Below are 57,671 nucleotides of genomic sequence, written 5' to 3'. Positions count from 1 at the left end.
CGAGAAAGACCACCATGCCTATCGAATACCTCAGCGGCGCAACCGAAAAGCCACGTTTGATCATCGGTATCACCGGTGCCAGCGCCCCACATCTCGCCATCCACCTCCTCACCGCTCTACGCCAGCTCAACACGGTGGCAACACATCTGGTGATTTCCAAGGCCGCGCATCGCACGATCGAATTGGAAACCGGGCTGCGCCCCGACGATTTCGCCGGTCTCGCGGACGTCTATCACCAGCGTGGCGATATCGCGGCGACCATCGCATCCGGATCGTTCCTCACCCTGGGCATGGTCGTGGTGCCCTGTTCGATGAAGACCCTGGCCGGTATCGCGCACGGCTATTCCGATGATCTACTCACCCGTGCGGCCGATGTCTGCCTCAAGGAACGTCGCCGCCTGGTGCTGGTCACCAGGGAAACACCGTTGAGCCTCGTACATCTGAAGAATATGACAGCGGTGACCGAGGCCGGTGCGATCGTCCTGCCGCCCGTGCCCGCGTTCTATCACGGACCGACGACCATCGAGGATCTGCTCGCGCACCTGAGCGGCAAAATACTCGATCAGTTCGGGATACAGCACGACCTGTTTCCACGCTGGCTGGGAGCAACGGCCGCACAAGATTTCGTCGGGGGTTCGGTCCGATGACGTACTCCGACCTGTCGCGTCGGCAGGACCCGCACGCCTTCCTCGAGCACTATCTCGCGACGCATCCGGAGGATGTGCTGACAGTCGACGATGTCATCACGGCGAATCAGGGCGTGACCGGGCTGATCTACGAGCTCGCCGCCCGGGGTCGTGACGAAATGCTGTTGTGCCGCAAGGTCGATGGCATCAGCACGCCGGTTGTCAGCAATATGTTCGCCTCCCGCCGCCGGATCGCGCGAATGCTGGATACCCAGCCGGAGCATCTACATGAGGCATTCGCCGCCCGAGCGGCACAGCCGCTTCCCCTGCGGCACGTGGAGTCCGGGCCGATTCTCGAATCGGTAGCGACCGACGGCGAGGTCGACCTGTCGACCGTGCCGATGCTGCGGCACTTCGCGTCGGACCGAGCGCCCTACATCACCAGCGGCGTCATGGTCGCCGAAGATCCGGTAACCGGTGTCGGCAATCTCAGTTACCACCGCTCGATGATCCACTCCCCCAACGAGTTAGCGACAAGTCTGCATTCCCGTGGCGATCTGTGGCGCATTCTGCGGCAGTACGCCGAGCTCGGGCGGCCGATGCCCGTCGCCATGGTGATCGGCGGCCATCCACTGTTCATGCTCGCCGCATCGGCCCGAGTGGGCTATGAGGTCGATGAACGCGCGATTGCGGGTGGGCTGTTCGGTGAACCACTAGAGGTGGTGACCACACCGAAATACGGGCTCGCCGTTCCGGCTTGGTCGGATTTCGTCCTGGAGGGCACGATCGACGCCGCGGCATACGCGGAGGAAGGGCCGTTCGGGGAGTTCTCCGGCTATTCCTCGAACCGGTCCACCAATAATCTGATGACGGTCACCGCGATAATGCGGCGGCAACGGCCGATCCTCTTCGACGTCGAAGGCGGCAATACGGCCGAGCACCTCAACCTCGCGCGCATTCCACGGGAATCGGAAATGGCGGAGAAGCTCAAGACGCGTTTCCCGGATGTGACCGCCGTCCACTATCCGACGTCGGGCACCCACTTCCACTGCTATGTGGCACTGCGGCAACGACGGCCGGGTCAGGCCCGTCAGGTCATGTTGGGGTTGCTCGGCTGGGATCCCTACGTCAAGACGGTCATCGCGGTCGACAGCGATATCGATATCAGCGACGACTCGGCGGTGCTGTGGGCGCTGGCCACCCATTTCCAACCGCATCGCGACATTCTGACCATCGGTGGGCTGCCCGGATCACCCCTGGATCCGTCCTCGACCGATGACGGGACGACCTCCCGCATGGGGCTCGACGCGACCCGCGGACCGGGCTTCGAGGGGAAACGAATCGAGGTCTCCGAGGATGCCCTGACCCGTGCCCGGACGATCCTCACCCCCACCACGTCAACAGGAGGAACACATGAATGACAAGATCCCGGTGACCGTACTGACCGGATTTCTCGGCTCGGGCAAGACCACGCTGGTCAATCACATATTGACCGCGAATCATGGGTTCCGCATTGCCGTTATCGAGAACGAGTTCGGCGAGATTCCCATCGACAATGATCTCGTCCTGAACGCGGACGAGAAGATTATCGAAATGAGCAATGGCTGTTGCCTGTGCTGTGCCGCGCGTACCGATCTGATCGAAATCCTGCATTCCCTGCTGGAGCGTAGCGACCGCTTCGACCGCATCCTCATCGAAACCAGCGGGCTCGCCGACCCCAACCCGGTCGCCCAGACCTTCTTCGTGGACGAGGAGGTTGAAAAGCACTTCGCCCTCGACGCCATTGTCACCCTGGTCGACGCGAAACATGTTCGCGCCCATCTCGATGAGGACGGTCACGACGGCGTCGGATCCCATGTGGTCGACCAGATCGCCTTCGCCGACCGCATCGTGATCAACAAGGTCGATCTGGTCGACGCGAATACCGTGCGGGAGGTGGAGAAGACGGTGCGTGGCATCAACGCGACGGCCGACATCATCACCTCCCGATACGCCGCCGTGAATATCGCCGACGTGCTGGGAATCGGCGCATTCGATATGGCGCGCACCATGTCCGGTGATCCGCACTGGCTCGACGAGAGCGACCATCAGCACGATCCGAATCTCACGTCGGTGGGGATCGAGATCCCGGGCCGCTTCGATCACCGCGCGCTCGAGACCTGGCTGACCACCCACCTCGACGAACGCGGCGCGGACGTCTACCGGATGAAGGGGTTGTTCGCGGTCGACGACGACCCCCGCCGCTTCGTCCTCCAGGGCATTCACAGTCTGTTCGATATTCGGCCCTCGACCCCGTGGCAGGACGAGGAGCGCACCGGCAAGGTCGTCTTCATCGGCCGCGACCTCGACCGGGCCGCACTCACCCGCGGCCTGCGATCCTGCCTCGTTCGATAACGCGAATCCTCGTCAACCCCTGGGAGTTTCCGATATGGAATTCTTGCGACCGGCCACCTGGGCCGACGCGCTCGCCGCAAAGGCCGAGCACCCCGATGCCCTGCCTATCGCCGGTGGTACCGACGTGATGGTCGAACTCAATTTCGATCTCAAACGGCCGAAGACCCTGCTGGATCTGACCCGGATCGGCGAGCTGACCGACTGGGCGACCACGGACGACTCGCTACGTATCGGTGCGGGGGTGCCCTACAGCAGGCTCATCGCCGAATTGGGCGGCCAGCTGCCCGGTTTGGCGATGGCCGCCCGCACGGTCGGATCCCCGCAGATCCGCAATCGCGGCACGGTGGGCGGCAATCTGGGCGCGGCCTCACCCGCCGGCGATACGCATCCGCCATTGCTCGCCAATGATGCTGTCGTGGAGGCTCATTCGGTACGGGGCTCGCGGCGCATTCCGATCGCCGACTTCTACGCCGGAGTCAAGCGCAATGTTCTGGAGCCCGATGAGCTGATCGCCGCGTTCTGGATGCGCCCGGCCACCGGACCACAGCAGTTCTCCAAGATCGGCACCCGCAATGCCATGGTCATCGCGGTGACCGCCTTCGCGCTGTCCCTGCACCCCGACCGCGGGCGGGTCGGCACCGGATTCGGTTCTGCCGCACCAACTCCCCGCTCAGCGAGCACGGCCGAGGAATTCCTCGAGAACGAATTGCGCACCAGCGATCGGTGGGAATCGCGAGCCGAACTCGACCCCGCGACAATCACCCGCTTCGGCGAACTGGTCGCGGCGGCCGCCTCGCCCATCGACGACGTGCGCGGCACCGCGCAGTACCGCCGCCACGCCCTATCCGTCATGGCTCGACGGACGCTGATCTGGGCCTGGCACGACTATCGGCGAACGGATCATGGGAATTTCAACAGCAACTGAGCACCCGGTCAGGTGTTCTACACGAACCCTCCATCGTCATCGCAACACCCACCGTCATTCCGGCGTGCTTTTGGCCGGAATCCACACCCGGAAGTGGGTGCCACACGGTGTGGATCCCGGCCAAGCGCGCCCGGATGACGGGGTGGTTCGCCATGCACTGTGCGGGTCCTTCAGCACCACGCGCAGGAGTCGATCAGTGTGCCGACCGCATGACGGGCAAGGACCGGCGAAACGTGAATTCGGCAGGCTCCCAGTAGCATTCATCGCAGTCTGCCGCGCCGACATCCGCGGCAGACGGTAGGTCCGGCCATGCGCGACATCCTCGAGCACATTATCCCCTGGTACAGCGGTGGCGACCGGTTCGCCGTGGCCACCGTCGTCGGCACCTTCCGTTCGGCTCCCCGCCCACCGGGCGCGTCGATGGCGGTGTCGTCCGATGGTGAGGCGATCGGCAGTGTTTCCGGCGGCTGCGTCGAAGGGGCGGTCTACGAACTCGCGCGGGAAGCGATCGCCACCGGGTTGTCCAGCGTGCACAGGTTCGGCGTCGCCGATGACGACGCGTTCGCGGTGGGGCTCACCTGCGGCGGCATCATCGATATTCTGGTGCAGCCGGTGGACGCGGTGTCGGCACCGGAGTTCGCCGCGGTGGCCCGTTCGATCGAGGACGGTCTGCCGGTCGCCACGGCGACCGTGGTGACCGCCGGATCGCGACTCGGCCGGCGGTTGGTCGTCTGGCCGGATCGCGTCAGCGGCAGCCTCGGCGACCCCCACCTGGACGCGGCCGTGATCGAAGACGTGGTCGCCATGCTGGACCAGGGCACGACGGGCATCCGGCACTACGGCTTCCGTGGCGAACGACGACGCGACGACATCGCCGTATTCGTGCAGTCGTTCGCTCCCCCACCGCGCATGTTCGTCTTCGGCGCAATCGATTTCGCCGCCGCGGTCGCCCGGATCGGCAGGTTTCTCGGCTATCGCGTCACAGTCTGCGACGCACGCCCGGTATTCACCACCCGCAAGCGGTTCCCCGACGCGGACGAGGTCGTGGTCTCCTGGCCGCACCGTTTCCTGGCCGAAGCCATCGGCAACGACCAAGTAGACGGCCGCACCGTAATATGCGTCCTCACTCACGATCCCAAGTTCGACCTACCCCTACTGGACCTCGCCCTGCGTTCCGACGCCGGATACGTCGGTGCGATGGGTTCGCGTCGCACCCACGACGACCGCCTGGCACAGCTGCGCGCGCGAGGCCTCAGCGACGCACAGCTCGCCCGCCTGTCCTCACCGATCGGATTGGATCTCGGTGCCCGCACACCCGAGGAAACCGCGGTCTCGGTCGCGGCGGAAATCATTGCCGCGCACTGGGGCGCCAGTGGACGGCCCCTCGCCGCGACCACCGGCCGCATCCACGGCGAAAGCGTCGACCATCTCACGCAGCCCTCCAGGTGAGCGCGAGATCGGTGCCCGACCATGTCGCGGCGTATCCGGTCCTGGCGAAGCTGTAGAGAACAGCTTCCAGCCGTAGCAAGCTCGCAGCAAGCGCCGCGAATCGACCGTTCTCCACTGCTATAGTTCGCGACGTAAATTTATGTCCAGCATCGCATTTCGCATTGCTGAATGGTTGCTGTGCTGTTGTTGCGTAGGGAGGGGAGGCCCCGCTGATGCTGGAGGAGGGTACGACCTTCGCCGGGTATCGCATCGAACGTCGGCTGGGCAGCGGTGGGATGGGGGCCGTATTTCTGGCGCGACATCCTCGATTGCCCCGAATGGATGCACTGAAGGTGCTGTCCGATGTTCATCGTGGTGACGAGGAGTTCCAGGCGCGGTTTCTGCGGGAGGCCGAGGTCGCGGCGCGGCTGCAGCATCCGAATCTGGTGGCGGTCCGGGACCGCGGGGAGCAGGACGGGCACCTCTGGATTTCCATGCAGTACGTCGATGGCGCGGATCTCGCGGAGTTGATCCGGGGCGGGCCGCTGGTAGTACCACCGCCCCGAATGCTGCATATCCTCACGGAGACGGCCCGAGGACTGGATGAGATCCATCGCGCGGGGCTGCTGCACCGGGATGTGAAACCGGCGAACATTCTCGTCGCGGCGCAGCCCGATGCGCCGGATCGGGTGCTGGTCACCGACTTCGGCATCGCGCGGCCGGCCGACGATTCGGCGACCATCGGCGACGACGGCAAGGTCACGGCCACCCTGGCCTATGCCGCGCCGGAGCAGTTGAGCGCCGCCGTGCTCGATCACCGGGTCGACGTATACGCCCTGGGCTGCACGCTGTTCGAAATGCTCACCGGTTCGGTGCCGTTCCCGCGCGGGAGTACGGCCGCGGTGATCTACGCACACCTACACGAGCCACCACCCCGGCCATCGGAGCGGAATCCGCTGATACCAGCGGGTTTCGATACAGTCATCGCCACGGCGCTGGCCAAGGATCCGAACCTGCGCTACCAGAACTGTCGCGCGCTGGCGGAAGCGGCGCGAGCCGCCGCGGGCGGGGCGGACCCTCGGGGCGGGTCAGGCGCGCCGCCCGTGCCGGTCCCAGCATCGGCGCACAGTGATCCGGCAGCGCTGTCCAGCGTCACCAGCGCTCCCTCCGCACCGCGACGGCGGCGACTGATCGGTGCCACGCTGCTGACCGTGCTGCTGTCGGTCGCGGCCGTCCTCACGATGGCTTTGCGCGACAACGACACCGACGCGCGGAGCAACGTTCCACAGACGATGCCCGCGCCGCGGGTGGCGACCGAGTGGGGCGAGTACGCGTATGTGGCCGAAGCGTTCCCGGAGTTGTTGCCGTTCTCCCCGGACTACTTCGGCTTCCGGGAGACCCGACAGTGCCGACCGAGATCCGAGGGGAAAGAGATCTCGTTCTCCAAATCGGTGGCGAGCGCGGATGTTCTGTGCGCCGGAGATTACGACCCGGTGGTCACCCTGGATGTGTTCTGCAATGCCGACCGTTCAGCCATTGAGCCCCACTCGGCGATCAATCCCGTCGAAGGCCAGGAAAAGTGGACCCGGTCGTCGGGAACCGGCTTCGCGCGCTGGGGAACGTTCACAACAGTCAAGAATCTGACCGCGGGGTACATCGAAATCTTCTTCGACGATCCGGACCGGAACTTCTGTTACCTGTACGCCACCAGCAGAACCAATGGCGCTGACCTGCGTAACCGCTGGTGGGTCGATGTTCCGGTGTGAGCAGAGCATTCCGATGACAACCCGACGAACAAGGGTGGCCGGGGTCGTGCTGGCGATCGTATCGGCGCTGCTGGCCGGGTGCGTCGTCGAGGGCAATCCGAGGCCCGCGACGCCGGAGCTGTCCGCACTGGATGTTGGTTACTACTCGATCGATCCGCTATCGGAACCCTCCGAGCGCAACGAACAGTACGGGCGAGTGGTGGAATCGGTGCGCATGGGTGAGGCGACAATCGATCCCGCCGAAGCTGATTCCAGCTTGGTCTTCGGACCGAAAGCAATAGGGGCGCAGCCGATTCCGACTCCGGTCAAGGCAACCGGGGTACTCTCGGCCCCGGCGCGGGAGGTGCTGGCCAAGCGGGGAATGCTCGCCGGATTCGCGACAACCGGCATGGATCGCGAAAGCAGCGAGCCGGTCGTGGGCAGTAGTCGACTGCTCAGCATTATCCTCTTGCGCTTTCCCGACGCCGAGTCCGCACGGCAGGCGGCCACGGAGATCGACGCCGTCGATACCGGGGTCAGCACCGAGAATGTGGCGGTCGCCATCCCGGGTTATCCGGAGGCACACGCCCATTGGCGACCCACCGTGCCGACCATGGCCGCGACCATGGCACAGGATTCCTTCGTCATCAGCCTGCTCGTCGGCCACACCAGCACCGATCTGACTGCGATGGCGGCCCTCGCGGGCCGGGCCCTCGGCGCACAACGCACCCGACTGAGCGACTTCCGGGCCACCGCCGTTGGTGATATCGCGGCACTACCGGTGGATCGCGACGGCATGCTGCGGCGCATGGTTAACGAACATCCCGGGCGCTGGCCCTACCCACAGGTGCTCCAGGTAGGCACCGGCGACAACGCCGGCTGGGACTCCTCGATCTGGGTCAGTGGCGTGGTCTACGGCCCCCATGCCGTGTTCCTGCGCGGTCCGCGTCCCGGCACTCAGCGCACCGAGGCCGAAGCATTCATCGGTCAGGCCCGGCTCCATCGCTTCCCGAGTGCCTCGATGGCGCGCCGGGAGTACGAGGAGAACTTCCGGATCGGCGGCGGCCTACGGGAGATTCCCGGGCCGAACGGAGTACCCGACGCCAAGTGCGTTCAGAACCTCGCATCGGCCGAGTCCGTGACCAACTACGCTTGCTGGGTTCTGTCCGGACGCTATGTGGCGATCTACTACGGCCGAGACGAGACGCACACCCGGCAGAAGGTAGCAGCGCAATTCATACTGCTGCAGCGTGATCCGGCATGACCGGCGCCCTCGAGCCCGGCACGATGTTCGCCGGGTACCGGATCGAATCCACGCTGGGCAGCGGCAGTTCCGGGACGGTGTATCTGGTCAGGCATCCACGTCTGCCACGCCAGGACGCGCTGAAAGTCCTCTCGGCGTCCGACGCGAATTCTCGGGCCCGTTTCGTGCGGGAGGCCGAAACGGTTGCCCGGCTGGATCACCCGAATATTGTCGCGGTACATGACCGCGGCATCGAGCGCGGATGGCCGTGGATCGCCATGCGGTTCGTCGACGGTATCGACGCCGCCGAGTTGATTCGCCGCGGATCGTCGGCCCTGTCCGTCGAACGGGTCGTGTACATCGTCGATCAGGTGGCGCGCGGGGTGGACGCGGCTCATACCGCCGGGGTGCTACATCGTGATGTGAACCCCGCCAATATTCTGATCGAAGCGCTTCCGGGCGAACCCGACCGGGTGTTCGTCACCGATTTCGGAATCGCCCGGACAGCGGACCGAACCGCCGCCGACACCGCGACCGGAGCGGTACTCGGCACCGTCGCCTACGCCGCGCCGGAGCAACTCACCGGGGATGCGATCGACGGCCGCGCCGATGTGTACGGGCTGGGTTGCACCCTCTACGAATTACTCACCGGCACAAAACCATTTCCCAGGTCGAGCGTGGCCGCGGTGATGCATGCCCACCTCGTCGATCCGCCGCCGCGGGTCACGGCCGTGCTGCCCGCGCTACCGCCGCAGATCGACGCGGTGATAGCCAGGGCACTGTCCAAGGACCCGCGACAGCGGTTTCCTACCTGTGGCGCACTGGCCGCCGCGACCGAGGCCGCGCTCCTCGGGTCCGCACCGGAACCGGCGTCGTCACAGGCGCATCGGCGGTCGAGACTGCCGGTTGTCCTCGCGGGTGTGGCGTTGGTCGCGGGGCTGGTTGCCGGTGCCGCGATGATTGTGCTCGGACAGGCCGACGATCCCGCACCCACGGCCGCCGCGTCCACCACCGACGTGGCGGCGACCACGACGGCCACGAGCAGCGCCGCACCGACCTCCTGGGGTAGCCACCGGTTCGCAATCGGGCTCTTTCCCGGACTGCTACCCCAGACTCAGGATGCGGAGGGATACAGGGGGATTCGGTGCTCCGCGGTGGACAGCGAACTAGAGCCGATCAGTGTGGACGAACCCGTGGGTGCAGATATCTGGCTGACCTGTCTCGGCGATGGCAATCCGGTCGAACGACTCACCGTGAACTGTTTGATGGTAGGCGTCGGCTACGACGTAGAGCCGTTCACCGATATGACGGTCGAGGGCGACGAGACGTGGCAGCGGCCATCCGGCTCGGGCCGGATGATCTGGGGGACGATCAACAACAAGGGGCTGCTCCTGATCGACTTCGACAGACCGAGCAGGTCGGCCTGCGGGATCGGGGTGGTCGGACTCGACTCGGGGCGGGCGCTGTACGAGCAGTGGTGGCCCGACGCACCGCTGTAGCGGCACGATCCCGCGCGCGTGCCCCCGACATCACCGGAGTCCACGCTCGGGCGTGGACCCGGTCGTCGTTGGCAGGGTCCACCCCGAGGTCCCCCTCCTCACGTCATCGGCCGCGGCGCATGGAAACCGTTGCGCCGGTGACAAACTGACGTGTGCTCATATACAAGCAATGGGCGTTCGCCGCCGCAAGATCAACTGCTGCCCCAGCCGAGGTGGGGTGGTGCCGGCCGCTACCTCTGGTTGGATGTGGTCGCCACGGCAGCATCTCGGGACCATGCGTCCGCACCGGCGGCGGGTCGGGTGTTCGGTGTCAAAAATCGGTGTGCCGGTGGCTGATACGGTGCGGTGGGGGCTTGGGGTTCTACCATCGTCTGCGTCGTGCGGTGATGTGTGGGAGACAGGGTGTTGAGCGTGGAAGAAGTTCTGATTCCGACGCTGGGGGACTTCGTGCGAATGCGGCGCACGCGCGCCGGGTGGCGCACGCAGCAGGAGTTGGCCGAATGCATCCCGTGCGCGCCCGGTTATCTCGCGGCGATCGAGCAGAACAGCAAGGTGCCCTCGGAGAAGATCCTGGCGAAGCTGGCGGAGTTGCTGCGCTTGACCGACAGCGAGCGACGGCACCTCTATCTGCTGGCCGAGACCACGCTGCCGGTAGCGGGGGCGGATTTGTCCGATGTGCGCTTGGAGACGGTCGTATCGGCCATCGACTATCCGGCCGCGTTCTGGCGGCATTGGCGGGTTGTCGCTTCGAACGAAGCGTTCCGGACGATGTGGCCGGGCTTGAGCGAGGCCACCAGCCTGCTGGTGTGGTTGCTCGCCGACCCGTGGGCCAAACGAGTCACCCCGAACTGGGAATGGGAGGTGGAGGTCGCGGTCGGGCAGTTCCGGCATTACGCGGCTGTCGCCGAGCATCGCCCCGTCGCGGAGGACATGCTCGCAACGCTGCGCCCGTACGCGACGTTTCGGTACTGGTGGGCCACCAACGTGGTGTATGAGTATCGGCCCGATCCCCGCCGACGGGTGTGGAACCCGTACGGCGGGGACGACGGCTCGGGTGCCGAGACGCTGCTGCGGCTGGTGGATATGCGGGTCGAGAACAGTGAGCTGCTGCTGACCCTTGCCATCCCCGGCTAGAGGGTGGCCAGAAATTCCCGGATCAGCGGGTCGGTGATGTCGGGATGGGTCCAGGTCACGGCATGGGTGGCCCCGTCGGCGTCGATGTCTTCTACACGGGTCGGGCCGCCCAACTGTCCGGCCAGGGTGCGCATGCGGGAGCCGGTGTAGACGACATCGCCCGCGCCGTGCATGAGCAGTGCGGGGGCGGTGATCTCGTGGATCTTGTCCTCGATGCCTTCGCGTTCGAGGAGGGCGATGACGGCTTGCTCCAGACGTCTGCGATCGGAGGTGCTCCACTTTTCCAGCCAGTAGTGGCGGTGGCGTTCGTTGTCGCCGCCGATCATCTGCGCCGCGATCATGCGCGTGATCTCGTCGAGCGGCTGGGTACCGAGAGCCCACTGCTTCAGCAGGATCGACTTGTATCCGGCATACTCCTCGGGGCCGTAGGCGTCGGCGCGGGTGCCGATGAGGATGAGTCCACGAACACGCGCGGGGGCCAGCCAAGCGGCCCAGAGAGCGACAATGCCGCCGTGGAACAGGCCGCCGAGGACGATCTTGTCGAGTCCGAGTTCATCGGCGACGGCCCAGCAGTCGCGGGCGAGGCGGGAGTAATCGAATGGCGTTCCGGGATCGGTGGTTTCGCCGTGGCCCCGGGTGTCGACCGCGATGACCCGGTAGTCCGGTGCCAGGGATTCCAGCTGCGGCCGCCATTGGGTGGCGTCGAGGAGGATGTCGTGGACCAGCATGACGGCGGGGCCGTCACCGCCGGTATCCAGGTAGTGGATTTCGGCTCCGTCACTGGTGGCCACGAACGGCATAGAGGGTTCCCTCCCAAGGGTTTTCGGGCGCGCCGAACACGCACGTTCAACGCTTGCCCGACAATAACAGGAACGTGTTCTAGTCGGGGTGTGAGGTTGCCATCCGATTCGCCCTCAGAGCACGGGGCGCAGGACTTTCAATCCTCGGCGGATCCGCAACCGTGGACGCATGCCCCTCGCTATTGCGGGTAGTTCGCCTGTAGCCATTGCGCCCCGAACGGTGAGCGGAAGTGCCCGACCGGGCCCTCCGCTTACGCCGATTTCGTGCGGGATGTGAAGAAGGTACGTGCGGAGACCGGCGGCCGCCGAGCCCCGCACTCAGCTGACCGCCGTTCCGAACATGTCGATATCTATTCGCAGCTCGTGGGTGCCGGTTCGCCGCGGAAGCGCGCCTCCACGTAGTCCCAAGCCTCCGGGAATCCGGCTACCGCTGTGGTGAGGTGTTCGGCAATATCGTAGGGACGGAACATCATCGGGACGCCCGCGCGGCAATAGCGGGTGGCGACCTCCTCCACCGGACCGAAGAAGGTCATGGTGTCGTAGCGGCCCTGCCAGAAATAGGTGGGCACCGTGGGGACACCGTCGTGGTAGCGCAGGCTGTTCTCCCGCAATACCGCATGCGCTTCGGGGCTGCTCATCATGTCCTTCGAGGCCGCCAGCTGTTCGGCATTGCGGGTGACGCCGTGGAAGAGCAGGAATCGGCGGCACGCGTCGCGAGTGAATTCCCGGAACCACAGGCCGTTTTCATTGAGCTGGTCCGACACCGGCAGGCGCTCGGGGTATTCGCGTTCCAAACCCATGGCGGCGGCGAAGGCCAGACCGAAGCCGGGATGGGGGTCGAAGCCCAGGGCGAGGGCCATCTCCCGCAGATCGGCCGGGATCCCACCCGCCACCACGGCGGCGAGCTTCAGATCCGGGGCGTAGGTGGGCTGGAGCGCACCGGCCCAGGCCGTGGCCATCCCGCCGCCGGAGTATCCGGCCAGCACCACCGGCACCTCGGACAGCCCCAGTTCGGCGACCTCGCGCACCGCCTTCACGCTGTCGAGGGTCACCATGCCACCGAGCTTGGCCGCACCGTAGGCGGAATTCGGTCCCAGGTAGTCCGGCAGTGAAATGGCCCAGCCGCGCCCGATGGGCAGCATCGCACCCACCGAGTCCTGGAGTTCACCATTGAACAGCGAACGCGATGGACCGCATTGGGCACCCAGCGAATTCACCAGCGCCTGATAGGACACTAGGGGCGGGTTCTTGACACCCTGCGGCATCAGAACCGTGGTGATGGCCATGATCGCGTTGCCGCCGGAGTTGGTGGACCGGAACGCGACCTGCCATCCCTCGGTGCCCACGTAGGGGACGGTGTCGATGCGGCGCACCCGCACCACCTCCCCCGGCTGCTTCTCCGACAGGTCGCCGGGTGCGTGGAAGAAGGGGTCAGGATCGGGGGTGGGATACAGCGGCTGGGCACTCGCGGGGCTGATGAGCAAACTCATCAGCAAGGCACTCGAGACCAGGACCAGCAGCCTGGAGGCGGTAGTGAACACCAGCCGGAAATTACTGCTAAACGGGCAATTTGACCAAATCGTAAGTGAAATATCGTGCAATCAGCCATTGACTCGCGGCCTGTTCTGTCGTTGTTCACAGTCCAGCCGTGAGGTACGGCGACCCGGCCGGGCTTTCCTGCCGATGTACCGCCTCGACGCGCCACTCAGCGAGGTGGCAGGAAGTAACCGCACGCGTCGTGACCCCGCTCCTCCCTCGTCATCCCGGCGTGCTTCTTGGCCGGGATCCACCGTGCGTTCTCAGTGTGGATTCCGGCCACAAGCACGCCGGAATGACGAAGGCGGGACGCGCAGCGACTCCGGCCGCCCCGCTCAGCCCACATCGAGAAGCCCGATGTCGGTAGCGGCCAGCGCACCCGACCGGTCGGAGGTGTCCTTGAGGTCGACCCCGGATCTGCCGAGGCGGCGGGCACCGGCCACCAGGCCCGCGACGACTCGCGCCGCCTGTTCGTAGCCGAGACCGTCGGGTGGATGGATATTGGAGACGCAATTGCGCTCGGCGTCGGCGCGGCCCGGTCGTGGCTGGTGGGTGAGGTAGATGCCGAGGCTGTCGGCCACTGTGAGACCGGGTCGTTCACCGATGAGCACCAGCACCGTGCTCACGCCCAGTGCCGCACCGATGTGGTCTCCCAGTGCGACACGGGCTTCGGTGGCGATCACCGGGGGCGCGAAGGTGTAGTGGTCACCCAGTTCGGTGACCAGCGCCGCCAGGGCGGGGACGGCGTGGGTGGCCACCGCGAGCGGCGAGAGACCGTCGGCGAGAACGACCCCGATATCGGCCCCGGATGTGGGAACGATCGAGAGGCCGTGGCCCGAATCGTCGTGGGCCGGTTCCCGTCCGAGATCGGGGCGGCGTAGATATTCGGAGCGGTCGGCGACGCGGCTGCGTACGTGCACCGCGGTGCCCAGTCCGAGTGCGCCGACCGCCGCGACGAGGTCCGGCACCGATAGCGGCGAATGCACCGCATCGCGGGCGGCGGCGTGCGCGGCGCGGAATTCGAGTACCCGTGCGACCGGCAGGGCATCCCCGGTCCGTCCGAGACCGATCCTGGATTGCGTGGACCGGCGCAGTTCGGTCCAGAAGTCACCGACCGAATCATCCTGCGGCACGGCACTATGCTGCGGCGTCGAATCATCCTGCGGCACTGTCGCTGTCATGCGCTCGCCAATGCCCGCAGCGGGGAGGTCAGCGGTTCCACCGGCAGTACTCGTCCGTCCGCACTCATCATGCCGAGGCGGTCGAGCCAGTCCGCGAACTCCGGAGCAGGCCGCAGCCCCAACATCTTTCGCGCATACAGGGCGTCGTGGTACGCCAAGCTCTGATATCCCAGCATTACGTCATCGGCACCCGGCACCGCGATCACGAACGCACATCCCGCCACACCCAAGAGCGTCAACAAGGTGTCCATATCGTCCTGGTCGGCTTCGGCGTGATTGGTGTAGCAGACATCGACACCCATCGGCAGCCCCAGCAGTTTCCCGCAGAAGTGGTCCTCGAGCCCGGCGCGAATGATCTGCTTACCGTCGTAGAGGTATTCGGGACCGATGAATCCCACCACGGTATTCACCAGCAGCGGATCCAACTCCCGCGCCACCGCGTACGCTCGGGTCTCCAGAGTCTGCTGGTCCACCGGCTTACCGCCGGTGCCCAGGTGCGCACCGGCCGACAACGCCGAGCCCTGCCCGGTCTCCAGGTACATGACGTTATCGCCGACAGTTCCACGCCGTAGGGACTTTCCGGCCGCATTGGCTTCCCGCAGTAGCGAAATATTCACGCCGAAACCGGCATTCGCCCCTTCGGTGCCCGCGATCGACTGGAAGACCAGGTCCACCGGCGCACCCGCCTCGATCAACCCCATGGTGGTGGTGACATGGGAGAGCACACACGACTGGGTGGGTATATCGAAGCGTTGACGCACCTCGTCGAGCAGATACAGCAAATCGGCTGTGGCCCTCGGGGAATCGGTGGCCGGGTTGATGCCTATCACGGCGTCTCCACAGCCGAGCAGCAGACCGTCCAGGACGGCGGCGGCGATACCACGCGGGTCGTCGGTAGGATGGTTCGGTTGCAGCCGGGTAGCGAGGGTACCCGGCGCACCGATGCTGGTGCGGAACCCGGCCCGCACCTCGATGGCTCTGGCGACCGCGATCAGATCCTGATTGCGCATCAACTTCGACACCGCCGCAACCATTTCCGGTGTCAGTCCGCGAGATACCGCACGCAAACGCGAAGCCGCTTCGTCGCGCGCCGATACCTCCAACAACCAGTCCCGCAACCCGCCCACCGTGAGATGCGAAACCGCTTGGAACGCGACTCGATCGTGGGTGTCGATGATCAGCCGGGTGACCTCGTCGGTCTCATACGGCACCACCGGATCCTCGAGGAATGTCGTCAGTGGCACCTCGGCGAGCCGCCACTGCGCGGCGGCGCGTTCGGCATCGGAATGCGCCGCGCACCCGGCCAATTCGTCACCGCTGCGGCGCGGGGTCGCTTTGGCCATCAGCTCGACGAGCCCGTCGAAGCAGTGGGTGGTCCCGCCTATCTGCTGGTGGTACACCGTCATCCGAGCTCCTCCTCGGCCTTGGCGAGGGCGGCGAACTCCTCATCGGGGGTGTTGGCGACCAGGTGATGGCGGCTGTAGAGACCGAAGTAGGCCAGGAAGCCCGCGAAGGCGAGCAGCGCCCAGGTCGCGGCGGTGCGGTCGACGAGGAAGGTGGCGATCACCGCTACGCAGGCGATGATCAGCGCGAAGGTGGTGGTGGCGATGCCGCCCGGAGTGCGGTAGGGCCGCACCATATTCGGCTCGCGAACCCGCAGCACGATATGGCTGATCATCATGAGTACGTAGCTCACGGCCGCGCCGAAGACGGCCATGTTCAACAGCATCGCGCCCTCACCGGTCAGCGACAGCCCGAAGCCGATGATGCCGGGCACGATCAGCGCGAGCATGGGCGCTTTACGAGAGTTCGTGACGGACAGGCTGGTCGGCAGGTATCCGGCGCGCGACAGCGCGAAGGTCTGCCGCGAGTAGGCGTAGACGATGGAGAAGAAGCTCGCGACCAGTCCGGCCAGGCCGATGTAGTTCACCACTTTGGCGGCACCCGAACCGTCGAGTGCTTCGACCAGCGGGTTGCCGGAGGTCGAAAGCGCCTGTGCCCCCATGGCTCCGGTGGCCAGGAACAGCACGGTAGCGCCGGTGACGATCAATACCAGCATGCTGATGATGATGCCCTTGGGTACGTTCTTCTCCGGTTCCCGCGCCTCCTCGGCCGCGAGGGGCACGCCCTCCACCGCGAGGAAGAACCAGATGGCGAACGGCACCGCGGCCCAGATCCCGATGTATCCGAACGGCAGGAACGATGAACTGCCCGCGGCCGCGGAATCCACCGGAATATCAGTGAGGTTCCCGGATTCGAACAGACCCCAGGCCGAGACCGCGAAGATCACCAGGCCGATCAGGGCGATGACGGTGATGACGAACATCGCCTTGAGCGCCTCCCCCGCCCCGGTGAGATGGATGCCGATGAACAGCGCGTACACGGCCAGATACACCCACCAGCCGTCGGTGATCCCGAACAGGTTCAGCGATTCGACATAGGCGCCGATGAAGGTCGCGATGGCCGCCGGTGCGATGGCGTACTCGATGAGAACCGCTGCGCCGGTGGCAAATCCACCCCACGGTCCGAGTGCCCGCCGAGCGAAGGTATACCCACCGCCGGCGGCCGGCAGGGCGGAGGACATCTCCGCCATACCGAGCACCATGGCCAGGTACATGCCCGCGATGACCACGGTGGCGATGAGCAGTCCGCCGAATCCGCCCTGTGCCAGACCGTTGTTCCACCCGGCGTAGTCACCGGAGATCACGTAGCTGACGCCGAGACCGGCGAGCAGTACCCAGCCCGCGGTGCCCGATTTCAAGGTGCGTTTGGCGAGGTATTCGCTGTCCTCGTTGTGAAACTGCTCTGTGGCCGGCTTATCGGCGGGGATCGCCATCGCGACCTCCTTCTTGCTGAATGGATCTAGCGAGTGTTCGGGGTGGTGCCGCGCCCGGGAACCGGGCACGCGTCGGCGGCCGCGGCGACGACCTGGGGTTCGACCGACGGTGCTGGTCGCTCGCCGCGTTCCCAGTCCGCGCCGGTGAGGGGTTCGGCGGTGGTCAGCGCCCGCAGTTCGGTCTCGTCGTAGACCCGTCCGCGACTGAGGAATCGGAATCCTTCCGGTGATTCCAGACTGAAGCCGGAACCGCGGCCGGGTACCACGTCGAGGACGAGCTGGGTATGTCGCCAGGCGGCGAACTGCGGGCCCGAGATCCACACCGGCGCAATATCGTCCGGTTCGGGTGCGGTCTCGGGTAACTCACCGGCTCGTAGGCGCAGATCGAGCAGGCCGAGCAGCACATCGCGATCGCCGATAACGAATTCGCCTGCGGGATAACACATCGGGGCTGACCCGTCGCAACAGCCACCGGACTGGTGCAGCATGAGCGGTCCGTGCGAGCCGCGGAGGCGACGGAGTAGGTCCATCGCCGCCGCGGTGGCACGCACACGCCGCGGGACGCTCGGCGTGGCGTCGGTCATCAGAAAAAGCCTTGCGCCTTCGACGCGTAGCTGACCAGCAGGTTCTTCGTCTGCTGGTAGTGGTCGAGCATCATGCGGTGGTTCTCGCGGCCGATACCGGACTGCTTGTAGCCGCCGAACGCCGCGTGCGCGGGGTACTGGTGGTAGGTATTGGTCCATACGCGACCGGCCTCGATATCGCGGCCCGCCCGGTAGGCCACCGCACCGTCACGCGACCATACGCCCGCGCCGAGTCCGTACAGGGTGTCATTGGCAATCTTGATGGCGTCGGCGTAGTCGGCGAACGAGGTCACCGAGACGACGGGACCGAAGATCTCCTCCTGGAAGATGCGCATGGCATTGTTCCCCGCGAAGACCGTGGGCTGCACGTAGAACCCGCCGGACAGATCGCCGCCGAGGTCCGCGCGCTCGCCGCCGGTGAGCAGGGTCGCGCCCTCACCCTTGCCGATCTCGATGTAGGACAGGATCTTTTCGAGCTGATCATTGCTGGCCTGCGCGCCGATCATGGTCTCGGTATCGAGCGGATTGCCCTGCCGGACCGCCTTGGTGCGAATCACCGCCGCGCTCAGGAACTCGTCGTAGATATCTTCCTGAATGAGCGCGCGCGACGGACAGGTGCAGACCTCGCCCTGATTGAGCGCGAACATGGTGAAACCTTCGAGGGCGCTGTCCTGGTAGTCGTCATTGGCGGCCAGCACATCGGAGAAGAAGATATTCGGGCTCTTGCCGCCGAGTTCCAGGGTGACCGGAATCAGGTTCTGCGAGGCGTACTGCATGATCAGTCGACCCGTGGTGGTCTCACCGGTGAACGCGATCTTCTTGATTCGCGGACTCGACGCGAGCGGCTTGCCCGCCTCCACACCGAAACCGTTGACGATATTGACCACACCGGCGGGCAGCAGATCCCCGATGAGGTCGATCAGGAACAGGATCGAGGCCGGGGTCTGTTCGGCGGGCTTGAGCACCACCGCATTACCGGCGGCGAGCGCGGGCGCGAGCTTCCACACGGCCATCAGGATCGGGAAGTTCCACGGAATGATCTGTCCGACAACGCCGAGCGGCTCGTGGAAGTGGTAGGCGACGGTGTCGCCATTGATCTCCGAGAGCGAACCCTCCTGTGCGCGAATGGCTCCCGCGAAGTAGCGGAAGTGGTCGATCGCCAGCGGGATATCGGCGGCCATGGTCTCGCGGATAGGTTTGCCGTTGTCCCAGGTCTCGGCGAGGGCGATGGCCTCGAGGTTGGCCTCCATCCGGTCCGCGATCTTGTTCAGCACGATCGCGCGCTCGGCCACCGAGGTCTTGCCCCAGGCGGGCGCGGCGGCATGCGCGGCGTCGAGGGCCAACTCGATGTCTTCGGCGGTGCCGCGGGCGATCTCGCAGAACGTTTGGCCGGTAACCGGTGTCGGGTTCTCGAAGTACTGACCCTTCACGGGCGCGACCCATTCACCACCGATCCAGTTGTCGTAGCGGGCCTGGAACGACATGGCGGCGTCGGGTGTGCCGGGGCGGGCGAACACAGTCATCGAATGCTCCTCGTTCTGTCTGACATTCCTACGTCAGGGTGTGATCGGGAACACTACGAGCGGGCATGTTGCAGCACCGTTGCAAGAAATTGGTCAGATGCCCAGCTTGTGGTCAAGTAGCGCCAACTGGGCTTCTACCTGGGCGTACGTCGAGGAATTCCGGTCCAGCGAAGCCAGATACGCGGACCACGCCGACACATCGTCTCGACCGTCGACCGAACTGGTCCACCGTGCGAGCAACCGCCGATCACCGACCGCCAGCAGCGTGGCACGCAACCGCCCGTGCAGTTCCGAACGCAACTCACCGATACCCGGCGCGAGTGAACGCGGCAGTATCGGCCCCGGATAGGCCCGCAATGCCGCCGCCGCATCACCGCGCGCGAGAGCTCGGCGCACCTCGCCGACATCGGTCTCGAGGTCCATCAACACCCGATAGGGTCGCGAGCCGAGACCGTCGGCCCCCAGAATCTTTCGCACGCGCGACATCTCGGCGCGCACGGTCACCGGGTCCAGTTCGGATTCGTCCAGGAGCATGGCCAGGTGATCGGAGCTCAGCCCCTCCGGGTGATCGGCCAGCAGCAGGAGGATCTCGGCGTGCCGCTGCGACAGGCGAATTCGCTCCTCGCCCCGGATCAGGATCGGTCGGCCGGACCCGAGCACCTGCAATCGCGCGGTCGCGGGTTCCAGACGCGTTGGCGAGCTGAGCAGATGTAGTCGCAATTCCGATTCCGCCGCCAGCACTGTCGCGCGGATCAGCGACAGCACCTCCGGCGCGGCCACCCGCGGACCACCGGTGATATCGATCGCCCCGATAGTCCGTCCGCTGATCGGATCATGCACCGGCGCCGCGGTGCAACTGAACTCGTGCACCGCACGACTGAAATGCTCGGCCCCGAAGATCTGCACATGATGATCGAGCGCCAACGCAGTACCGGGCGCATTGGTGCCCACCCGATCCTCACTCCAGTCCGCGCCCTCGACGAAATTCATCGCCACGGCCCGATCCTTGACCCTCGCATCGCCCTCGACCCACAGCAGCCGCCCGCGCGCATCGCTGATCGCGACCAGCAAACCGGCGTCAGCGGCATCCTCCACCAGTAGTTTTCGCACCACCGGCTGAATCAGTGCCGTCGGATGCGAGGCCCGATACCGCTGCAACTCCTGCCCGTCGAGATCCACCGCCCCGCCGAACCCGTCCGGATCCACGCCATTGCTGCGACTGCGCTGCCAGGAATCGAGCACCACCGACCGCACCGAATGCTCACCGGGCCGAACCATCGGCAGCCTGTCGACACCTTCGACGAACGAGCTGTGCGCGACCGAGACCCGCCGCGCCAACTGCCTGACGTCATCTTCGGGCCGAACGGCAACCCAGGGGCTGCCCCGCGCAACTGTGCTCAATCGACATCCTTCACATTTCCCCGCACTCACTGTAACGCCGGTCACGCTGACGGTGACAGGGATCTACCGCCAGAGGCTCGCAACCGGGTCGCCACCGGGCGAGCGCCCGAAATGTCAGCGTGGCAACCGGCAGACCTGGCGGGTACCGAGCCAGCGCGACGCATGCCGCATTCAGTCGACCGTCCGATACGGTAAGTCCGAATTTTCGCGCCGACGGGGCGAGGCGACCAAGGAGGCGTGCGGGTGCATTCCGATCAGGAACCAGAACAAGTCGACTGGGGCTGGGAACCGGAGCTGGTGCACGACCCCGCCACACCGGACGATCCCTCGGCTCCGCCCCAGCCAGCACCGCCACCGCCGGGGACCAATGGTTTCGCAATCGCTTCGATGGTTCTCGGTCTGCTCGGAATGTGCCTGCTAGCAATGCCTTTCGGGCTGATCGCATTGACCCAGATCAGACATCGGGGCCAACGCGGCCGGGGCATGGCCATGACGGGTCTGGCGGCCTCCGGGTGTTACATCCTGCTCGCGAGCTTCGGAGCGGCCATCGCGATGCTGATCGACACCGACGAATCCACCGACGAGAAGCCCTCGAACCGGGCTCAGTCTGTCCAGGATGTGACCGTCGGGGACTGCGTCGAAGATGTGCGGGAAACGGACCTCATGTTCTCGATCCCTGTCGTTCCGTGCGATCAGCCACACGCAGCCGAGGTGATCACCCAGTTCGACCTGACCGGGCCTTGGCCTGGCCGTGACGAGTCGGCCAGGCGAGCCGACGCAGGCTGTACCGACGAGTTGACAGCAGCCTTGATCGGCAGCCCAATGATGGAAGTACTCGTCAGCTTTGTCTTCTTTCCGGCAGCTGAATCCCATTGGCAGCGCAGCAAAAGGGTCAGCTGCTTGGTCATGCGCGCGGACGGGGACGACCTCACGCAGAGAATCCCTCGCTGATGAGTAACGCAACGCCCGGCGACATAGAGCCGTCCGCGTCAGTACACGTGCTCGCGTTCATCCTTGATCGTCTGGAGCAGTCCGGCAATTCGCGTATTCAGCGCCGGACCTTTACTGACTGACCAAATCTCCGCGTCGAATTCGGTCGATGACGGCACTCGACGCCAATTCATCGCGCGCGTCGGCGTGCTGTTGGTAGTACTGGACCAAGTACAGCAGGAGTGCGGGGTCGATACCGAAGGCCGCTGCCTGAAGGTCGATTTCGCGCTGCATGCGAGGGCGCTGCCAGCGATCGATTCGACTCTTGCCGGTATCGACGCGAATCTCCGAACCGTGCGCAGGCATGATGCGCACTGTTGGCAAGTCATTGACGATGCAGGGGACAACGGCTCCGATCTCCTCCCATGAGATCGTCTTCGTCACCGCCCCGATGACCTGCGTCATCGTGTCGGCATCCAACTGCACGTAGTTGCCGCGCTTCCTCGTAAAGAAATAGCCGATGAGGAAGAGGAACAGCGCGATGAAAGCTCCGACAAACACGAGTTGTACGACATCGATCGCCATGGTAGAAGTGCGATCGTCGTCGCGCCCGAATAGTCGATTGATGACAATCATCGCCCAAATCGCTAGGAAGACAACACCGACCCCCAGCCATACGGCCAGTATCGGCAGCCAGTACCGCACCAAAGACAGGCGGAACGCGGTGCCGTTTTCCGCGTCACCGGCCACCAAGCCAACAGGAAGTCGACTCCGCCGCACCCTCATCTGCGGAAGGACTATGGCCACGAACGTGAGGCCAACCAGAAAACCGACGACACCGAATATCGCACGAAGTCCATCTCCCGATTCGACGCCGTCGAACGTGAAGGGGATAAATGCAAAGGAAACCAGGCTGAAGAATACGAGAACGAAGACCAGTGCGGCGCGCGGTCGTGGCTGGCCCCATTCAGCAGGCCAGGGCGGTAGGGACACGGTGGCGACATCGCTGGCTCCGGACAATTCGAAAGCTCCCCTCGGTATTCGACAATCGAACGACCACCCGCACGAACTGAAGGCTGTTTCCGAACGTCCCCAGGTAGGGGACCTACCCGATCGGCTTCTCTACTGCGTGCGGCCGTAGGACCTAGCGACGGTGGAACTCGCCGTCGGCTATACGGGCGATGAACGCATCCCACTCGCCAAGAGCGAAAACCAGCGCTGGGCCGCTCGGGTTCTTCGAGTCACGCACACCAACCTCACCGCCCGGGAGCCATGCGACCTCCATGCATTCCGAAATCCCTTGGCTGTAGCTGCTCTTGAACCAGGGTCCGCGGGAAAGGTCGACGCTCACTCTCATTCGTCCCTTCTGCTACATACCGCAGCAAGCTCTGCGCGTCATGGCGTCCAACCGCTGCCCTCCTGACACATGCCGTGGATGGGGACGGCATGGCACACCATCTCAGGCGGGGCGGTTGAACTCTCTGTCTGCGACACCAGCCGTGAACGCATCCCATTCGCCCGGGGCGAAGACCAGCGCCGGGCCGGTGGGGTTCTTGGAATCACGAACACCAACCATGCCCCGGTCGAGAAACGCGACCTCCACGCACTCCGAATTCCCCGAGCTGCGGGTGCTTTTGAACCACTCCGCCCCGACCAGACTGTCATCGTTCACTGCTCTTCAGTCCCTTCGTGCTACCTGCCGAAGCAGGTTCCTGCTGGTCGCCGCGTCCAGCGCGGCGTGCTGGATCGTCACGAACGCCCGGCGGTACTTGAGGACGTCGGCCTCTTCCTCAAGGTACATATCCCCGGTGTAGTTCTCGACATAGATGACCGTCGGTTCGGCGACACCCTTCATATCTGGTTTGAAGTCGAGCGTGACGAACGGCCCCACAGGAGTTCCGAGGGGAAAACCCGCGCGGAACGGCACGATCCGAATCGTGATGTTCGGACGCGTACCCAGGTCTGCCAAGTGCCGCAACTGCGCAGCCATGATCGTCTCGTTGCCGACGGTCGAGTGCAGGGCAGACTCGTGCAAAGCCAGGTCGACGGTCACCGGGTCCTTCTTGCGTGTGATGATCGCCTGACGTTTGAGCTTCAGCTCGATACGCCGGTCCTGTTCTTCCTCGAGTTCGTTGGGGAAGTAGATTCGGTTGAGTGACCGCGCGTAGTCGGCGGTCTGAAACAGCCCCGGGACCAGATCGGGCCGGAAGATCTCCATAGCCCTCGCCTCTGTCTCCATGCGCAGGTAGACATCGAAGTTCGCCCGGATCAAATCGTTAAAGCTGTTGTACCAAGTCTTTTCGCCAACTTGGCGCGCGAGTGCGATCATGGCGTCGATCTGCTCGTCGGCGATCTCGAGGATCTTGCCGAGCTCGCGTAGGTCGCGGTCGAGGATCTTGCCCGGCTCACCACGTTCCAGGCGTGAGTACTTGCTGTGACTCCATTGCATCGCGACGGCGACTTCGGCTTGGGTGAGTGCGGTGTTCTCCTCGCGTTGACGGCGGATGTAACGCCCGAGCTGGCGACGCGGCAGCGAGGCACGGGGGTTCTCCTCGGACATCGATCCTCCTCGACACTCTCGAAATGGCAGTTGTCCATTGCCAGAATGGCATCGGTGCTGGCAATTCACCCGGGTTTTCCGAGAATCCCGCGATGACAATCCCAAACCTGCGCGCCGGTGGTGTGCTGGTTGCACACCCGGCCGATATCCAGCCGCATATCCGCACCACCGCAGCTGAGCGCGCCGGAGCCATCAGATGCCAAGGAGGCCAGCGATGTTCGGCAAGAAGTGCGCGAACCCATGGTCGGCACAAGCGATCATCGAGCGCATCGACCGCGAGAAGCACCAGGCCACCGACACCCGGTGCCCGACCACAGAGACCACCGCGGTGGGGTATTCGGTACGCGGGCTGTGGTCATGCCACACCGACCCCGGAACGCTGACCGCCGCGCAGGCTCACATCGCCATGCAGTTGCACCTCGAGTGCGGGGTCAGTACCTGTCGGGTGCGGTGGCGGGCTCGCACTGCCCTGGTCGCGGCCGGGAGCATGGTCCTCGACCCGCGCGCCGCACGGGTACCGGCAGCACCCCACAGATCGCTGTTCATGTTGCTGCGGATCGCGGTGTTCGGTTGCAGCACAATGTTTTACGGCGGTCGCCATGCTCTCCGATGACCGTGACCAGATCGAGTTGCAGGTCATCGCGGACGTCCTCGACACCGTCGAAGCCCGGCTCCGCGAGCGCGAACAGTGCGGGTGGCGGTTGACCGTGCCACGCTCGCGGATCTACGCGACCGTGTTGCTCGCGGTCATCGTCAGCGCTCGGGCCACGCACGCCTTCCCGGCCACCCTCGACCGAGCCGACATCCTCGACGCGATCTTCGACGGCATCGAGCCCCCGTATTCCGGTACTGCCGGACGACCGGTCGAGGACGCGATCAGAAACCATATCGTGCACGTGAATTGATCAAATCGAGCCCAGACGGTCGCAGTCGAACGCTTACGTCGGCGGCTCAACTATTCATGAAGTGTCTGACGCGCTTCGCCTTCCACTCTGAGCGCGTCGGCGAACTCGGAATCAGGTTCCCGAAGTGTCCAACTGCCCAATGCGACAGGACTCAAGCGCCGTCACGACCCGATAAGGTCATCGGGAAGGATCTGGAAAGCGGAGTATCGGCTCAACGGCCGGAGCACCCGAAAGTCCCTGCGGTCCAGCGTCAGAATCCGATCGGTGTCGAAATGATCGGCCAGCACAACGCATGTCGCATCGACGATATCGAGGTTGAGGTCGTAGTACGCGGAGCGGACCTCGAGAGCCGAACGCAACTGTGCGGCACCGATCTCCCCGAGCACGATGCGGGTGGCGGCAATACGATCAGCCAGCTTACCCAAGACCGCATCGGCGACCTTACGCCCGGCGCGGACGCTTGCGACATGATGCACCTCGGTCAAGGCGAGCGGGCTCACCACCAACGCGCTCGCGGCATCCGCGGCCCGCCGGACCGCGAAATGCTCCGGATCGGAACGATTGAACAACGCGAGCAGACCCGAAGTATCCGCGACGACGATCACGCGAGTCGATTCATCGCATCGTGAATGTCGTCCTTGCTGATCGGGCCGCCCAGGTCGAAAGTGTCCTCGTCATCGACCAACGGCTCCTCCCAACGGCGATGCCGCATGAGGTACTCCCGGACAGCGTCACGGGTGATTTCGTGCTTGGAACGCCCTTCACTCTCAGCTTGCGCTTCGAGCGCAGCCTCCTCATCGGAGGGAAAACGCATCGTCCATGCCACAGGGCGATGATACCACTCATGATACCGACGGAGCATCGATACCTCGGTCGAAACCGGCGGAATTGATCGAATGAGCGGCACGGTGGGGCGACTTCCGTCATCTCGCCGAACGCCTCGGTGACGACTTCCTCGCCGGCATCACGCTCCACACCGGCCAGCAAGTATTGCCTTTCGGGCCCAAACGCTCGCAATGCCGGTCAGCGCCCTCTGGGAAGCACCGAGCCCCGAATGCTGATCAGATCGCAAGGCCGCCAATCAGGTTCACCGCCAGTAGCCCGCGCCAGAGAAACAAGTAGGCCCGACGTTGCCGTCGAGCTTTCCTTCGAGTGGCGCTGACGGACACCATACGAACCTCGCGGCGCTGGTCAACTGGCCCGAGATCGCGATCAGGCCTGCCGGGAGTCAGTGTCGAACTCGAACCAGGCTATCACACAGATGTGATAGCCTGGTTCGGTGCTGTATGCGATCGAGATCGAGCCTGAGGTACGCGAGTTCCTCGCCGGATTGTCGCCTGCTGACCTTGCCCGTGCCGACTTCGCCGCCAGCCTGCTTGCCGCCTATGGTCCTGAACTATCCGAACCCTATTGCCGATATCTCGGGGACGGTGTGCGTGAACTCCGGTTCTCGCTCAGCCGCAACCGAGCTACACGCATCACATACTGGTTCCCCGGCGGCCGAAAAGCAGTGCTGCTGACCGTGTTCCACAAAACCCGCCAGCGCGAGACAGCCCAGATCGACCGCGCGAGAATGGCCCGCAAAGTCTGCGAAACCAACCATACCGACCCGACGCACCTCACGTTCGACCCGATGGGAGACACCGAATCATGAACGCGCAGAAAGATTTCGACACCACCCTGGCCGCCAAGCGTGCCACCCCCGAATACCAGGCAGCCATGAAGGCATACGCACTGGCACACGAACTGGGACGCCAGATCCGCGCGGTCCGAGAAGCGCGGGGCTGGACGCAAACCGAGCTAGCCCGGCGAGCCGGCCTGAAACCGCATGCGATCAGCCGTCTCGAAGCCGGTGATGTAGTGCCGACGTTGACGACCCTCGAACGGGTTGCGGCCGCCCTCGATGCCGAACTGTCAGTATCCCTGGCCGCGTAAGCACGACAAAGCGGCATCAGATGCTGAAAGCCGGTTCGCGCACCGTCACAAATACCACGCAGACACTTCGGACTCTCCAACGATCACTGCCGGTCCGGCGACGGTTGACCTTTCCAGGGGTTCGATCGGGCCGGTTCGAATCGGCGCGCGCTCGCCACAAGGGCACCGTCGGCAGGGCTCCCGACCAGCGGCCATACACAGGAGTCCACGGCGAGCAGGGTCGGCCAGGCACGCGGGCGGATCCGGTGGACGTCAACTCCTGTGCCGCACGGCCGTCGCGCTGCTCTGCCCGGAGCTCACGCGTCGCCATCGCGGCGTCTGCGGATGGCCCGTCCGCCGAAGAACACGTACTGAGTGCCGTCGTCGGCGTACAGGAAGTACACACGTATCCAGCCCCGTCCGTCGTAATCGGCCACGAAGGTGTCATCGGCGACCGGTACCAGCGACATCTTCTGTTCGGGGAAACCGAGGTCGCCCATGGACCCGAGGAGGACGAATCGCAGCAGCAGGCCATCGCCGGTATCGGTTATCTCGCACCGCTTATCCGACGACTCGTAGACGCCGATATAGCGGCCAGACTCCAACGGCGGCGGATCCGCTGGTGGCACAACCGGTTCCGGCGGCGTCACGCCAGCAAGCTCGGTGGCGATCTCGGCACTGAGCTCGCTGAATACCTTGCCGATCGCACCACCGTTGGTGAGTATCGTGAACGCCAAGCGATGTTCGGGCAGCACCCGCAGCAGGGCACCCTGTCCGATGGTGCCGCCGTCGTGGCCGAAGACGCGGTGACCGTTCCAGTCGCAACGGAACCACCCGAGCCCCCACGAATCGGACTCGCCCGGTCCGATCCCGGGCAGCACCGCCTGTTCGGCGCGCATCTGCCGGACCAATTCGGTCGGCAGCAGTCGTCGGCCGTCGGGGGCGACGCCGTCATCGAGGTGCATGCGGGCGAAGGTGAGCAGATCGCGTGCGCGGGCGGTGATCAACCCCGCGGGCCCCGCGCTTCGTGGCAGCATCCAGCGATCCGCGCGGCGCAGTGCGCCATCCGGTCCGGGCACATGTCCGACGGCCGCACGATGCAGCAGCGCCTCCTCGGGCAACGTCACCGTGTATTCCAGACCGAGCGGGGTGAACAGCATCTCGCGCATGGCCGCATCCCAGGTCAGCCCGGTCAGCACCTCGATGACCCGACCGGCCAGACTGTAACCGGAGTTGCAGTAGGACCAGATCGCCTCGATCGGCTCGCACATCACATCCGCCAACTCGGGAACGTAACGTTCGAGACAGTCGTCGCCGCGCCCGGTGTCGGTGAACACATCGCCGTCGATACCGCTTGTGTGAGTGAGCAAGTGGCGCATGGTAATTCGCTTCGTCGTGTCCGGATCGGACAACCGCAGCTCGGGCAGCATCTCGATCAGGGGTGCGTCGAGATCGAGTTTGCCCTGATCAACCAATCGCATGATGACGGTGGCCGTCCACACCTTGGTGATCGAGCCGATCTGGAACAGCGAGTCGACGGTCGTCTCGACCCCGGTGTTCAACGCCAGTACGCCGTGCGCGGCCTCGATCATCTGATCGCCATGCGAAATAGCCAGTACCACACCGGGAATACCGTGCCGGGTGGCGATGACGTCCAGTCGCCGCTGCCAATGCGCGGCGTCGAGTGGCGCGATGGCCGACGGCACTCCCGGCGACGTGCTCACACGCGTATGCCGCACCACCCATTCGATAATGCGGCGGTTGTAATCCGCACGGTGCGACGGCCTTCCGTCCAGGATGAAAAGATGCGACGCCTCTGGGTAGAGCACGAGTTCGGCGGGTACGCCGCGGTCGCGCAGCGCGGTGTACCACTGTTCGGCCTGTCCGACCGGACAGCGCTCATCCGCACCGCCCTGCAACACCAGCGTCGGCGCGGTGGCCCGAGCCGCATGGGCGAGCGGGTTCATCCGGGCGATCGCGCCCGGATCCTCCAGGTAGGCCGTACCGAATTCGGCACGGGTCAGCTCGCCGCCCGCGTCGGAGGTACCCGTCAGGCTGACCAGATCACTGACCACGCCACCGGCGACCACCGCGGCGAACCGGTCGGTGCGAGTGGGCAGCCAGCAGGCGATATAGCCGCCATAGCTGTAGCCGCACAACGCGATTCGCGCCGGATCGACCAGGCGCTCGGCGATCAGCGTATCGATCGGCTCGAGGAAGTCGCGCTCGTCGGCCACACCCCATCCGCCGACCGCGGCACGCAGGAAATCCTCCCCGTAGCCGTCGCTGCCGCGCGGGTTGAGCAACAGCACCGTCCAGCCGCGGGCGGCGAGCACCTGATGGTAGGCATGCGCCGGATCCCACACCGCATTCCACGCGTTGTGCGGTCCGCCGTGCGCGTCCACCAGCAGCGGGCCGGGGGTGGGTGCGGCCGGATCGCGTAGCAGCCAACCGTGGACCTCGGTGCCGTCGGAAATTGTGAATACCCGCTCCCGCACGGGAATCGGCGCGATATCCGGCAAGGCGTGCGTGGTGAGTATTTGCTCGACGCCGGTGTCGAGGTCGAGTATCGCTATCTCGGCGAAACTTTCGGCGGTCGACACGACGAAGGCGGCGCGGTTCGCGGCGACCGACAGTCCGGATACCACCCGATCACCGTCAACGAGCGCGCGCGGTCGTCCTTCGCCGGTGATGTAGAGGTGGGTACAGCCGCGATCGCGGACACAGAACAGCGCCGCGCCGCTCGCGGTCGAGTGCGGCAGCGCACCAGGATATCCGGGATGGCCCGCCATCACATTGCGGTCGAATCCCGCTGTGAGGTCGGTGCTTCCGCCGCCATCGACAGGTATCAGCAGCAGCCGGTTATTGCGCACCTCGGTATCGGGCGCGGCGACCGCGAGGAGGTTGTCGCCCGCCGCGCTCCAGGTCACCGCCGCCACCGCACCCGCTGCGGGACCGATCCGGCTCGGCGTACGGCGTAGGGCGTCTGCCTCGACAATGCGTGCCGCCGAGCAGGCCGGGTCACCGTCGGCGAGGGAATCGGCGAAGGTCAGCCGCGTGCCATCCGGTGACCATGCCGGGGTGCCCGCGTGGAAGTCACCGTCGGTCACCTGGCGGGTAGAGCGCGACACGATGTCGAATATGAAGATGTGCGAACGGAATCCGCGCAGAAAGCCGGTCCCGTCGAGCTTGTAGAACCGCCGATCGGTGCGCATCGGTTCGGTCGCCGAGCTAGCTCCGGCGGTGTCGACCGGCGCGCTGAAGGCGATACGCGTACTGTCCGGACTCCACACCGGCGCTCCCGCACCGAGCGGCAGATCGGTCAGCTGCTCGGGTTCGCCACCGTCGGCGGGGAGCCGCCACAGTTGCGCGGGACCGTTCTCGGCGCGCAGGAAAGCGATCCAACGCCCGTCCGGCGACCAGCGCGGGCTGGTATCGGCGACGCCGCGGGTCAACCTCACCGGTTCCACACCGGGCCGGACCTGCCACAGCGAACGGATATCGCGGTCGGCATCGCCATCCACGGTGCGCAGCACATAGATGACCCGGCTGCCGTCGGGCGCGATCGTCGGATCAGAGGGCAGTGCGACCTTGTCCAGATCTGCGAGTTCGAACGGACGAGAATTCGGCATACTTCATTCCTTTGTTGTCAAGAGTTGGCGAGCAGCGTCATAAACCCTCCTCGGTGTTCGAGTGGCTCCAATCGTGAAGGGCGGGGCCGCATGTGACCTCGTCCACGCCGACGAACTCGAGGTCGTGGATTCGTCCGCGGCGACGAGGCGGAGCCGGGCCGATCCGCCGATGCTCGAAACCGGCTGTGCGAAACGCACGCCGGTAGGGAGATACACGGTGGTGGCACTACAGATGCACGGAATTCCGACCGGTCCCGCACTGGTCGAACGGTTCCGCGCCGACCTGCCCGCGATACTCGCCGATATCGAGCAGCTCATCCGCTGCGAATCGCCGTCGGCGGATCTGGACGCGGTGGCGCGCAGCGCGGAGACGGTCGCCGAGGTCGGCGCGGCACTGCTCGGCAGGGAACCCGAACGGATCGTGCTCGAGGGCCGCACCCATCTGCGGTGGAGTTTCGGCGGCCCGGCCGGAGTGCTCGTACTCGGACATCACGACACCGTGTGGCCGCTCGGTTCGCTGCGAACGCACCCATTCTCCATCCAGGACGGACTCCTGCGTGGCCCGGGATGTTTCGATATGAAGGCCGGAGTCGTATTGGCATTGCGCGCGGTGGCCGCGCTATCCGACCGGACCGGTGTGACCGTATTGATCACCGGTGACGAGGAATTGGGCGCACCGTCGTCTGCGCAGCTGATCGAGGTCGAGGCACGCGGCCGGGCCGCCGCCCTGGTCGCCGAACCGGCCGCCGCCTCGGGTGCGCTGAAGATCGCGCGAAAAGGGATATCCCAGTACCGCATTCGAGCAGTCGGCCGGGCGGCGCACGCCGGGCTGGAACCCGAGCGCGGTATCAACGCGGCCGTCGAACTGGCCTATCAGATGCAGGTGGTTGCCCGGCTCGGTGACCTGGCGGTCGGAACCACCGTCACGCCGACCACGATGACAGCCGGGACCACCGCCAACACCGTGCCCGCCGATGGCTCGTTAGCGGTGGACGTGCGGACATTCGACGTGGCCGAACAGGTTCGAATCGATACCGCGCTGCACGCACTGTCCCCCACCCTGCCCGGTGCACGGCTCGAGGTACTCGGCGGTCCGAATCGCCCGCCACTGGCGCCGAGCATGTCGGAATGCTTGTTCCGGAAGGCCGTTCGGCTCGGTGAGCAGCTGGCGATCAGCCCGGTGACCGGGGCGGCGGTGGGTGGCGGATCGGATGGGAACTTCACCGCGGGCGTCGGAACGCCCACGCTGGATGGACTCGGCGCGGTGGGCGGCGGCGCACACGCCGATAACGAGCACGTGCTGATCGACGAATTTCCAGCTCGGACAGCATTGTTTACCGCGCTACTGGCCGAAATCCTAGGTGGGGCAGCATGATGCGCGAACTGACGAATACGCCGGACACCGCAGCGAAACAAGCCGCGGCCCGCGCGGGTGTGACCATCCGTTCCCTCACCGAGGCGGACGAACTGATCGAAGTCCGCCGATTGTGTGACACGGTGTGGCAGTCCGCGCAGGACCGGCCCCTGCCGCAGACGCTGTTGCGCGCATTGGCGAAAGCGGGCAGCTATGTGGCGGGCGCGTATGACGGCGACGAGTTGGTCGGCTTCGCCATCGGCTTCTCCGGCGCGCCCGCCGATGACGCGCTGCACAGTCATATCACTGGCGTTACCGCTCGAATGCGTGGCGCCAATGTGGGATTCGCGTTGAAAGTGCATCAGCGGGCCTGGGCGCTACGGCACGGGGCTGCCGCGATCACGTGGACCTTCGACCCGCTGATGCGGCGCAACGCGTACTTCAATATCGGAAAATTGGCCGCGACCCCGGTCGAATACCTGCCCGATTTCTACGGGCCGATACCCGACATCATCAATGCCGGCGATACGACCGACCGCTTGCTGGTCCGCTGGGATCTGCGCGCCCCCTCGGTCGCCGCGGCCTGCGCAGGACAGTCCGATCACCCGGCGGTCACGAATGGCATTGTCGCACTCGATATCTCGGCGACAGGTGAGCCGGTACCCGGCCGCACCGACGGGCGCACGCTGCTGATCGCCGTCCCTGACACGATTCCACGCCTGCGCGTGGCCGACCCGCCACTGGCCCGGCGCTGGCGCACCGCTGTGCGCGAGACGTTGACCGGACTGATGTCCGATGGCGCGCGAATCACCGGATTCGACCGCGCGGGCCGATATGTGCTGACCACGGAGGATGCGTGAAACTCACCGGAGTCGAACTGCGAAAAGTGCGGATGCCGCTGGTAGCGCCGTTCCGCACATCATTCGGCACCCAGACCGCGCGAGAGTTGTTACTGCTGCGCGTGGCCACCGATGAGACCGAGGGCTGGGGTGAATGTGGCACGCTGGCCGACCCGGTCTACTCCCCGGAGTATGTGGACGGTGCGGCGGATGTCTTGCGGCGCTATCTGATTCCCGCGCTGGCGGCCAGGGATCGGCTCGACGCCACCAATGTCGGCCCCGCACTATCGGTGTTCCACGGGCACCGCATGGCCAAGTCCGCCCTCGAGATGGCGGTCCTGGACGCCGAACTGACCGCGTGCGGAGTCTCGCTGGCCCGGGAGTTGGGTGCGGTGCACGACCGAGTGCCGTGCGGTGTCTCGGTGGGCATCATGGAATCGATCGACCACCTGCTGGAGGTGGTGGGCGGATATCTCGACGAGGGCTATCAGCGGATCAAGCTGAAGATCGAACCGGGCTGGGATGTCCTTCCGGTGCGTGCCGTCCGGGAACGCTTCGGCGACATCATGCTGCAGGTGGATGCGAATACCGCCTATACCCTCGCCGACGCCGATCTGCTCGCCCGCCTCGACCCGTTCGATCTACTGCTGATCGAACAGCCGCTGGCCGAGGAGGATATCGTCGGCCACGCCGAATTGGCGAAACGGGTGCGCACGCCGATCTGCCTCGACGAATCGATCACCTCGGCACGGTCGGCCGCGGCCGCGATCACCCTGGGCGCGTGCCGCGTCGTCAATATCAAACCCGGTCGGGTCGGCGGCTATCTGGAGGCCCGCCGCATCCACGATGTCTGCGCCGCGCACGGGATACCGGTGTGGTGCGGCGGCATGCTGGAGACCGGACTCGGACGCGCCGCCAATATCGCGCTCGCCGCACTGCCGGGCTGTGTGCTGCCGGGCGACACCTCCGCCTCCGGCCGCTACTACCACACCGATATCACCGCGCCCTTCGTCCTGGACGACGGTCACCTTCCGGTGCCGACCGGACCCGGAATCGGCGTCCGCCCCATTCCCGAACTGCTCGACGAGGTCACCACCTCCACCGAGTGGTTGCCGCTATAACCAGGACCGCAGCGTCATTTCGCTACTTTGGGCAGATGACCAGCATTCCACGTGCGAGCCTCGGCCGGATCCTCGACGATCTCGGTTCCACCCTGCTGCATCTGGTCTGCGGGAGCGTGCACGACGCCGAGGAAATCAGCGATGTCGTGATCTACGACCCGCATGACGAACCAGTGCTCACGCCGCATGCGCTCGTCCTCGGTGTCGGCCTGCGCGACGGCGCCGAGTTCCGGCGGGTACTCGACGACCTCGGCGAGCGCGGCGCGGCCGGGTTGATCGTGCGCGCCCCGGTCACCGCCGATCCGGCGCTGCACGACATCACCCGACGGCGCGGTATCGCACTGCTCGGGCTCGTCAACGGTGCATCGTGGAATCAGCTTGCGGCACTGCTGCGTGCACTGCTCGCGGGTGATGTCGACGAGACGAATCCGGAGACGCTCGGCGGTATACCCTCCGGAGATCTGTTCGCCGTCGCCAACGCGGTGAGTGCGCTGCTCGACGCCCCGGTGACCATCGAGGATCGCAGCTGCCGGGTGCTCGCCTTCTCCGGCGGTCAGGATCTCGCGGACCCTTCGCGCACGGAAACCATTCTGCAGCGCCAGGTTCCGGATCGGCACACCGCCAGCCTCGAGGCACAGGGAGTGTTCCGCGAGTTGTATCGCAGTACCGCGCCGATCCGGATCGAGCCGCCGGCCGATCTCGACGATTTCGCCATACCGCGCGTCGCGCAGGCCGTCCGCGCGGGCGACGAAATGCTCGGCTCGATCTGGGCGGCGACCGCCGCGCCGTTGACGCCCGAACTTATCCTCTCATTCCAGGAATCGGCGAAACTCGTTGCGCTGCACCTGGTCCGCCGCCGCGCGGGCGCTGATATCGCACGGCGGCTACGCGCCGATCTGGTCAGCCGGGCGCTGGACGGTGGCCCGGGCGCGGTGGAGGCGGTGCGCAAACTCGGCCTGCTGAACCGGACGGTGACGGTACTCGCCATGACCTCGGGCGATCCCGCGGATCCGCCCTCGGTCGCCGCGCACGGCAAACTCGCCGCCGAACGGGAGCGGCTCACCGACGCGTTGACCATCCACCTCACCGCGGCCTTCCCCACCGCGGCCGCCGCCCTGCTCGGAGATGTGGCCTATGCGATCGTGCCACTCCCCGATCCCGCTGCCGACGATCGCGCCGCCCAGGTGGCCGACGATTTTCTGCAGCGCATCGGCGACCGGGTGCGCCTCTCGATCGGCGCGGGCACGGTGACCCAGGATGTGGCCGGTCTCGGACATTCCAGGGCCGCCGCGGACCGTGCGCTGCGGGTGGCGCTGACGAATACCGCCTCGGGGCGGGTGGTGCGGATAGCCGATGTGCAGGCGGAGGCGCTGCTGCTGGAACTTCGCGATCTCATGCGGGTGCGCGGTGAAACCCCTGCCGGACCGATCGCGCGGTTATTGAAATATGATGCCGCACAAGGTAGCTCTCTAGTTGATTCGCTGCGCGCGTGGCTCGACGCATTCGGTGACGTCACTGCGGCGGCCGCGGCGGTGTACATCCATCCGAATACGTTTCGGTATCGGCTGCGCAGGATCGAGGAGATCGGGCGGATCGATCTGACCGACCCGGACGCCCGGTTCACCGCCATGCTGCAGCTGCGGCTGATCGCCCCGGAGAACTCGCCCGACGACAGCATCGGTTAACCGGCCCGTACTCCGCCCCCTCCGCATGTCCCAACCCGAAACGGAGTCGGGGCCGGTACCGCACAAGCGGTACCGGCCCTACGGGATCGGTTCGTGCAATGACCCTTCGGTTGGCCTGACGGACCATCATACGAACCGGGCGGTGCTGGTGGACGGGGGGCTCGCCAATACGGAAAGAGCACGCTGGCCGCCCGGATAGGCAGGGAGATCGGCACGACTTGGCGGAGCCTCGACAAACCGGAGACCCGGCAGGCGGCCGGCTACGACCGTGATCGCTCGAACAACATCAGGCCCAAGAAAGCGTCGAATTCGGACAACATGCCGATTCGGCATCACCGCGAATGCCCGGCTCGCACCCTACCGTTGGCGTATGCGCAAGTCCGCCCGCCTGCTGTTATTCGCCAGTGCCATCGTCATGGCCGTCGGGGCATTCCGTCCGCTCGTCGGCACCATCGAAGCGCGCGACGTCCGATTCACCGATCTGCGCGAGGGTTTCGCAGCGGAGGACACCCTCGCGCAGATCGGTGAGCAGTCGGCGGCGATCACGTCATCGCTCGCACTCGTGCTGCTCGGTGCCGCCGCCGCGGTCCTGGTAGCCGCGCTCACGGGTTGGCGCGGACTCGCCTCGCTCGGTGTGCTCGCGGGCCTCGCCGGGCTCGCCGCGCTGGCGTGGCGACTGAACGAGCGCTTCGGCGATCAGTTCAGCAGCGACTACCGAGACCTCTTCTCCGACACCTGGGGGCTCTACCTATTCGGCGGCGGTCTGGCCGTCAGCGCGCTGACAGTGCTCGGCCGCCGAGAACGACCGAGGTCGTAGACGCTCGAACGATCACATCGGATACAGCGGGTGCTTGCGCGGGTTGAATTCCGGCTTGACCGACTGCTTGTCGCGCAACAGGCGCAATGCGTGCCTGATCTCCAGACGGGTACGCGAGGGTTCGATGACCGCGTCGATGTAGCCGCGCTCGGCGGCGACCCACGGGGTGGCGATGGTCTCGTTGTACTGGTTGATCATGAATTCGCGTGCCGCCGCGCGGTGTTCCTCCGGCACCGCCGCCAACTGCCGCTTGCCGAGTAGGTCGACCGCGCTCTCGGCACCGATCACCGCGATCCGGGCTGTCGGCCAAGCGAAACTGAAGTCCGCGCCCACCTGCCGCGCCGCCATCATGCCGTACGCGCCGCCGTAGGACTTGCGCACCACCAGGTTGATGATCGGCACCGTCGCCTCGATGATCGCGCGCGGGACTCGACCGCCGCGAATGATCACGCCATTCGCCTCCTCCGAGAGGCCGGGCAGCACACCCGGGGTGTCGGCGACGAATACGAGGGGGATATTGAACGCGTCGCACAGCCGGATGAAGTAGGTCGACTTGTCCGAGCAGGCGGCGTCGATGGAACCGCCGAGAACCAGCGGCTGGTTGGCGATCACGCCGACCGGATAGCCGTCGACCCGGGCGAATCCGGTAATCAGGTTCGGGGCGAACGCGGCTCGGATCTCGTGGAATTCACCGTCGTCGAAGATCCGCAGCAGGATCTCGTGCATGTCGTAACCGGCGCGATCGGAATCGGGGATGATCTTGTCGAGTTCGCGGTCGGTAGCCGTAATCTCCGGTTCCAGACCGGGATTCACGATCGGCGGCTGCTCGACGCAGCTGGTCGGCATGTAGCTGAGGTAGTTGCGGGCCCACTCGTAGGCGTCCTGCTCGGTGTCGGCCACGTGGTGCAGGGTGCCGCGTTTGGCCTGCACCTCGGCGCCGCCGAGTTCCTCGGCGGTGACATCCTCGCCGTTGACGGCCTTGATCACGTCCGGCCCGGTGACGAACATGTAGGAGTCCTTGGTGCCGATGAGCACGTCGGTATTGATCGGCCCGTACACCGAGCCCGCCGCGCACTTGCCGAGAATGATCGACACCTGCGGCACATAGCCGGACAGTTTCTCCAGCTCGCGGGAGATATTACCGAACGAGGCGATCGACCCCACCGCGTCCTGGATACGCGCACCGCCGGAATCATTGATCGTCACCACCGGGCACGCGTTGTCGAACGCGAATCGCAATGCCCGCATGAACTTTTGGGCGGACGTGACGCCGACGGACCCGCCGTACACGGTCTGGTCGTGGGAGATCACCACCACCGGACGACCCCCGATCAGCCCACGACCGGTGACCAGGCCATCGCCGTACAGAGCGTCCGCCTGGCCGGGCTGGCGAGCCAGCGCACCGGTTTCGATGAATGTCCCGGGGTCGAGCAGCATGTTCACTCGCTGGCGAACGCTCGGAATGCCCTTCTTCTCCCGCTTGGCGATACCGGCCTCACCCGCCGGTTCCGAGGCGATCTCCAGAATCTTGGCGAGTTCATCGAGCTTCGCCTGGGTACCGATCACTCTTACTTCCACCTTCCAAACCAACACCTGTGCCCCGAGAGGTTAAGCCGTCTCGACGCGGAACGGGGCAGTGAAAGAGATATACGGGACGAATCACAACAGCAACTCGGGCCTTCAGTCAGGTGTCGGAGCGCAGGAGATCGGCAGGGTCACAATTCTTCGCCGGGGTTACCCGGTGGCAATTCAGGGTGTTCCCCGGTGTCGGGCAGGGTTCTCGGCATACACGACGTGCCCGTCCGGACCCAGAACGTTCCGAACCCGGCAGCCGCACACGGACTGCCGCAGCTCGGCCAATTCTGGACGCGGTTCCACTCCCCCCGACCTGCCGGTCAGGGCAGCCACGGCACGCCCGCGCGAAACAGCACATTGGCATAGGGTGTCGCCTCACCCGTGCGAACAACGAAGCGGCACCGGCCGATTCGCCGCTTGAACTCTTCGTGGTCGATCAGTTCGGCGGCAAGGCGGTTCGTGAGCAGGTCGGCCGCCTGCGGGTTGGCGGCGGCGACATCCGCACTGCCCCACGCGGCCTCCACGGTGACCTCGGCGAGCACCAGCTCGACCACCGGCACGAACCCGGGAAACCCGTAGCTGATGCCGAGATCGATCACCGGGACTCCGGCGGGTACGGGAAGGCCGGAGTCGCTCACGGCGAAAGTATCGGTGTGGCGGAGGCCGACGAGTGCCGATATCAACTCGGCGTGGATCAGTCCACTGGTGCGCACTGAGGTGCTCCAATCATATTGCGGTAGAGCGTGACTAGCTGTGAACGGGAAGTCGCATCGGACAGGACGGCGGTACCTCGGTGCGCGCCGCGGCGATCTGCGCGCGAGTGGGATAGGAGGTGTGCGTGCCTGCCGACCGCACCGCGATCGAGGCGGCGGCGGTGGCGAAGGCCACCGCCTCGCCGAGCCCGAGTTCGGCGGCGAGTGCGCTGGACAGGGCACCGACATACGCGTCTCCCGCCCCGGTCGAATCCACCGAGACGACCTGTGGCGCCGGCTGATACACGACCTCGACCACCTGCGGTTCGGCCGTGCGGCGAACCCACACCGAACCCGTCGCACCCAATGTGGCCACCACGGCTCGAGCCCCGCGCAGGCATAGCGCCCGCGCGGCTGCCCCGGCCTGCTCACGGCTTGCGGTCGCCATGCCACTGATCGCCGACAACTCGTGTTCGTTCACCACCAGCGGATCGCAGAGCCGCAGCAGTTCGTCGCCGAATTCCACTGCGGGCGCGGCATTGAGCACGAACCGACGGGCCAGACTCGCGGCCCAGGTGACCACCCGGATCGGGATCTCGAACTGCGCGACCACCACGTCGGCGGCCCCGAGCAGCTCGGCCTCGGTCATGGCGGTCAGCTCGGCGTCGGATTCCCACTCGAAGTTGGCCCCGGGGTCGACCACGATCTGGTTCTCGCCCGCCGCCACCGCGATATAGGCCGTGCCGGTGCGCCCGTCCGGAAGCTCGCGCAGCCCAATCGTTTTCACCCCCGCACCGGTCATCGACCGCCGGAACGACCGGGAGGCCGGATCACCACCGACCCGGCCGATGAACTGCACGGCTCCACCCGCTTTCGCCGCGGCCACCGCTTGGTTGGATCCCTTGCCACCCAGGTTCGTCCGCGAAGCGGCGGCCAATACCGTCTCCCCCGGTCCTGGCAACCGCGCCACTTCACAGACGATGTCCTGGTTGACCGATCCGATGACCGCGACGCGCCCGCCCCGGATCACGAAACCTGGCTTTCCGCAGCGGAAGCCGCTTCGAGGTTGCCGGGCGCGGCACCGGTGATCAGCGCGACCAAGCGGTCGCCGTCGACATCGGCCACCCGATGCGCGGCCACCGAGCGGCCACGACGCAGCACGACGACGTTGTCGCAGATGCGCATGACCTGGGCCAGGTCATGACTGATGATCAGCACGGTGACCCCACGGTCGCGCAGACCCCGGACCAGCTTCTCGACCGCGGCGGTTTCGCGCACCCCCAGCGCGGCGGTCGGCTCGTCCATGATCACCATCGCCTTACCCCACGCCACCGCGCGGGCAATGGCGATACTCTGCCGCTGACCACCGCTCATCCGCCGTACCGTGGTGCGGACCGAGGGTACGTCCACATCCAGATCACGCAGGATCTCACCGCTTTCGGCAATCATTCGCTTACGGTTCACGACCTTGATCGGCCAGAACGGGTAGACGAGTTCCCGGTTGAGGAACAGGTTCTGCCAGACCGTCAGATCATCGATGAGAGCAAGATCCTGATAGACGGTCTCCACACCCATCTTTCGGGCATCCTCGGGCGATCCGAGCCGAACCGGTTCGCCGCGAAAGAGGATCTGTCCGGAGTCGGGCGGGTGCACGCCGGTCAGGCAGCGCACCAGGGTGGACTTCCCGGCCCCGTTATCGCCGACCAGCGCGGTGACCTCACCCGCCGGAATGGTCACCGACACTCCGTCCAACGCGCGAACGGAATCGAACGACTTCGTGAGGTCTTTCGCCTCGAGCATTGGCTCTGTCATGGCATTCACTTCCGGAATCGCGAAATCGCCGCCGCCAGCAGCAGTACCGCACCGACCGCGATCGGCTGGTAGTACTGCGAGATGCCCAGGATGGTGAACCCATTGATCAGCGAGGTGAAAAGTACTGCGCCGCACACGGTGCCGAGCACCGAAGCCTTGCCGCCGCTGAGTGAGGAACCTCCGAGCACCACCGCCGCGATCGAACTCAGCAGATAGGTGGTTTGCAGGGACGGGTCGGCCCCGCCATTGCGGGCGACGAGCATGACACCCGCGACACCGGCCAACAACCCGCATGCGCCGTAGGCCAGTAACCGAATGCGGCGCACCGGAATTCCGGTTTCGCGTGCCGAGTCGATATTGCCGCCGGTGGCCAGCAGGTGTGTCCCGATCCGGGTGCGGAACAGGATGCCCGCCACGCCGAGCGCGGCGATCAGCGCGAACAGCCAGAACCAGCGGAAGGGTCCGACGCCGTCCAGGGCGAGACTCTGCAGGAACGCCGAATTCACCGCGATGCTGTTGCCACTGGTGAGCAGCAGCGTCAAACCGCTGAGCACACTCAGACTGCCGAGGGTGACGACGAAGTCGGTCATTTGAAAGCGACCGATCAATACACCGTTGACCAATCCCGCCGCCAAACCGCCCAGAATCGCGGCGGCAATGCCGACCGCCACCGGATAACCGTGGCTGGTCAGATATCCCAGTAGCGCCGCCGACCACGGCAGCGTGGCACCTACCGAGAGGTCGATACCGCCCACCACGACCGCGAACTGCTGGCCGAGCGCCAGCACGGTCAGGATCGTCGAGGCGACCAAGAGGTCGTCGATATTCTTGGCGGTCAAGAAGTTCGGAGTGGCGATGAAGAAGGCCAGCCACACGACCACCAGGGCGATCGGCGCGGCGAAGTCGGCCAGTTTGGCGGGAATGCGCAGGTCGGTGCGGCGGTCGGGCGCGACCGCCGCGATCTGGGCGGTGTCACTCACGCCTCCACCTCGCTGACGCTCGGTTCCGCCGCAAGTGCAGACGCTGTGCCGATGGTTCGCTCGCTCACTTGTCCACCAGCCCCACCAGCGGGTTGTCGAAAGGCTCGATGGGCTTGGGGAACGCGCTGATCTGCTGCTCGACATTGTCGCGGCCGATGAAGGCGATCGGCGCGACCACGCGCTCCGGAATGCTCTTGCCCTGATCCAGCGCGAGGCAGCCCTGCACCGCGAGTTCGCCTTCGGCATAGGGATATTGGGTCACCGTGCCGTACAACGTGCCCGCCTGTACGGCCGCCAGCGCTGACTGGATGCCGTCGACCGAGATCACCTTGACCTGGTCGGTGCGGCCCGCGTTCTTGATCGCCTGTGCCGCACCGAGTCCCATGGTGTCGTTGGCCGCGAAGATACCGGTGATATCGGGGTGCGCCTTCAGGATCGCCTCGGTGACCGTGAGTCCCTTGTCCTGTTCGTAGTCCGCGGGCGCGCGCTGCACGATATCCAGCTTGCCGCTGACGGCATCGGTAAAGCCCTTGTCGCGGTTGATTCCATTCTGTTCGCCCGCGATGCCCTGCAGTACAACTACTTTCCCGCTGCCACCGAGCGCCTCCAGCATTTTCTCGCCCGCGATCCGACCGGCCGCCAGGTTGTCGGAGCCGATGAAGCTCGCGTACTCGACCCCGGCCTGCTTCGAGGCCTCCACGTCGATCCGGGTGTCCAGGTTGATAATCGGAATGTTGTCGCGCGCCACCGGAACCAGCGGCGTGATCACGTTGGTGCTATTGACCGGCACCACCGCGAAGCAGTCGTAGCCCTGGGCCGCGAGCGTGGAAATCTGAGCGTTCTCACCGTCGGCATCGGTTTCGGACTGTCCGGCCTGCACCGAGACCTTGACACCGAGCCGGTCGCCCTCGGCCAGCGCGCCGTCGCGCAGTGCCGCCCAGTACGGGTTGGTGAAATTGCGAGTGACGACCGCGATCTTGAAGTCCGCGGACTCGCTGTCGCCGCGGCCACAGCCGACGGTGAGGGCGAGGACGCTGACGAGAGCCATGCCGGCGGTCGCATACCTGAATCGAGAGTTCATCTGTTGTTCGACCTATCCTGGTTTGAGATTCAACTCGTGTTGACAACTCGAATTGATGTGTAGTGTGTGACCTGACTCACGTGCTGTCAAGAGGTTCCGCGGCAGCCGGGGAAAACCACCGATTGAGGAGAGTTTCGATGACAGTCACCCGAGCCGATGTCGCCCGGCTCGCGGGCACCTCCCCCGCCCTGGTGAGCTATGTCCTCAATGGCGGTCCGCGACAGGTCGCTCCGGCGACCCGCGCCCGCATCGAAGCCGCGATCGCCGAACTCGGTTACCGGCCCAATATGTCGGCGCGCAGCCTCCGCATGAACCGCGGACACGCACTCGGCATGGTCATCCCCGACGGATCCAACCCCTTCTTCGCCGAACTGTCCGCGGTGGTCGAAGCGGCGGCATTCGCCAGGGGATATCCGCTGATCATCGGAAACGCCGCCGATGACGAGGCCCGGGAACGGGCCTATGTGAGCGCCTTCATCGACCGGCGCGTCGAAGGGCTACTGGCGATCTCGTCGTCTTGGGAGTCGGGGATCGCCGATGCGTGCGCGGCCGCGGGTATGGCGCTGGTCGCGGTCGACCGGCTCATCGATCCGGCACGCTGCGCGCACGTCATGTCCGACTCGCTCGCCGGCGCCAGCACCGCCGTCGAACATCTGATCTCCCACGGGCATACCGATATCGCCTGCCTCAGCGGACCGCACGTGTCGACCGCCGACGACCGAGTCGCGGGCTACCGCCGGGCACTGCGGCGCGCCGGATTGCCCGAAAATGTGATTGTGCGCGCCGAATTCGGCGGTGCCGCGGGCTATCGCGCCCTCAGCGAAATCATGCGGGGCACTCCCCGACCGACCGCGGTATTCGTGACCAGCGATCTACAGGCCATGGGCATGCTGCGCGCGGCCTACGACGCGGGCCTGCGTGTCCCCGACGATCTCGCCATTGTCGCCTTCGACGGGATCGAGTACACCCGCTACACCCGGCCCGGGTTGACCACCATGGTCCAACCGACGCGGCGCATGGGTGAACTGGCGGTGGAGATCCTGCTGAAACAGATCGACACCGGCATGACCGAACCAGGCGTGCGCAGCCTCGGCGCGGAGTTGAAGACCCGTGGTTCCTGTGGTTGCCCGGACGAGTTCTGAGCGGTTACCCCGAAAGCTCCCCGCCCGAACGTGTTCAGGGTTTGCGGGCCACCCCGCAGTAGCAGGAGATCTTGGCGTCGAAGGCCGGTGAGATCTCGGTGGTCTCCGCGAGTTGCCACCGGTGCGGTGGCACGACTCCCGGGGCGACCAGGTCGAGTCCGGCAAACCACGAGGTGACCTCGTCGTGAGTACGGACCTGAGCGGGGAGTTTGCGCACGCGGTAGACGTCTTGGGCGGCGGCCACCTGCTCGGGAGCGAAATCGGCTGTGATGGTACAGATCACGAGGTATGAGCCGGGAGCGAGGACATCGAGGAATTGCGACATGATCCGGTTGACATCGGTTTCGACGAAATGCAGCAGCGCGATCATGCTCAATCCGACCGGCTTGCTCAGGTCGAGGACCTGAGCCAGTTCCGGGGCGCGCAGGATGGAGTCCGGGTCGGTGACGTCGCCGTCGATATAGGCCGTCGCTCCCGACGCTTCGCCGGTCATGAACGCGCGAGCATGAGCCAGGACGAGCGGATCGTTGTCGACGTAGACCACCCGGGAGTCCGGCGCTACCTCCTGCGCGATCTGGTGCAGGTTGGGTTCGGTGGGAATCCCGGTACCGATATCGAGGAACTGCCGGATCCCGGCTTCGGCGAGGAACCGAGTGCTGCGCTGCATGAACTGCCGATTGACCTTGGCTGCGGTCCGAATATCCGGCCATGCCTTCAGGATTTCCTCCGCGGCCACCCGATCGGCCTCGTAGTTGTCCTTGCCGCCGAGAAAGTAGTCGTATATTCGAGACGTGTGCGGCTGGTCCAGTGGGAGAACCCCGTCCATCCAATCACCGCTTCACTCGCCCGATCGAACAAATCCTATTATCCGCACAGGCTAGTCCTCAGTCCGTCGGACCGAGGGCTTTCGCGCGGAAGCGTTTCGCCTCTTGCGGTGGGAGTTGCTGTCGATCGGCTCCGATCGCGAAGGCGGGCGACGTCGGGCAGGCTCGACCTGGTCACGGTGTTAGTTTCTTTCGGATAGGAAGTAAAGCCGGAAAATCGCCATGGCGGCCGCTGTGCCCGTGGATCATTGGCGCTGTGCCGTCGATCAACAGTCGTATCGCCCGCATCACCGCCGCACTCGTGGAGCCGTACCGCGACCTGCACGCACATCCCGAATTATCCTTCGCCGAACACCGCACCGCGGCGATCATCGCTCGGCGCGCGAAGGCTCTCGGGTACGAGGTGACCGAGGGGGTCGGCGGGACAGGGGTCGTCGCCCGGCTGGTGAATGGGCCCGGCCCACTGGTGCTGCTGCGCGCGGATATGGACGCACTGCCGGTTCGCGAACAGACCGGACTGTCCTATTCCTCGACCGCCACCGATCCGGACAGCGGCGAGCCGACCATGCACGCCTGCGGCCACGATATGCACATCGTCTGCCTGCTGGGCACGCTCGACGCGCTGGCCGCCGCCCGCGATCAGTGGTCCGGCACCGTGCTGGGTGTCTTCCAGCCCGCCGAGGAGACCGGCCACGGCGCGCGGGCCATGGTCGACGACGGTCTGTTCGAACGCTTCGGCACGCCGGAAATCGTGCTTGCCCAGCATGTCCTGCCGATTCCGGTGGGCACCGTGGCTACCCGCGCGGGCGCCCTGCTCTCCGCGAATGACAGCCTGCGGATCACCCTGCACGGGCGCGGTGGGCACAGTTCGCGGCCCGAGACCACGATCGATCCGATCATCATGGCCGCCGCCACCGTGTTGCGGCTGCAGACCATCGTGTCCCGCGAGATCGCCGCCGCGGACCAGGTCGTCCTCACCATCGGAACACTGCACGCGGGCACCAAGGACAACATCATCGCTGATGAGGCCCAGCTCGGCCTCAGTATTCGGACCTACTCGCCCGAACTGCGCGACCGGGTGCTCGCGGCCGTGCGGCGGATCGTGCACGCGGAGGCCGACGCCGCGGGCGCGGACCGTCCGCCGACAATCGAAACGCTGACCCGGCTGCCCATCACCTTCAACGACGCTGCCGCCCTGGATAAGACGCGCGCCGCGTTACGGGATGCCCTCGGCGCGGAGCAGGTCCTGGAAATGGCGGCCTTCCCGGCCAGTGAGGACGTCGGCAATCTCGCCGAGGCCGCCGGTGCGCCGCTGTCCTTCTGGTTCTTCGGCGGTGCGGACCCCGCGAAAGTCGCGGCGGCACAGGAGCGGGGCACCGTCGACCAGGACATCCCGATGAACCACTCGCCGTACTTCGCCCCGCTCGCCGAGCCGACAATCAATTGCGGCATCACCGCCTTCACGGCGGCGGCCGTTGCCTGGCTCGACCCGAGCCGAACCGGTGACGTCTCGACGTCACCGCGACAGGCTTGAGCCCACTCCCGTCGGGCACGCCACGAAGATTCACCTAGTTGGTCTTTCGTTCACTTCACAGCTATCATTCAGCAACACTTCTAAGCGGCCTTCATGGAACGCGAATTGTGTTGTCTTCCTGACCGGATCCGCTCAGACGTTGCCATACTCTGCTCGCCCAGCATCTACGTACAGCACACTCAGCTAATTCCTGGAAAGGATCCCTACACGTGTCGGTATCTGCTGGATCTCGCATGTCTGTCGACGGATGCGACATCCGGAGCCGCGATCCTGAGGTGCAGTGGCATATTTCGGCGTTTCACGCACCTCGCCACGGCGCCGACCACACCGATCAGGTGCGGCGGCTACGGGAACTGCGGGCTCGAATTCTCTACGACAACGGCCGGCGGCCGGGCTTCCGCGACGCCGACGGTGCCCATGTCGATGATCAGGAATTGGATTACGGTGCCTGGCATTTCATTGCCCGGCGACGCCCGGACGGCCCCGTGCTGGGCTACATCCGGCTCTCGACCCCGGCGACCGGTGAGCTGTTCCAGACCCGAGCCCATCTCGGCGAACAGCGATACGAACAATTGCTGGCCACCGAAGGTGCCGGGGTCGACGAGGCCTACGAGCACAGTCGCCTGGTGGTGGAGCATCGAGCCCGCAAACTGGGGTTGGGCGCGTATCTGAACGCGGTCGCCATCGGCGCCGCGCACCACCTCGGAGCCAAGATCATGATCGGCACCTCCGGAACCAAGGACGGCCAGGACCGGTTCCACGGCCGGTTCGGCTTCCATCCGGTGCCGGGGACGCGCTGCTACGTCGAGCGCTACACCGAGGAGGTGGTGATTCTGCTGCACCGAACCGCGGCGGGTGCCGGTGAATACACCGACCTGGTCGACCGGATGCGTGACGAGTTTCCAGCACTGGTGACCGACCATCCCGGCACCTGGCCCTCGGCGAGGTTCGAAACCTGCGGGGCACCACCGGCTCTGGTGGCGGCCGATATCCCGGACCGTGACGGCTGGCAGCCTGTGCTGTTCGAACCGGGCCGCGCCGACGATCACGAGGCATTGACCGCGCTACTCGAATCCGGCCGGGTCACCGCCGTACACGACACCCTCACGACGCAGCTCGCCGAGCTGATCGGCTGCCGCGAACCCGATCGCCGCTACACCGGGGCCGAACTCGATCGCAAGATCGACGAGCAGCTGGACGGGACCGAGGCATGGGCCTACGGCACGTGGGTCTGGTACCCCTGGTCGGGTCGGCTGGTGCATGTGCTGCCGCGCGAGGAGTTCCGGCTCGTCCGCTCCGACCGCAATCGCGACAAGATCCAACGGCCCCAACAACGTCGGCTGCTCGACCGACGGATCGGGGTCGTCGGACTGTCGGTCGGCAACAGCGCCGCGGTCACGCTCGCGCTCGAAGGTATCGGTGGCTCGTTCCGGCTCGCCGACTTCGACGAACTGAGCCTGTCCAATATGAACAGACTGCGTGCGGGTGTACACCACCTCGGGGTCGGTAAGGCGGTGATCTGCGCACGCCAAATGTTCGAGATCGACCCGTATCTGGATATCGAGATCTTCACGAGCGGGCTGAACGACAGCAATATGAGCACGTTCTTCCTCGGCGACCAGGCGCCGATCGATCTGCTGGTGGAGGAATGCGATACGCCCTACGTCAAGATCGCGGCCAGGGAATACGCACGGACACTGGGCATTCCGGTGGTCATGGATTGCAATGACCGCGGCATGCTCGATATCGAACGATTCGATACCGAGCCCGACCGGCCACTGCTGCACGGCAGGATCGGTGGCCTCCGCGCCGCCGACCTACCGGAGCTCACCGCCCAGGCCAAGTCCGATCTGATCTTGGCGATGGTCGATGCCGAGCGCATCAGTCCCGAACTGGCCGCGTCGTTCGGCCAAATCGGCCGAACGCTCAGCAGTTGGCCGCAATTGGCCTCCGATGTGGCACTCGGCGGAGCCCTGGTCACCTCGGCCGCCCGCCGCATCCTGCTGGGTTCCCCCTGTGCGTCGGGCAGGTTCTATATCGACCTCGATACCCTGATCGCCCCTGAATACAACACCGCCGACGCGCTGGACGGGGCCCTCGCATGACCACCATGTACGCAACGGAGCAACCGCGGTCCGTATCCGTACGACCCCCGGTCCCACTACCGGTCATGGTGTCGGGCTCCGGTATTCATCTGCCCGCCACCGTCGTCACCAACGCGGACCTCACTCGGACCCTGGATACTTCCGACGAGTGGATACTCAGTCGCACCGGTATCCGGGAGCGTCGACGACTGGCACCGGAGCTGGCGGTCTCGGATATGTGTGTCGCGGCCGCCCCGGCGGCTCTTGCCGATGCGGGGGCCTCGGCCCGCGAGCTCGACGCCGTCATTGTCGCGACGTACACCTGTGATCAGCCGCTTCCTTCGACCGCGCTGATGGTCAAGGAGCGCATCGGGGCCGATCGCGCGCTGCCCATCGACATCACCCAGGCCGCGTGCGCCAATGGGCTGCAAGCCATCCTGCTCGCGGCCCATCTGCTGAACGTGTCCGCACGGACGGTACTGGTCGTCGCCGCGGACTGTGCGTCCCGAGTGACCGATCCCCGCAACCGCACCACGGGGGTGTTCTTCGGCGACGCGGCGGGAGCCATCGTGCTGACCCGCACCGAATCCCCCGGGGCCGGACTCCTGTCCTGGGACTTCGGATCCCAGCTATCCCACGACGTCGAAATCCGGGCCGGTGGATCCCGACGACCGACCAGCGCTCAGACCGTCGCGGAGCGCGAACACTATCTCCGGATGGACGGCCGTGCGGTCTGGGAGACAGCGACCCGTCGTCTGCCACAGAGCATCCGCGGCGCTGCCGATCGTGCCGGGCTCGCCGTCACCGAGATCGACCACTTCTTCCTGCACCAGGCCAATCTCAATATTCTCACCGCCGCCATGGCCGAACTCGAGGTACCGATACAGCGGGCTCCCATCACCCTCGACACACTGGGCAACACCGGATCCGCCGGCGTCCTCACCGCGCTGCACCGGGCGCGTACCGAGCACCGCCTCCGGGGCGGAGACACCTTTCTGCTCTCGGCCATTGGAGCTGGATTCCAATGGGGCACACTCTGTTTCCGTCAGGCGTAGCCATCGGATTCGACTGCACACACGGCCCACGTTTCGTGCGGATCCCGCGCGAAACGTGAGGCTGTCTGTGGTCCCATACCTGCCAGCCGCTTGAAATCAGCTCTGCGGCGTATTCGGGAATCACCCGAGGAAACGTCTCATTCGCATCGACGTGACTGTCTCGATATCTCTACAGCAGATGGATCGAATGGTCAGGCGGGTTGCGAAGAACCAATAATGCCAACCTTCGATGTCGCACCCCACTTTCGGCAAGAGAAACTCGAGACACGCGAACACACGCCGGTCAATCTATGCCAGAATCGACGAAATACCAGGTCAGCGCCTTATACTTCCACGAATCGACCCCGTATGACCTCTAGATCCACGACAGTGGATTGACTGATTCGCGTCAATATCTTAGAAGAATTAACTTTCCATAGTGAATATTTAACTACAGATAAATACATACCGCACCGCCGCGCAACAAGACCCATCGATACCGAACCGTTATTGCCGATTTCGCCCCAGCCAGATGAGAACAGGTTACATTTCAAATCTCTTACGATTACGGCTCGCGATACCGGGCCGTGCCATTGCTTCACATTTTTGGAGATAGTTATGAGATCGACCGCATCCGTGTTGTTTCGTGCCGGCGTCGTTGCTCCGGTGGCGCTTGCCACGCTCTTCTGTTTCGCCACACCCGCAAATGCCGTCCCCGTCAGCGTGAACTGGAGTTGCAAGGGCACGATCTTCGGGATAGGCCAAACCTCGAGCATGACCACCTCGGTCGACGGCACCGCACCGAGTTCGGCGGCATCCGGCTCCGCCGTGGCTATCACCCTCACCCCCGGTGTGTCCACGGTTCCCAGTTCGGCCTCCGGATTCACCGTGACGAATATCAGCAACCTGAAGATGACCTTCCCGACGCCGGCCAATTCGACGCTGGTCTCGGCGACCGCCTCCGGAGGCACCGTGGCCGGCACCGTCACCACCTCGGGCGGGAATATCGTGCTCACCGTGCCGGGTCCGATCGCGGGCGGCACCAGCTTCACCCCGCCCGCGGTAACCATCAATGTCACGGCCGGCGCTTCGGGAACGCCGATCACCAGTCAGTACGCGGGGACCAGTCATGCCAACCCCGGTATGACCATGACGACCAGGGTTTCCTTCGTCGGCAATGTCGCGACCGCATGCTATCCGGATCCGTCTCCGACGCTCACCACCACGGCTGTCAGCTGAGTCCCGGGGAGGACGCGACAGCGTGACGGCCGGTACCCGCGCTGACGAAATGTGGTGACTACCTGGGCTGAGCCGCTATCCGCGGCCCAGCCCAGGTTCTGTCCGCGGCATATCGAGCAATTGCCGTGCACTGCTTCGCTTTTCGCTCCGTAAAAGCCACTCCGACCCGGGTATGCGATGCGGACCATCACCTCGGTCACCGTGTCGTACAGTTCATGTCCGGCCCTGACGTGGACGGTGACTCCTGTTGAGAGGTTTCATGTTTCAATTGTTCGAGGGTGGAAGCCTGTGCCTCCGATGCCAACCGACCCGGCTCCGATCGCAGTAGAGCTCAGAAAGGCCCTGGAGTTCTATCACGGAACCCTCGAGGATCTGGCTCGCGAATTGATCAGACTGCTGGGCGTGAACGAGACCGATCGACGTGCGTTGGAAATCGTCCTGCTCGGGGACGGCAAGTCCACAACGCCCGGAATGCTGGCCGAACGACTGGGCCTGACTGCCGCGGGCGCCACGGTCATGCTCAACCGCCTGGAGAAGCAGGGCTACATCACCCGCTCACTACACCCCACCGATCGTCGCCGCGTGATCGTGGTAGCCACAGATCTCGCCGCCCGTCGCGTCCACGACCTGATATCGACACTGGTCGACGAGGGCTACAAGATGATGCTGAGCTGGTACGACCCCGCAGAACTCGAATTGATCGCGGGCTTCCTCACCCGGGTGGGCGAACTACAACGAACCCACCGGCAACGGCTCCGCGATATGGAACCCTATTCGCGACGGCCGTCGGGCAGGTGATTCCAATTCCACTGGGCCACAAGATTCTTCAGCCACGAGATAGTGAGATTCCACCATCGAATCTCGATCATTGCCCGTAGGCTCTCCCCGCATACGGGCAGGCCGATAGTCCACGCAGCCATATATCGGCTCGTACACCACCAATGGCCGATGCATCGACGCCGGTCAGCAGTTCCAGCGCGAAGGCGCCATCCGGGAATGGCGTTGCCGATTGGACACCGGCTCCTACCCGCCGTACATCCTGCAAGGTCGATAGTCGGCAGCATTGCAGGCATACCACGGCCCACGTCTCGTGCGGATCCCGCACGAGACGTGGATGCTAAGCGGCCGAGCGGTTGTCGGCGAAACGATCGTGCCGCGCGTAGCTGCGGTCCGGATTGTTGGACTGTAAGACGCGGCGCACGAACCACCCGGTCACGCGGCGTCCGGCCCGCTCACTGATCCCGGTCGCCCCCGGTATCAATCGTCGCGGCACCTCGATCACGGTATTGATCGTGGACGTGGCCAGGACCGCGGCGACGAAGAGCCGATTGTCGGCCATACCGAGGTAGTCGGAGTTCTTCTTGCCCAGCATGATTCGCCCGTAGGCGGTGGCGTAGCCGGTGATGACAGCGCGCAGTGCGCGGGTCCGCACGCGGTCGTCGTTCAGGCCGTGGATCGAGCCGATGGATGCGATGAGGGCCTTGGACAATGTGCGGGAATCCTCGTCGGGCAGGAATTCGTAATCGGCCTGCAACCACATGAGTCGCCACGCATCGGCCTCGTCGGCGGGCAGCAGTTCGGATTCGAGCCCGAGCAGATAGCCGACATAGCGCCACAGGTGGTACACCGACTCCTTCTCCTGCTTGGAGAACTGCATGCCGAGCACCTGACAGCCGATGATGCTCGCCCACGAGAACAGCAGCAGGGTGCCCGCCAGTAGGGACTGGTTCACCGGCTGATCCCAGTTCGCGTAGTCCCAGTCCGATCGGCGGCTCATACCCGCGCGCACCTGGGCGTGCATGAGCCGCACCCGCAGTGTGTTCTTGAATCCGGCCTCGAACCGGCCGAGGCCGCCGGGGCTGGTGACGTCGAACCACCAGCCGGTGGTCTCCGAAACCCGGCGCGGAGCCATCGATTCGGCGGATAGGCCGCCGGTGCCGACCAGGACCTTGCCCGCGCGCGAGGCCAGATAGCCGCCATTGAGCGACATCATGGGCAGCACCAGGTTCAAAGTCCACGGTCCGACCCGGCCGCTGACCCGAGAGGCGTAATCGAGCTTCCCCTGGTCGACCCAGTACGGGATCGAATCGACCTGCGCGAAGAATGCTTTCAGCTCCGCGGGGGCGTCCGGCACGGCGTCGATACCGCGAGTCAGGGCAATTTCGAACATGCGGCGGCCCTGGCCGGTGGGCAGGCTACGGAACATATCGACCACGGCGTCGGCCAAGGGATCACCCATCCGGGTGAATTTGCGGTAGGCGTCCCGCTGTGCCGCGGTGGGCCGAATATCGCCCGGTGCGAGGAACTTGATCCCGAGGTTGTGCGGGAATTCCCCGAAGAATCCGGGATCGGACAGCTCATTGGAACGCGCCATTGCGTGCCTCCTGTATGCGGCTCCATTTGGTGAAGTGCTTCACCAAACGATTTTGGTGATAGTCTTCACCAAAATCAGCTGCATGGCAACAGGCGAGGTGGCGACGTGTCGGAACTCAGGCGGTACGCGGGCCGAAGCGCCGAGGAGCGGCGAGCACAGCGGCGGCAACGGCTGCGCGAGGTCGGTCTCGAGGTAATCGCGGAGCAGGGGCTGGCCGGGCTCAGGGTGCGCTCACTGAGTGCCCGGGCCGGGCTGAACGATCGCTATTTCTACGAAAATTACGCCGATACCGACCAGTTACTCAACGAACTCCTCGATGAACAACAAGCCGAACTCGTAGCCGAATTGGTCGCCATCATCACGACCGAACCCGCCGATGTACGAGTCCGATTGCGGACCGTGGTGGAAGCCATCGTCACCACGGTCGCGGACAACCCCGTCCGCCGCCAACTGTTCCTCGAACTCCACGCCACCGCCGAATTGCGCCGCCGCCGAGCCGAAGTCGTCAGCGTGGCTGCCAGCATCATGATCGATCAGGGTCGAGAACTCCTCGGCGAGGCCGCGGTCACCGGCATCCACGCCGAACTGGCCGCCCGCACCATCTCCCACGGCGGCCTGGACATACTCACCGAATGGCTACGCGGCGACCTCGAAATCGACCGCCCCCAACTGATCGACTTTCTGGTCGCCATGATCCTCACCGCCTCCGAAATCACCTCCACGGTGCGCCGGGAGATGGCCGCGTCGGAGCCCGCGTAGCGCCTCGCCAGCACCGGCGGGCCAGAGTCGAGTCGGGTGCTTACGGACCAGATCCCGAGCCTCTTCGCGGGCTGCCGTCGGGACTAGATCCAGCCCTTCTCACGGGCTTTGAGCGCGGCTTCGTAGCGGTTGGATACACCGAGCTTGGCCATTGCCGAAGATAGGTAGTTACGCGTGGTTCCCGGCGACAGGTGCGCCCGTCTGGCGATATCTTCGACGGGCGCGCCATCGATGGCGTATTCGAGGACGTCGGCCTCGCGGGCGGTGAGGACGGTATCGCCGGCGCTGATGGCTTCCGCGGCCAACTCGGGGTCGACGTATCGGCCACCACGATGGACGGTGCGGATCACCTCGGCCAGGGTCGCCGCCGAGGTGGTCTTCGGCAGGAAGCCGCGCACACCCGCGGCGAGGGCTCGTTTGAGATAGCCGGGTCGGCCGTGGCTGGTGACGATCAAGGTGCCCGCGCCCGGGGTGAGTCGCTGTAGTTCGATGGCGGTCTCGATGCCGTCGATGCCGGGCATTTGCAGATCGATGACAGCCACCGCGACCGGACCGCTGCCGCCGCGACCGCGCCAGGCGGCGATGAGTTCCTCGCCGGAGCCCACGTGATCGACGACCTCGAGATCGGCTTCGAGGCCGAGCATGGTCGCCAACGCGGCCCGGACGAGTGTTTCATCGTCGGCCAGGAACACAGGAATCATATGTTCTCCCAGTGGATTTCGAGCACGAATTCATCCTGTGACGCGCTGGTGTCGAGCGTCGCACCGAGGGGTGCGAGCCGCTCGGCGAGGCCACGCAAGCCGGATCGCTCGCCCGGTGTGCCGTGCGGGCTGTCATTGCGCAGCGACATCCCCGCATCCCCGAGCGCGAGGATCGCCGACGTCGCCGACGAGTGTTCGACGATATTCGTCGTACCCTCGCGCACCACCCACGCGGCGACCTCATGGAACCGCGCCGGAACATTGGCGGGATCGCCCTCCACGACCAGGCGACAGCCGACCGCCGACAGCAGTGACCGGGCTCCGGCGACCTCCCCGCGCAGATCGATGCCACGGTAGCCACGCACCAGTTCGCGCATCTGACCCATCGATTCGACGGCGAGCGTTTTGACCTCGTCCATCTCGGTCTCCGCCCGATCGGTGTCCCCGGATCGCGACAGCACCACCGCGAGTTCACTTTTCACCGCGATCGCCGAGAAGCCACGGCCGACGATATCGTGCAGATCCCGCGCGAAGCGCAGCCGCTCCTCGGCTACCTGCAGGTCCGCCTCGACCGCTTTGGCACGGTCCAGTTCTTCGACGACCCGCAGTCCCCACATGGTCAGCAGTGTCGTTCCGACGACGAAACCGCCGACAATAAGGGTCAGCGTCGCGGTGCCGAATCCTGTTGCCAGCGAGGAGCCGAAGGCGATTCCGGTGGCGAGGCTGACGCCGAGGACTGTCCACCATTTGTGCCGGATGAACGGAGCGACGGAGAACATGGCGAGTACCGCGACATAAATGCCCGTCAGACGTGCATGGTCGAAAGTCGACTCCCCCGTGGTCAGCCTGGCGACGACGACGGCGACAAGCCACACACCGGCCAACACCACTGTGGCGAAAAGTAGAACCCAGGGCCGCGACACCGAGTTCGATGACAACGCGAACTCGGGTTGCGCGTCCACCGCGGCGATGGCCGCGATACCGGCGACCAGTACACCGAGGATCGACCACCACGAGTCCGTGGTGATCGCCATAGCGCCGACCACCACGACGAGACCGAACTGGAGGGTGAACCGGCTGTAGAGCCGGAACTTGGCCGGCCCGGACAGCTCGCGCCACCAGGACGTCATGCTGCTCAACCGCGGTCGTCCCAGCGGAAGCTCTTGCGGGTCAGCGCGAACGCCAGGACGGTCCATATCGCCAGTGTGGCAAACGGTTGGCCGAATTCGCCGAAGGTGCCCGCGAAGTCGAGCGCCACGTCGGTGGTGGTGGCGGTAGCCGGTTTACCGGAAGCGCCGAGGGACACGAGATCGGAGATGGCCGCGAAGGGTGTCCAGTCGGCCAGCTCGGCCAACCGGTCGGGAAGGATATTCCGGATGGAGGCGAGACCGAGCATCGCGATTGTCATTACCGGCAGGGAGGTGATCTGTGCGGCCTCGGCGTTCTTCGTGACGGCGCTGGTCGCCAGCGCGAGCAGGGAGAACAAGACGATGCCTCCGATGACAGCGAGGGCTGTTGCCAACGGGTTGACCGGGGCGGGCGCGCCGGTCCCGTAGACCACCGCGGCGACCAGCAGCGTGGAGGCCACTGTCACCAGGGCACCGGGCACGGCCGGGGCGGTCTGGATCTGCCAGTCGGCGGCTTCTCCCGTGCGCAATCGTTTCAGCACGCCTTCGCTACGGCGCGTGGTGACCATCGACAGCACCGAGTAGTACTGCACGAATAGCAGCGCGACCAAGGCGATCAGCTCGAAGGTCATGGCCGCCGTGGCTGTCGTGGGCTCCTGATCTCTGATCGCGATGGAATACATGGCCAGGGAGATGCCGACCGGGAAGAACAAGGCCATCCAGACCAGCGTCTTGTTCCGCCGGAACTGCAGATATTCGGCCTTGGCGAGCGCGACGAGCGGGCGGCGGCGGAAGGTGGTGGCGGGTGCCGTGATGGTCATCGAGATACTCCGATCAATTCCGGTGTGGTCGCGTCGGCCGATTCGTTGGCAATGTCGAGGAAAACCGCCTCCAGCGAGGCGGCGCGGGCTTCGAGACCGCCCAACAGCAGACCGTTCTCACGCGCCCAACCGAGCAGTTCGAACAGCGTCCCCTGCAGGTCGTGGGTGCTGACCGTGACGCGTGCCTGCGCGTCGATATGCCCGGCCCGCAGCCGCGGCAATGGCAGTCCGGGGTGGTCGAATACGATCCGCGAAGGATGACCGTCGACGATTTCACGCAGCGTGCCGGTGCGCGCGATCTCGCCCTTGTGCATGATCGCGATCCGGTCGGCGAGTGCCTCCGCCTCATCCAGATAGTGCGTCGTGAGCACGATCGTCACCCCGGACGCTTTGAGGTCGGCGAGCAATCGCCAGGTGCCACGGCGGCTTTCCGGATCGAGACCGGTGGTCGGTTCGTCGAGGAACAACAACCGCGGCTGCCCCAGCAGGGCACACGCCAGATCGACGCGGCGCTGCTCCCCGCCCGATAGCGCACCGACCCGAGTATCGGCACGATCGACGAGATCGACCTGTCCGAGAACGGCATCGGCGGTCGTCGGATTGCTGCAGGTCCCCCGCCACATCTCGAGCGTTTCGCGAACCGTCAACTCGGCGGGTAACCCGCCGGACTGCAACATGATCCCGACCTGCGCGCGAACCTGCTCGCGATCGGTGCGCGGATCGAGACCGAACACCTCGACGGCACCGCCCGAGGGAGCGGCCAGGCCCTCCAACGTGTCGAGCGTCGAGGTTTTCCCGGCACCGTTGGTGCCCAACAATGCGAAGACTTCGCCCTCCTCGACGTGGAGGTCTACACCTTTCACCGCCTCGAACGCATTCTTGCCGTGGCCGTAAGTGCGGCGCAGACCGCGCGCGGTGATGACGTCGGCGGATGACCCTGGACTGCGGAAACTGTGGGAACTTCGATTCGTCCTGTTCACGGTTTCTACACTCGCGGAGACCGTCTGGCGTCAGTAGTACGCGCAGTCACCGAACTGAGACGAGTTCCTCATGTACGGGCGATGACAGATGTCATCCTCGGCGAACCCGGGGATCCTGCTCGATGTTGCCCGACTTGAGCCCAAACCCGACTGACCATTACCGCAATCGAAGCACTCCATCAGGTTCGTGACGCGTGGTCGCCACTTTTGGCCGAAATACTCTGTAGCAGAGCAACTGTCGTTGAAGGCGCTGTCTGATGACAGTGAACTGAGCGAGGCCAGCGTTCGCCGGGTCCTGGG

54 protein-coding genes are annotated in these 57,671 nt (G+C 65.3%); 26 read left to right on the top strand and 28 right to left on the bottom strand.

Annotated elements, in window-relative coordinates:
* Positions 1–14: 14 nt before the first annotated feature.
* The 9 genes from NU1_RS13175 to NU1_RS13135 all read left to right on the top strand — a co-directional run bounded on the left by NU1_RS13175 (position 15) and on the right by NU1_RS13135 (position 10,994).
* The gene (locus NU1_RS13175; RefSeq protein WP_067520966.1) at positions 15–647 is read left to right on the top strand and encodes a UbiX family flavin prenyltransferase; all 633 of its coding nucleotides are present in this window, start codon (positions 15–17) and stop codon (positions 645–647) included.
* Positions 644–2,047: a UbiD family decarboxylase gene (locus NU1_RS13170; RefSeq protein WP_067520963.1), complete on the top strand. Its 1,404-nt coding sequence runs from the start codon at positions 644–646 to the stop codon at positions 2,045–2,047. The genes NU1_RS13175 and NU1_RS13170 overlap by 4 nt, the downstream gene beginning before the upstream one ends.
* On the top strand, positions 2,040–3,020 hold the full coding sequence (locus NU1_RS13165) for a CobW family GTP-binding protein (protein WP_067520961.1): 981 nt from the start codon (positions 2,040–2,042) through the stop codon (positions 3,018–3,020). The genes NU1_RS13170 and NU1_RS13165 overlap by 8 nt, the downstream gene beginning before the upstream one ends.
* A 34-nt stretch (positions 3,021–3,054) precedes the next feature.
* Positions 3,055–3,945 carry an FAD binding domain-containing protein gene (locus NU1_RS13160; RefSeq protein WP_067520958.1) on the top strand — a complete coding sequence of 297 codons (891 nt, stop codon included), beginning with the start codon at positions 3,055–3,057 and terminating at the stop codon, positions 3,943–3,945.
* A gap of 309 nt (positions 3,946–4,254) precedes the next feature.
* Positions 4,255–5,394 (top strand): XdhC family protein, encoded by a 1,140-nt coding sequence (locus tag NU1_RS13155; protein ID WP_067520956.1) that lies wholly within the window; start codon positions 4,255–4,257, stop codon positions 5,392–5,394.
* 212 nt (positions 5,395–5,606) lie between these two features.
* Positions 5,607–7,139, top strand: coding sequence for a serine/threonine-protein kinase (locus NU1_RS13150; protein WP_067520954.1), 1,533 nt, complete (start codon positions 5,607–5,609; stop codon positions 7,137–7,139).
* A 13-nt stretch (positions 7,140–7,152) separates the two neighbouring features.
* Entirely contained in the window at positions 7,153–8,382 is a 1,230-nt protein-coding gene (locus tag NU1_RS13145) for a DUF7373 family lipoprotein (protein WP_157552178.1), read from the top strand.
* The gene (locus tag NU1_RS13140) at positions 8,379–9,860 is read left to right on the top strand and encodes a serine/threonine-protein kinase (protein WP_067520948.1); all 1,482 of its coding nucleotides are present in this window, start codon (positions 8,379–8,381) and stop codon (positions 9,858–9,860) included. Before NU1_RS13145 ends, NU1_RS13140 begins: the two co-directional genes overlap by 4 nt.
* A 411-nt stretch (positions 9,861–10,271) precedes the next feature.
* On the top strand, positions 10,272–10,994 hold the full coding sequence (locus NU1_RS13135; protein WP_157552176.1) for a helix-turn-helix domain-containing protein: 723 nt from the start codon (positions 10,272–10,274) through the stop codon (positions 10,992–10,994).
* Here NU1_RS13135 and NU1_RS13130 read toward each other — a convergent pair.
* The 8 genes from NU1_RS13130 to NU1_RS13095 form a co-directional block, all read right to left on the bottom strand.
* Entirely contained in the window at positions 10,991–11,794 is an 804-nt protein-coding gene (locus NU1_RS13130; protein WP_067520941.1) for an alpha/beta fold hydrolase, read from the bottom strand. The genes NU1_RS13135 and NU1_RS13130 overlap by 4 nt on opposite strands.
* A 350-nt stretch (positions 11,795–12,144) precedes the next feature.
* Entirely contained in the window at positions 12,145–13,284 is a 1,140-nt protein-coding gene (locus NU1_RS13125; protein WP_067521370.1) for a lipase family protein, read from the bottom strand.
* A gap of 381 nt (positions 13,285–13,665) precedes the next feature.
* Entirely contained in the window at positions 13,666–14,511 is an 846-nt protein-coding gene (eutC, locus tag NU1_RS13120) for an ethanolamine ammonia-lyase subunit EutC (RefSeq protein ID WP_084521248.1), read from the bottom strand.
* A complete protein-coding gene (locus NU1_RS13115; RefSeq protein WP_067520935.1) occupies positions 14,508–15,917 on the bottom strand; it encodes an ethanolamine ammonia-lyase subunit EutB in 1,410 nt (469 codons plus the stop codon). Before NU1_RS13115 ends, eutC begins: the two co-directional genes overlap by 4 nt.
* Complete coding sequence (eat, locus tag NU1_RS13110) at positions 15,914–17,347, bottom strand: ethanolamine permease (RefSeq protein ID WP_067521367.1); 1,434 nt, start codon at positions 17,345–17,347, stop codon at positions 15,914–15,916. Before eat ends, NU1_RS13115 begins: the two co-directional genes overlap by 4 nt.
* A 26-nt stretch (positions 17,348–17,373) precedes the next feature.
* Positions 17,374–17,931, bottom strand: a complete 558-nt coding sequence (locus NU1_RS13105) for a DUF779 domain-containing protein (RefSeq protein ID WP_067520932.1) — start codon at positions 17,929–17,931, stop codon at positions 17,374–17,376.
* Positions 17,931–19,454, bottom strand: coding sequence for an aldehyde dehydrogenase (adh, locus tag NU1_RS13100; RefSeq protein ID WP_067520930.1), 1,524 nt, complete (start codon positions 19,452–19,454; stop codon positions 17,931–17,933). Before adh ends, NU1_RS13105 begins: the two co-directional genes overlap by 1 nt.
* A 93-nt stretch (positions 19,455–19,547) precedes the next feature.
* Positions 19,548–20,855, bottom strand: coding sequence for a sigma-54-dependent transcriptional regulator family protein (locus NU1_RS13095; RefSeq protein ID WP_067520927.1), 1,308 nt, complete (start codon positions 20,853–20,855; stop codon positions 19,548–19,550).
* 387 nt (positions 20,856–21,242) lie between these two features.
* Here NU1_RS13095 and NU1_RS13090 point away from each other — a divergent pair, with 387 nt between their 5' ends.
* Entirely contained in the window at positions 21,243–21,806 is a 564-nt protein-coding gene (locus NU1_RS13090; protein WP_084521247.1) for a DUF4190 domain-containing protein, read from the top strand.
* Positions 21,807–21,917: 111 nt separating this feature from the next.
* On the opposite strand, the gene NU1_RS13085 is transcribed toward NU1_RS13090, so the two are convergent.
* The 4 genes from NU1_RS13085 to NU1_RS13070 form a co-directional block, all read right to left on the bottom strand.
* Complete coding sequence (locus NU1_RS13085; protein ID WP_067520922.1) at positions 21,918–22,805, bottom strand: hypothetical protein; 888 nt, start codon at positions 22,803–22,805, stop codon at positions 21,918–21,920.
* A 124-nt stretch (positions 22,806–22,929) separates the two neighbouring features.
* The gene (locus tag NU1_RS13080; protein WP_212761550.1) at positions 22,930–23,142 is read right to left on the bottom strand and encodes a DUF397 domain-containing protein; all 213 of its coding nucleotides are present in this window, start codon (positions 23,140–23,142) and stop codon (positions 22,930–22,932) included.
* Between the two features lie 102 nt (positions 23,143–23,244).
* Entirely contained in the window at positions 23,245–23,457 is a 213-nt protein-coding gene (locus NU1_RS13075; RefSeq protein ID WP_067520919.1) for a DUF397 domain-containing protein, read from the bottom strand.
* Positions 23,458–23,463: 6 nt separating this feature from the next.
* Positions 23,464–24,345, bottom strand: coding sequence for a helix-turn-helix domain-containing protein (locus NU1_RS13070; RefSeq protein WP_067520916.1), 882 nt, complete (start codon positions 24,343–24,345; stop codon positions 23,464–23,466).
* 214 nt (positions 24,346–24,559) lie between these two features.
* Here NU1_RS13070 and NU1_RS13065 point away from each other — a divergent pair, with 214 nt between their 5' ends.
* Positions 24,560–24,958, top strand: coding sequence for a hypothetical protein (locus NU1_RS13065; protein ID WP_067520914.1), 399 nt, complete (start codon positions 24,560–24,562; stop codon positions 24,956–24,958).
* Positions 24,945–25,250, top strand: a complete 306-nt coding sequence (locus NU1_RS13060; protein ID WP_067520911.1) for a hypothetical protein — start codon at positions 24,945–24,947, stop codon at positions 25,248–25,250. The genes NU1_RS13065 and NU1_RS13060 overlap by 14 nt, the downstream gene beginning before the upstream one ends.
* A gap of 161 nt (positions 25,251–25,411) precedes the next feature.
* Here the strand turns inward: NU1_RS13060 and NU1_RS13055 are convergent, their stop codons facing one another.
* Positions 25,412–25,855 carry a type II toxin-antitoxin system VapC family toxin gene (locus tag NU1_RS13055; RefSeq protein ID WP_067520908.1) on the bottom strand — a complete coding sequence of 148 codons (444 nt, stop codon included), beginning with the start codon at positions 25,853–25,855 and terminating at the stop codon, positions 25,412–25,414.
* Complete coding sequence (locus NU1_RS13050; RefSeq protein WP_169815053.1) at positions 25,852–26,076, bottom strand: ribbon-helix-helix protein, CopG family; 225 nt, start codon at positions 26,074–26,076, stop codon at positions 25,852–25,854. The genes NU1_RS13055 and NU1_RS13050 overlap by 4 nt, the downstream gene beginning before the upstream one ends.
* 453 nt (positions 26,077–26,529) lie before the next feature.
* On the opposite strand from NU1_RS13050, the gene NU1_RS13045 reads away from it, so the two are divergent.
* Together NU1_RS13045 and NU1_RS13040 are read left to right on the top strand one after the other, a co-directional pair.
* Positions 26,530–26,904 carry a type II toxin-antitoxin system RelE/ParE family toxin gene (locus NU1_RS13045; protein ID WP_067520906.1) on the top strand — a complete coding sequence of 125 codons (375 nt, stop codon included), beginning with the start codon at positions 26,530–26,532 and terminating at the stop codon, positions 26,902–26,904.
* A complete protein-coding gene (locus NU1_RS13040; RefSeq protein WP_067520903.1) occupies positions 26,901–27,185 on the top strand; it encodes a helix-turn-helix domain-containing protein in 285 nt (94 codons plus the stop codon). Before NU1_RS13045 ends, NU1_RS13040 begins: the two co-directional genes overlap by 4 nt.
* A gap of 296 nt (positions 27,186–27,481) precedes the next feature.
* Here the strand turns inward: NU1_RS13040 and NU1_RS13035 are convergent, their stop codons facing one another.
* Positions 27,482–30,796 carry a serine hydrolase gene (locus tag NU1_RS13035; RefSeq protein ID WP_067520900.1) on the bottom strand — a complete coding sequence of 1,105 codons (3,315 nt, stop codon included), beginning with the start codon at positions 30,794–30,796 and terminating at the stop codon, positions 27,482–27,484.
* A 61-nt stretch (positions 30,797–30,857) separates the two neighbouring features.
* Between NU1_RS13035 and NU1_RS13030 the strand changes: the two genes are divergently transcribed.
* The 5 genes from NU1_RS13030 to NU1_RS13010 all read left to right on the top strand — a co-directional run bounded on the left by NU1_RS13030 (position 30,858) and on the right by NU1_RS13010 (position 36,612).
* Entirely contained in the window at positions 30,858–32,171 is a 1,314-nt protein-coding gene (locus NU1_RS13030; RefSeq protein WP_245720101.1) for a M20/M25/M40 family metallo-hydrolase, read from the top strand.
* The gene (locus tag NU1_RS13025; protein WP_067520897.1) at positions 32,168–33,010 is read left to right on the top strand and encodes a GNAT family N-acetyltransferase; all 843 of its coding nucleotides are present in this window, start codon (positions 32,168–32,170) and stop codon (positions 33,008–33,010) included. The genes NU1_RS13030 and NU1_RS13025 overlap by 4 nt, the downstream gene beginning before the upstream one ends.
* Positions 33,007–34,110 (top strand): o-succinylbenzoate synthase, encoded by a 1,104-nt coding sequence (gene menC / locus NU1_RS13020; protein WP_067520894.1) that lies wholly within the window; start codon positions 33,007–33,009, stop codon positions 34,108–34,110. Before NU1_RS13025 ends, menC begins: the two co-directional genes overlap by 4 nt.
* A 35-nt stretch (positions 34,111–34,145) precedes the next feature.
* Positions 34,146–35,795: a PucR family transcriptional regulator gene (locus NU1_RS13015; RefSeq protein ID WP_067520892.1), complete on the top strand. Its 1,650-nt coding sequence runs from the start codon at positions 34,146–34,148 to the stop codon at positions 35,793–35,795.
* Between the two features lie 370 nt (positions 35,796–36,165).
* Positions 36,166–36,612, top strand: coding sequence for a hypothetical protein (locus NU1_RS13010; protein ID WP_067520887.1), 447 nt, complete (start codon positions 36,166–36,168; stop codon positions 36,610–36,612).
* 12 nt (positions 36,613–36,624) lie between these two features.
* Here NU1_RS13010 and NU1_RS13005 read toward each other — a convergent pair whose 3' ends face one another.
* The 6 genes from NU1_RS13005 to NU1_RS12980 all read right to left on the bottom strand — a co-directional run bounded on the left by NU1_RS13005 (position 36,625) and on the right by NU1_RS12980 (position 42,719).
* Positions 36,625–38,178 (bottom strand): acyl-CoA carboxylase subunit beta, encoded by a 1,554-nt coding sequence (locus tag NU1_RS13005; protein ID WP_067520883.1) that lies wholly within the window; start codon positions 38,176–38,178, stop codon positions 36,625–36,627.
* A gap of 329 nt (positions 38,179–38,507) precedes the next feature.
* Positions 38,508–38,900: a D-ribose pyranase gene (gene rbsD / locus NU1_RS13000; protein WP_067520880.1), complete on the bottom strand. Its 393-nt coding sequence runs from the start codon at positions 38,898–38,900 to the stop codon at positions 38,508–38,510.
* Positions 38,901–38,934: 34 nt separating this feature from the next.
* On the bottom strand, positions 38,935–39,909 hold the full coding sequence (locus tag NU1_RS12995) for a ribokinase (protein WP_084521245.1): 975 nt from the start codon (positions 39,907–39,909) through the stop codon (positions 38,935–38,937).
* The gene (locus tag NU1_RS12990; RefSeq protein ID WP_067521354.1) at positions 39,906–40,691 is read right to left on the bottom strand and encodes an ATP-binding cassette domain-containing protein; all 786 of its coding nucleotides are present in this window, start codon (positions 40,689–40,691) and stop codon (positions 39,906–39,908) included. Before NU1_RS12990 ends, NU1_RS12995 begins: the two co-directional genes overlap by 4 nt.
* A 5-nt stretch (positions 40,692–40,696) precedes the next feature.
* Positions 40,697–41,671: an ABC transporter permease gene (locus NU1_RS12985; RefSeq protein ID WP_067520876.1), complete on the bottom strand. Its 975-nt coding sequence runs from the start codon at positions 41,669–41,671 to the stop codon at positions 40,697–40,699.
* Between the two features lie 64 nt (positions 41,672–41,735).
* A complete protein-coding gene (locus NU1_RS12980) occupies positions 41,736–42,719 on the bottom strand; it encodes a sugar ABC transporter substrate-binding protein (RefSeq protein ID WP_245720099.1) in 984 nt (327 codons plus the stop codon).
* A 170-nt stretch (positions 42,720–42,889) separates the two neighbouring features.
* Between NU1_RS12980 and NU1_RS12975 the strand changes: the two genes are divergently transcribed.
* Entirely contained in the window at positions 42,890–43,894 is a 1,005-nt protein-coding gene (locus tag NU1_RS12975; RefSeq protein ID WP_067520869.1) for a LacI family DNA-binding transcriptional regulator, read from the top strand.
* A 34-nt stretch (positions 43,895–43,928) separates the two neighbouring features.
* Here the strand turns inward: NU1_RS12975 and NU1_RS12970 are convergent, their stop codons facing one another.
* Positions 43,929–44,720: an SAM-dependent methyltransferase gene (locus tag NU1_RS12970; protein WP_067520864.1), complete on the bottom strand. Its 792-nt coding sequence runs from the start codon at positions 44,718–44,720 to the stop codon at positions 43,929–43,931.
* Between the two features lie 254 nt (positions 44,721–44,974).
* Between NU1_RS12970 and NU1_RS12965 the strand changes: the two genes are divergently transcribed.
* The 3 genes from NU1_RS12965 (at position 44,975) to NU1_RS12955 (ending at position 49,391) form a co-directional block, all read left to right on the top strand.
* Complete coding sequence (locus NU1_RS12965; RefSeq protein WP_084521244.1) at positions 44,975–46,252, top strand: amidohydrolase; 1,278 nt, start codon at positions 44,975–44,977, stop codon at positions 46,250–46,252.
* 233 nt (positions 46,253–46,485) lie between these two features.
* On the top strand, positions 46,486–48,357 hold the full coding sequence (locus NU1_RS12960) for a ThiF family adenylyltransferase (protein WP_067520860.1): 1,872 nt from the start codon (positions 46,486–46,488) through the stop codon (positions 48,355–48,357).
* A 65-nt stretch (positions 48,358–48,422) separates the two neighbouring features.
* Positions 48,423–49,391 carry a 3-oxoacyl-ACP synthase III family protein gene (locus tag NU1_RS12955; RefSeq protein ID WP_212761548.1) on the top strand — a complete coding sequence of 323 codons (969 nt, stop codon included), beginning with the start codon at positions 48,423–48,425 and terminating at the stop codon, positions 49,389–49,391.
* 323 nt (positions 49,392–49,714) lie between these two features.
* On the opposite strand, the gene NU1_RS41355 is transcribed toward NU1_RS12955, so the two are convergent.
* A complete protein-coding gene (locus NU1_RS41355) occupies positions 49,715–50,146 on the bottom strand; it encodes a hypothetical protein (protein WP_157552170.1) in 432 nt (143 codons plus the stop codon).
* On the opposite strand from NU1_RS41355, the gene NU1_RS43205 reads away from it, so the two are divergent.
* A complete protein-coding gene (locus NU1_RS43205) occupies positions 50,145–50,609 on the top strand; it encodes a hypothetical protein (protein ID WP_245720098.1) in 465 nt (154 codons plus the stop codon). The genes NU1_RS41355 and NU1_RS43205 overlap by 2 nt on opposite strands.
* Positions 50,610–50,906: 297 nt before the next feature.
* A complete protein-coding gene (locus tag NU1_RS12945; protein ID WP_067520851.1) occupies positions 50,907–51,407 on the top strand; it encodes a MarR family winged helix-turn-helix transcriptional regulator in 501 nt (166 codons plus the stop codon).
* A gap of 319 nt (positions 51,408–51,726) precedes the next feature.
* Here NU1_RS12945 and NU1_RS12940 read toward each other — a convergent pair whose 3' ends face one another.
* Positions 51,727–52,983: an oxygenase MpaB family protein gene (locus NU1_RS12940; RefSeq protein ID WP_067520847.1), complete on the bottom strand. Its 1,257-nt coding sequence runs from the start codon at positions 52,981–52,983 to the stop codon at positions 51,727–51,729.
* Positions 52,984–53,088: 105 nt separating this feature from the next.
* On the opposite strand from NU1_RS12940, the gene NU1_RS12935 reads away from it, so the two are divergent.
* A complete protein-coding gene (locus tag NU1_RS12935; RefSeq protein WP_067520844.1) occupies positions 53,089–53,742 on the top strand; it encodes a TetR/AcrR family transcriptional regulator in 654 nt (217 codons plus the stop codon).
* 83 nt (positions 53,743–53,825) lie between these two features.
* On the opposite strand, the gene NU1_RS12930 is transcribed toward NU1_RS12935, so the two are convergent.
* Genes NU1_RS12930 through NU1_RS12915 form a run of 4 tightly spaced genes read right to left on the bottom strand, consistent with a single transcriptional unit; the run spans position 53,826 to position 57,371 of the window.
* Positions 53,826–54,443 carry a response regulator transcription factor gene (locus NU1_RS12930; RefSeq protein WP_067520841.1) on the bottom strand — a complete coding sequence of 206 codons (618 nt, stop codon included), beginning with the start codon at positions 54,441–54,443 and terminating at the stop codon, positions 53,826–53,828.
* On the bottom strand, positions 54,440–55,573 hold the full coding sequence (locus NU1_RS12925) for a sensor histidine kinase (protein ID WP_067520837.1): 1,134 nt from the start codon (positions 55,571–55,573) through the stop codon (positions 54,440–54,442). The genes NU1_RS12930 and NU1_RS12925 overlap by 4 nt, the downstream gene beginning before the upstream one ends.
* A gap of 5 nt (positions 55,574–55,578) precedes the next feature.
* A complete protein-coding gene (locus tag NU1_RS12920) occupies positions 55,579–56,391 on the bottom strand; it encodes an ABC transporter permease (RefSeq protein ID WP_067520836.1) in 813 nt (270 codons plus the stop codon).
* The gene (locus NU1_RS12915; protein ID WP_067520832.1) at positions 56,388–57,371 is read right to left on the bottom strand and encodes an ABC transporter ATP-binding protein; all 984 of its coding nucleotides are present in this window, start codon (positions 57,369–57,371) and stop codon (positions 56,388–56,390) included. Before NU1_RS12915 ends, NU1_RS12920 begins: the two co-directional genes overlap by 4 nt.
* Positions 57,372–57,671 lie beyond the last annotated feature (300 nt).

The sequence above is a fragment of the Nocardia uniformis NBRC 13702 genome (genome assembly GCF_001613345.1).
Classification (GTDB): domain Bacteria; phylum Actinomycetota; class Actinomycetes; order Mycobacteriales; family Mycobacteriaceae; genus Nocardia; species Nocardia uniformis.
The sequence above is the reverse complement of the archived record's forward strand: the minus strand, read 5'-3'. Positions and strand labels throughout refer to the sequence as shown.

Bases quoted from the DNA above. Each gene is read 5' to 3' on its own strand.
- NU1_RS13015 (WP_067520892.1), top strand. From the start codon at position 34,146: ATGACCAGCATTCCACGTGCGAGCCTCGGCCGGATCCTCGACGATCTC.
- NU1_RS12940 (WP_067520847.1), bottom strand. From the start codon at position 52,983: ATGGCGCGTTCCAATGAGCTGTCCGATCCCGGATTCTTCGGGGAATTC.
- NU1_RS13040 (WP_067520903.1), top strand. From the start codon at position 26,901: ATGAACGCGCAGAAAGATTTCGACACCACCCTGGCCGCCAAGCGTGCC.
- NU1_RS13155 (WP_067520956.1), top strand. From the start codon at position 4,255: ATGCGCGACATCCTCGAGCACATTATCCCCTGGTACAGCGGTGGCGAC.
- NU1_RS12955 (WP_212761548.1), top strand. From the start codon at position 48,423: ATGGTGTCGGGCTCCGGTATTCATCTGCCCGCCACCGTCGTCACCAAC.
- NU1_RS12960 (WP_067520860.1), top strand. From the start codon at position 46,486: ATGTCTGTCGACGGATGCGACATCCGGAGCCGCGATCCTGAGGTGCAG.
- NU1_RS13140 (WP_067520948.1), top strand. From the start codon at position 8,379: ATGACCGGCGCCCTCGAGCCCGGCACGATGTTCGCCGGGTACCGGATC.
- NU1_RS13150 (WP_067520954.1), top strand. From the start codon at position 5,607: ATGCTGGAGGAGGGTACGACCTTCGCCGGGTATCGCATCGAACGTCGG.
- NU1_RS13115 (WP_067520935.1), bottom strand. From the start codon at position 15,917: ATGACGGTGTACCACCAGCAGATAGGCGGGACCACCCACTGCTTCGAC.
- NU1_RS12970 (WP_067520864.1), bottom strand. From the start codon at position 44,720: ATGGACGGGGTTCTCCCACTGGACCAGCCGCACACGTCTCGAATATAC.
- NU1_RS13170 (WP_067520963.1), top strand. From the start codon at position 644: ATGACGTACTCCGACCTGTCGCGTCGGCAGGACCCGCACGCCTTCCTC.
- NU1_RS13035 (WP_067520900.1), bottom strand. From the start codon at position 30,796: ATGCCGAATTCTCGTCCGTTCGAACTCGCAGATCTGGACAAGGTCGCA.
- NU1_RS13060 (WP_067520911.1), top strand. From the start codon at position 24,945: ATGCTCTCCGATGACCGTGACCAGATCGAGTTGCAGGTCATCGCGGAC.
- NU1_RS13130 (WP_067520941.1), bottom strand. From the start codon at position 11,794: ATGCCGTTCGTGGCCACCAGTGACGGAGCCGAAATCCACTACCTGGAT.
- NU1_RS13165 (WP_067520961.1), top strand. From the start codon at position 2,040: ATGAATGACAAGATCCCGGTGACCGTACTGACCGGATTTCTCGGCTCG.
- NU1_RS12945 (WP_067520851.1), top strand. From the start codon at position 50,907: ATGCCAACCGACCCGGCTCCGATCGCAGTAGAGCTCAGAAAGGCCCTG.
- NU1_RS12975 (WP_067520869.1), top strand. From the start codon at position 42,890: ATGACAGTCACCCGAGCCGATGTCGCCCGGCTCGCGGGCACCTCCCCC.
- NU1_RS13065 (WP_067520914.1), top strand. From the start codon at position 24,560: ATGTTCGGCAAGAAGTGCGCGAACCCATGGTCGGCACAAGCGATCATC.
- NU1_RS13025 (WP_067520897.1), top strand. From the start codon at position 32,168: ATGATGCGCGAACTGACGAATACGCCGGACACCGCAGCGAAACAAGCC.
- eutC (WP_084521248.1), bottom strand. From the start codon at position 14,511: ATGACAGCGACAGTGCCGCAGGATGATTCGACGCCGCAGCATAGTGCC.
- NU1_RS13010 (WP_067520887.1), top strand. From the start codon at position 36,166: ATGCGCAAGTCCGCCCGCCTGCTGTTATTCGCCAGTGCCATCGTCATG.
- NU1_RS12990 (WP_067521354.1), bottom strand. From the start codon at position 40,691: ATGACAGAGCCAATGCTCGAGGCGAAAGACCTCACGAAGTCGTTCGAT.
- NU1_RS13105 (WP_067520932.1), bottom strand. From the start codon at position 17,931: ATGACCGACGCCACGCCGAGCGTCCCGCGGCGTGTGCGTGCCACCGCG.
- NU1_RS13080 (WP_212761550.1), bottom strand. From the start codon at position 23,142: ATGAGAGTGAGCGTCGACCTTTCCCGCGGACCCTGGTTCAAGAGCAGC.
- adh (WP_067520930.1), bottom strand. From the start codon at position 19,454: ATGACTGTGTTCGCCCGCCCCGGCACACCCGACGCCGCCATGTCGTTC.
- NU1_RS13090 (WP_084521247.1), top strand. From the start codon at position 21,243: ATGGTTCTCGGTCTGCTCGGAATGTGCCTGCTAGCAATGCCTTTCGGG.
- eat (WP_067521367.1), bottom strand. From the start codon at position 17,347: ATGGCGATCCCCGCCGATAAGCCGGCCACAGAGCAGTTTCACAACGAG.
- NU1_RS13160 (WP_067520958.1), top strand. From the start codon at position 3,055: ATGGAATTCTTGCGACCGGCCACCTGGGCCGACGCGCTCGCCGCAAAG.
- NU1_RS13175 (WP_067520966.1), top strand. From the start codon at position 15: ATGCCTATCGAATACCTCAGCGGCGCAACCGAAAAGCCACGTTTGATC.
- NU1_RS12930 (WP_067520841.1), bottom strand. From the start codon at position 54,443: ATGATTCCTGTGTTCCTGGCCGACGATGAAACACTCGTCCGGGCCGCG.
- NU1_RS41355 (WP_157552170.1), bottom strand. From the start codon at position 50,146: ATGCTCGAGGTTTGGCCTATCCCGAAGATCGTGCCCTTGCAACTCCAG.
- NU1_RS43205 (WP_245720098.1), top strand. From the start codon at position 50,145: ATGACCACCTCGGTCGACGGCACCGCACCGAGTTCGGCGGCATCCGGC.
- NU1_RS12925 (WP_067520837.1), bottom strand. From the start codon at position 55,573: ATGACGTCCTGGTGGCGCGAGCTGTCCGGGCCGGCCAAGTTCCGGCTC.
- NU1_RS12980 (WP_245720099.1), bottom strand. From the start codon at position 42,719: ATGGCTCTCGTCAGCGTCCTCGCCCTCACCGTCGGCTGTGGCCGCGGC.
- NU1_RS13125 (WP_067521370.1), bottom strand. From the start codon at position 13,284: ATGAGTTTGCTCATCAGCCCCGCGAGTGCCCAGCCGCTGTATCCCACC.
- NU1_RS13145 (WP_157552178.1), top strand. From the start codon at position 7,153: ATGACAACCCGACGAACAAGGGTGGCCGGGGTCGTGCTGGCGATCGTA.
- NU1_RS12920 (WP_067520836.1), bottom strand. From the start codon at position 56,391: ATGACCATCACGGCACCCGCCACCACCTTCCGCCGCCGCCCGCTCGTC.
- NU1_RS13070 (WP_067520916.1), bottom strand. From the start codon at position 24,345: ATGTCCGAGGAGAACCCCCGTGCCTCGCTGCCGCGTCGCCAGCTCGGG.